Raw genomic sequence first — 56,039 nt, 5'->3', positions numbered from 1 at the left:
CGACGGAGGAGTCGAATTTCTTGCCCTTCTGGCCGTTCTCGTAGAGCCAGCCGGTATAGTGCATGACGCAGGTCTGGCCGGTCTTCGGCGAGGCGCCGGTGCCGACCTTGCTGTCGATGATCTGGAGGCCTGAAGCTGTGGTCATGGGCTTTCCTGCAGTTTGGGCCGTTGCCGTCCCGCTGACAACGGACGTGGAGACTGCCGCCGCAAGGCCGGCGAATGCAGTCTTGATGATCGTGCGTCGGGAAGATCGCATCTTGCACCTCTCGTGAAGGACGGCCGTCTCTAGCCCAGTGCGGGTCGAATCCCTAGCCATTTTTCAGTGACCGGCCGTGCCGACGTCGCGGTCCAGCGCAAAATCGCCGAGCAATGGCGACGACGCGCTCGCGATGAGATCACCGATCAGTTGCGCCGCCAGATACGAGTAGGTGATGCCGGTGACGGGCTTCCGTCGGGCAGGACTAGCACCCCCCGCGACAACACCTTGTTTCCGCCGGCCCCTGATCGGCCGCGACAATCAGTAGCCGAGCGCGCAGCCGTCCTTGCGCGGATCGGAGCCGCCGGTCAGCGTCCCCTTGTCCCAATCGATCCAGATGCCCTGCCCGCCGCCGAGCGGCGCGACCACGCTGGTGGTCTTGTGACCGATCTTCTTCAGGCCTTCGACGATCTCCGCCGGCACAGAGTCCTCGAGCTGGTAGACGCCTTCGTAGTGCAGGCCGCGCGGCATATCGATGGCTTCCTGGATGTCGCAGCCATAGTCGAGCATGTTGGTCAGCACACGGGTCTGGCCGACCGGCTGGTACTGCCCGCCCATCACGCCGTACGGCATCAGCGCGCGGCCGTTCCTGGTGACCAGCGCCGGGATGATGGTGTGCAGCGGACGCTTGCCCGGTGCGATGCAATTCGGATGTCCGGGCTGGACGCGGAAGCCGCCGGCGCGGTTCTGCAGCAGGACGCCGGTCTTGTTGGAGACGATCGCCGAGCCGAACGAATGCGCGATCGAATTGATGAACGAGCAGACGTTGCGATCCTTGTCGACCACCGTGATGTAGACCGTCGACGGATTCATCGGCGGCGCGACGTTCGGCAGTTCGAGCAGCCGGTCCATCCGGATGTTCTTGATGTGCTCTTCGGCGAATTCCCTGGCGAGGATGCCGGCAACGTCGACATGCACGTGCTGGGGATCGCCGATATGCTGCTCGCGCATCATGTAGGCGATGCGTGCCGCCTCGGCCTCGAGATGGAAGCGCTCGATGCTGAGCGGCTTGAACTTGGTCAGGTCGAAGCGCGACAGGATGTTGAGCATGACCAGCATGGTGATGCCGGGGCCGTTCGGCGGGCACTGCCAGACGTCGTAGCCCTTGTACATCGTGCCGATCGGCGAGGTCGCCTCGGTCGAGTGCGCGGCGAAGTCCTCGAGCGTGTGCAGGCCGCCGATGCCGCGCAGCGTGTCGACCATGTCGGCGGCGATCTCGCCGCTATAGAAGGCGTCGCGGCCCTTTTGCGCGATCGCGCGCAGCGTCTTGCCGAGCTCGGGCTGGCGGATCACGTCGCCGGCAACCGCGGGCCTGCCGTGCGGCAACAGATAGCGCTCGGTGTTGGTGCCGTTCTTCAGCTTCTCGAAGCCGTTCTTCCAGTCGAAGGCGATGCGCGGCGCGACCACGTAGCCCTCTTCGGCGGCCTTGATCGCGGGCTGCAGCAGCCGGTCGAAGCCGAACTTGCCGTGGTCCTTCAGGATCACGTCCCAGGCATCGACCGCGCCGGGAATGCTGACCGCATGTGCCGAGGTCAGCGGCACCGAATGGATCTTGCGCTCGAGATACCAGTCGGCGGTCGCCGCCATCGGCGCCCGGCCGCTGCCGTTATAGGCGGTGATCTTGCCTTCCCCCCTCGGCTGGATCAGCGCGAAGCAGTCGCCGCCGATGCCGGTCGATTGCGGCTCGATGACGCCGAGCAGCGCGCAGGCTGCAACCGCCGCGTCGGCGGCCGTGCCGCCCTCGCGCATCACCTCGATGGCCGCGAGCGCCGCTTCCGGATGCGACGTCGCCACCATCGCGTTCTGGGCGTGGACCGTGGAACGGCCGGCGAAATGGAAATTCCTCATAACGGAGTGCTCGCTTGATCGTGATGGTCTGATGCGGCTGCGGCGGATGATGCCAAGGGAGTACAAAGTACATGGCACACTCATCCCCGGCTGAGCAATGCCTGGCATGCCAGGGGAATTATCCCGACAATGCATGGCTTTGCGGGTTTCGCCGGCCTGGCCGGCCTGATAAACCCCGGCGATGCCCTTCAAGGTCGCCGCCTTCTACCAGTTCGCCGCGCTGCCGGACTTCCGCGCGCTGCGCGAGCCGCTGCGCGCGTTCTGCGCCGCGCTCGATCTCAAGGGCAGCGTGCTGCTCGCCCATGAGGGCATCAACGGCACCATTGCCGGCACCGACCAAGGCATCGATGACTTCGTTGCGGAGCTCAGGCACGGAGCGCTGTTCGGCGGCCGCCTCGACAATCTCGAGCTGAAGTTCTCCGAAGCGGCGCAGATGCCATTCCAGCGGCTCAAGGTGCGGCTGAAAAAGGAGATCGTCACGCTCGGCGACACCACGGTCGATCCGACGCGGCAGGTCGGCACCTATGTCGATGCCGCCGACTGGAACGAGCTGATCGCCGCGCCTGACATCATGGTGCTCGATACCCGCAACGCGTTCGAGGTCGCGATGGGCACGTTCGAAGGCGCGGTGGATCCCAGGATCGCGAGCTTTGGACAATTCAAGGAATTTGCGGCGCGGCACCTCGATCCGGCCAAGCACCGCAGGATTGCGATGTTCTGCACCGGCGGCATCCGCTGCGAGAAGGCCAGCGCCTATCTGCTCGCGCAAGGTTTTGCCGAGGTCTATCACCTCAAGGGCGGCATTCTGAAATATCTCGAGGAAACCCCGCAGCTGGACAGCCGCTGGCGCGGCGACTGTTTTGTGTTCGACGAGCGTGTCGCGCTCGGCCACGGCCTGCGCGAGCGTGCGGGTGCGCGTTCGAGCGACGCGGAGCGCGAGAGTACCCCCTGCGAGGCTGCCGTCCATGAATGACACGGCCAAGCTGAGCGAGCGGATCGATGCGCTGGAGGTTCGCCTGACCTATCAGGACGAGGCCATCGAGACGCTGAACCAGACCATCACGGCACAATGGAAGCAGATCGACGCGCTGACGCGCCAGATCGCCGAGTTGCGCGACCGGCTTCAGGAGGCCGAACGCCAGGCGCCCGGCCCCGCCAACGAACGCCCACCGCACTATTGATCGGTGCCGCCGGACCGCGGCAGCACCAGCTACATGTTGCTCACCTGACGCATCGGCTTCGCGCCGCTGAAGAACAGGCTGGACAACCGCTGCACCATCGCCGTGGCGCGGCTGCCTTCGAGACCAGGGCGAACGCACAGCAGGCGCTTCTGCAACGGAAGCTCCGGAAGATAATAGTCCTTCGCCGAGATCAGCGAGGACGGGATCATCCGCTCGGGGCACGCCGTCAGGCCGTACCCGGCCCGGGCGGCTTCCAGTCGCAGCTGGTGGTTCGGGCTCCTGAACACGATCTTGTACGTGATGTTGTGCTTGGTGAGCGTCCGGATCATCCAGTCGTCACCAGGCCAGGCCAGGATCGGGATCGGGGCGCCCGGCCGCAGCACAAAATCGCGCGATCGCACCCACACCGACCGCTCCTCGGCTTCGGCGGCGATCGTCACCTCGTCTTCGTTCTCCTGCGAAGGGTTGCTGTAGACGAACGCGATGTCGATGTAGCCGTCGATCACCCCCCTGATGACGGCCGGTGACATGTCGGCGTGCAGCAGAACGTCGGCGAGTGCATCGGAGGGATGCAGCTTCAGGAATTCCTCCGCGAGCATCGTGCTGATTCCCAGCCGCAACGGCTGGGGTCCTTCATGATTGCCGCCGAGCCGAAGCAGTTGATCGTTGGCTTCGAGGATGCGCCTCGCCTGCTGCACGGCGACCTTGCCGAGCTCGGTGGTCGTGGTGCCGTTTGCGGTTCTGACGAAGAGTGCGCCACCAATCAGGCTTTGCAGGCGCTTGACCTGCGAACTGATCGCCGGCTGGCTGAGGCCGAGACGCTCCCCGGCTTTCGACAGGCTGCCTGTCTCCGCGATCGCAACGACGGTACGAACGATTTCAGTAGGAATATTCAAATGCTGACGCGGTCTATGCATCGCGAGCCCTCCAGTCTCAGCACGGGACGCAATTCCAATCTCCACAGTATGCCATTAGGCTATACTAACATTTGGTTGCACTTTCGTTTAGCCACAATTACCCGCCAAGGCACTGATATTGCAGGTCATATGTATTGTTACGTGCATTGCTCCGCATATCACGGTATCCAACAACTACATCTCCACACGCTGCAGCACCTCAACCGCACCACACCCCGGGTTTTTGCGGGTATCGCATCAAATATTCTGATCGCCCCATAATGCTTCACTGACCCGATAAGTCTGAATTGCGGCCGCTGATTCGTGAAAGCGTTTTCATAGTTTTCCTTAATCAAAGCCTCGCAACGTGACGTCGTCGTTGGAGTTTCGAGGTGTGTTGCAATGACCAGTTTTTTTCGCTGCCGAAGCGGTGCGTCCGCCGTCGAATTCGCGCTGATGCTGCCGCTGTTTCTTGCCTTCATTTTCGGCATCATCGTCTTCGGCTCGTATCTCGCCATGGTGCATGGCGTTCAGCAACTCGCCGCCGAAGCGGCGCGGTCATCCATCGCGGGAATGACCGACACCGAACGCAACAGCCTCGCGACGAGCTATGTCACCGCCAACGCGTCGACCTATCCATTGCTCGTTCCCGGCAATCTCACGGTCAATGCCGCGCCGTCTCCATCGAATGCCAACGTCTACGTCGTGACGGTCAACTACAACGCGGCCGGCAACTTCATCTACAAGCTGCCCTTCGTCCCCGCCCCGGCGAGCACCATCGTCCGCTCCGCGGCGATTCAGTACGGGGGATTCTAGGATGAGAGGCGTCCTCATGCTGATGCGGCGCTTCGGCGCCGACGAACGAGGAAACTTCGCGATGATCAGCGCCGGCCTGATGACGCTCCTGATCGGGTGCGCCGGGCTCGCCATCGATCTCGGCACGATCTTCGCCGACCGGCGCAAGACGCAGAGCACCGCCGATCTCGCCGCGATCGTCGCCGCCGCCAACCTGAACAATCCGGTCAACGCCGCCACCGCGACGGTTACGCAGAACAAGTACCCGGCCAGTGCGCTGGTCAAGGTCGAGACAGGAACCTACACCGCAAACAGCGCCATCGCGCCGCAGGCCCGTTTCGTGACCCCGGCGGTCGGCACTCCCAACGCCGCGCGGGTCACGCTGAACACCCAGACCCCGCTCTACTTCGCGCGCTACCTGACCGGCGCGAGCAGTTTCACCATCAAGACGACCGCCACCGCGACATCGACCGAAATGGCCTCGTTCGCGATCGGGTCGAGGCTGCTCTCGGTCAACGGCGGCGCGCTCAATGCGCTGCTCGGCTCGATGCTCGGCACCACGCTGTCGCTCTCGGTGATGGACTACAACGCGCTGATCAGCGCCAAGATCGACGCCCTGGACTTCCTGTCGGCACTGGCGACCCGGGTCAACCTGACCGGCGTCACCTATAGCGACCTGCTGAGCAGCAACATCAAGGTCGGCGACATCGTCGCGTCGGCGCTGACCACCCAGCAGATCACCAACGGCGCCAACGCGGCGACCACCGCGCTGTCGACGATCTCCCAGGCCGTCACCGGCTCCACCACCAAGATTTCGCCGGGCACGCTGGTCGACCTCGGTCCCTTCGCCAATCTCACGGTGGGGCAGAAACCCAAGGTCGGCGCCAGCGTTTCGGTGTTCGACCTGATTTCCACGGTGGCCCAGATCGCCAACGGCAACCATCAGATCGCGACCTCGATCAATCTCGGCCTGCCCGGCATCGCCAACGTCTCCGTGATCGCAACGATCGGCGAGCGACCGGTCGGCTCGAGCTGGATCGCGATCGGCACCCAGGGTGTGAGCGTCCACACCGCGCAGACCAGGATCCTGGCGACGATCAATGTGCTCGGCTCCGGCACCGTGTCTGCGATCAATCTCCCGGTCTATGTCGAGGTCGCCTCGGGTACCGCGACACTCAACGCGGTGTCCTGCGGCCACCCCAACATCAACACCTCGCAGGTCACGATCGGCGTGACGCCTGGGATCGTGGATGCATGGATCGGCAACGTCACGATCGCCGACATGACCAACTTCACGACCAAGCCCAATCCGCCGCCGGCGACACTGGTCAACCTTGGTCTCGCCACCGTCACCGGCCTCGCCCATGCCGGCATGGGCAACACCACGCCGACCAATGTCAATTTCAGCTACAGCGACATCCAGGCGGGCACCAAGAAGACGGTGACGACGACCAACTTCCTTTCATCGCTGACAGGAAGTCTGCTCGGCGACCTCTCGCTGACCATCAATCTCGGCCCGCTCGGGCTGCCGATCCCGGGATTGGGGGCGCTCGTCATGAGCATCCTGAACGGCGTGACGAGTTCAGTCGATCAGGTGCTGGCGTCGCTGCTCGCGACGCTCGGCATCGGGCTCGGCCAGGTCGACGTTTGGGTGCTGGGCATCCGCTGCGATGGCGCCGTGCTGGTGAACTAGAGCATGATCCGGAAGAGTACGAAGCGGTTTTCCCTCGCGACAAACGCAAAGCGTTTGCGCGGAGATCATGCTCGAACAAGAAGCGAAAGCGCGACCATCGCGCTTGAGGGGACCGATCGCGACGGGCATCACATCGGGGGTAGGAGACTGCCGTGAGCACAACGATAAGATACAAGACCGACAGCCAACGAACGATCCTGCTGAAGCGCGGGACGATCTTCTTCCGCAACAGCAGTGTCGGATGTCTTGTGCTCAACCTCTCGACCGGCGGCGCGGGGCTCGCCGTGGAAAGCGACGTCGCAATCCCGCTCGCGTTCGACCTCGAGATCGAGAGCGAACCGATCCGGCGGCACTGCATTGTGGCCTGGCGCCTGGAGCGCCGGCTCGGCGTGACCTTCGAATCTGACCGGATGCAGCGCCCCGCAAGCGGCCCCGTCTAGACTGTCCCGGCGATCACGGTATGCGGACGGGCCCGGTGCTCCGGGCCATCGCTCCGCGGCGAATAGTTCGCCGCATGTGGAACTCTCTTGGCATCGTGGTTAGCAGGCGCTGGCATACACCAGCTAATTGTCCCGATTGCCGTCGTGCTTTGAGGGCGCGGGCTGCGTGGCGCTGACCGGATCGGAGGCCGGGAAGGTATCCTCGAGCCCCTCCTTCAGCCGGGTGCGGGCCTTGCGGTCGGCAGCCTGCGCCTCGTGCGGCTTCTCGGCATGCTTGTCGTGCGGGGCAGGATCGAATTTGTCGGCCATGTCGTCCCTCCATTCGGGGGACAACGCGGCCGCGCAAAGGGGGGTTCCAGAACCGCCTTGGCCCACTGCGCTGCAGCGTGTATCAGGGGCGCAAATTTGACCGTGATCAGGAACTATCCGCGTGCCCCAGGATCCCACCAAGAAGCCGCTCATCGACGTGCTATCGGGCCACCGCCAGGCCGTGCCGCCGCTCTGGATGATGCGGCAGGCCGGCCGCTATCTGCCGGAATATCGCGAGCTGCGCGCCAAGGCCGGCGGCTTCCTCGATCTCTGCTTCACGCCCGAATTCGCCGCCGAGGTCACGCTGCAGCCGATCCGCCGGTTCAACTTCGACGCCGCGATCATCTTCTCCGACATCCTGGTAATCCCCTACGCGCTCGGCCGCTCGGTGCGCTTCGAGGCCGGCGAAGGACCGCGGCTCGATCCGCTGGCAACGCCCGGCGAAATCGCGACGTTGGCAACCGATGCCAACTTCGACACGCTCGAGCCGGTTTTTGAAGCACTGCGCCGCGTCCGTCGCGAACTCGCCCCCGAGATCGCACTGATCGGCTTCTGCGGCGCACCGTGGACGGTTGCGACCTACATGGTGGCCGGACAGGGCACGCCGGACCAGGCACCCGCGCGGATGCTTGCCTACCGCCATCCGGATGCGTTCGCCAAGATCATCGACGTGCTGGTCGAGAACTCGATCCACTATCTCGTCGGCCAGTTGAAGGCCGGTGCCGACTGCCTGCAGATCTTCGACACTTGGGCCGGCGTGCTGCCGCCGCGCGAGTTCGCCCGCTGGGCGATCGAGCCGACCCGGCGCATCGTGGCCGGGGTGCGCAAGCAGGTCCCCGATGCCAGGATCATCGGCTTCCCGCGCGGCGCGGCAGGCATGCTGCCGGCCTATATCGAGCAAACCGGCGTCGATGCGGTCTCGATCGATTGGGCCACCGAGCCGTCGATGATCCGCGAGCGCGTGCAAAGCCGCGTCGCGGTGCAGGGCAATCTCGATCCGCTGGCCCTGATCGCCGGCGGCGCCGCGCTCGACCGCGCGGTGGACGATGTGCTGGAGAACTTCGGCAAGGGGCGGATGATCTTCAATCTCGGGCACGGCATCCTCCCCGAGACGCCGATCGCCCATGTCGAGCAGATGGTCGCACGGGTGCGCGCGTATAAGGGCTGACGTCCAGTCGCCCACTCTATCACCGTCACCCCCGCGCAAAGGCTTCGCCTTTGTCGCTGGAGGAGCGCGCTCTTGCGCGCGTCTCGAAGGGTCGACGGCCCGGAGCTTTCCGAGCCGTCAGACCGGGGCCGTGCATCCTTCGAGACGCGCTACGCGCTCCTCAGGATGACGGATGGCGTCCTACCTCGCATCCTCCAGGATCATGTCCGACGCTTTCTCCGCGATCATGATCGTCGGCGCATTGGTGTTGCCCGACATCAGGTCCGGCATGACGGACGCATCGACCACGCGCAGACCTTCGATGCCGCGCACCTTGAGCCGCTGGTCGACCACCGCGAGCGGATCGTTGCCCATCCGGCAGGTCGAGGTCGGATGATAGACCGTGCTTCCGGTGCGCCGGCAGAAATCGAGCAGGTCGTCGTCGCTGACCACCTTGGCGCCGGGATCGACCTCGCCCACTGAATAGGATTTCAGCGCCGGTGCCGCCAGGATCTTGCGCAGGATACGGATGCCGTCGATGAAGGCGCGGCGATCGGTCTCGGTCGCCAGATAGTTGATGCGGATTTCCGGCGGCACGCCCGGGTCCGCGCTCCTGATCTTCAGCGAACCGCGGCTCTCCGGACGCAGCTGGCAGACCGAGGCCGTGAAGCCCGAGAACGGATGCAGCTGCTCGCCCATCTTGTCGGTCGAGAACGGCAGGAAGTGGATCTGGATGTCGGGCGAGGCAAGCCGCGGGCTGGTCTTGAAGAACGCGCCGGAGGTGCCGGCGGCGATCGTCAGCGGCCCCTTGCGCAGCGCGGCGTAGCGGAGGCCCGCCATGACGCGGCGCACGGGATGATTGATGACGTCGTTCAGCGTGACGGTCTGCGTGCAGCGCGTGACGATGCGGACCTGCATGTGGTCCTGCAGGTCGTTGCCGACGCCGGGCGCATCGAGCACGATGTCGATGCCGTGCTGCTTCAACAGATCGGCAGGGCCGACGCCGGAGAGCTGCAACAATTGCGGCGAGTTGTACGCACCGCTCGATACCAGCACCTCCCTGCGCGCCTTGGCCTTGCGCAATTGCCCGTTCTGCTTGTAGGCGACGCCGCTCGCGCGCTTGCCGTCGAACAGGATGCGCTGCGCCAGCGCCGAGGTCTCGACATGAAGATTGCCGCGCGTCAGCGCCGGCCGCAGATAGGACCGCGCCGTCGAGGCGCGCCGGCCGCGCCGCGTCGTGGTCTGGAAGAAGCCCGCGCCCTCCTGGGTCGCGCCGTTGAAATCCGGATTGGTCGGAATCCCGACCTCGGCTGCGGCATGCACGAAGGCCTCCGACAGCGGATCATGATGCCGCCAATCCGACACCGGGAGCGGGCCTCCTGCGCCGTGATATTTGTCGCCGCCGCGCTGCTGATCCTCCGCCTTCCTGAAATAGGGCAGGACGTCGTCATAGCCCCAGCCGGCATTGCCGCGCTGGCGCCAGCGGTCATAGTCCTCGTGCTGGCCGCGCACATAGAGCAGGCCGTTGATCGAGCTGGAGCCGCCGAGCACCTTGCCGCGCGGCTGGAACACCTGCCGCCCGTTGAGGCCGGGCTCCGGCTCGGTCTGGTACATCCAGTTGACGGATTTTTCCTTGAACAGCTTGCCGTAGCCGAGCGGGACATGGATCCAGATGTTGCTGTCCTTCGGTCCGGCCTCGAGCAGCAGCACCGAGCGCTTGCCGTCGGCGCTCAGGCGGTTGGCGAGCACGCAACCGGCCGAGCCGGCGCCGACGATGACGTAATCATACTCCGCCGCATCGTTATTGTTGTTCACTGGTTTCCCCCGGAATTTCTTTCTTCCGGTGGTACAGACAAAGCGGCGGCTTGAAAAGACTAGCGCCCTGCGCTGAGGTTCTGGAGCAGTTGCCCGACAAGCATACTGAGCTCGCCGGCATTGCGCGCGGCGCCGAAGACGTAGCGGTCCGGCCGCACGATGACCGCCGCGGAGTCATGCTGCCGCATCCAGTCCGCGAACAAACTGTCGCGTTCGATCACGGTCAGGATACCGCCTCGATCGGCGCTTTCGCCTGATGTGGCGATGACGACGCGCTCGCCCGACAGACGCCGCCAGGCGGCAGCGGACGCATCCGACAGCCACACCATCGGCTCCGCCGCCGTCGTCACGATCGCGAATTCCAGCTGCAGCAGATCGTCGAGCCGGCACGTCCGCCCATCCGGCGCGCGCACATGCGGCTGCACGAACAGCCGCCCGGCAAGCGCGGCATCGCGCGCGATCAGGCCGGAGACGAGATCGGGGATGAATTTCTGCCTGATGGTTTCGGCCTTGCCGGCCTTCAGGTCGGCGCGCAGCCGCATGTCGCGTTCGACGGCGGCCACCGGATCGAGCTCGCCGATGATCTTGCCGAACTCCTTAGCGCTGGCTACGACGGCGCGGACATGCGGCTTGCGCTCGATCTCGTAACTGTCGAGCAGCGCATTGCCGGCGTCGCCACGAAGAACCAGCCGCAACTTCCAGGCCAGGTTCACCGCATCGCGGATACCGGCGCACAGCCCTTGCCCGAGGAACGGCGGCGTCTGGTGCACGGCATCGCCCATCAGCAGCACGCGGCGGTCGCGCCAGCGCCGGCCGAGCAGCGCGTGAAAGCGATAGACCGCCGAGCGCCAGATCGTGAGGTCGGAGATATCGGTGAAACCCTTGAGCAGCTTCACGACGTTGTCGGGCGCGCCGGCCGCCTCGGGGTCCTCGCCGGGCAGCAACTTGATCTCCCAGCGCCGCAAATTGCGCGGGCCCGGCACGAAGGTGCCGGGACGCGACGGCCAGCAATACTGAAAGCTCCTGGCCGGCCGCCTGGCGGGATCGCTGGTCAGCGTGTCCACCACCATCCACCATTCATCGAAGGCGAGGTCGTCGAGGCCGATGCCGAGCTGCTTGCGGACGAAGCTGTTGGCGCCGTCGCAGCCGACCAGATAGCGCGCGCGGATCAGGAACTCCTCGCCGGACTCGCGGCGCGCCGTCAGCATCACCGCGCCATCGTCCTGCTGCAGCGCCACGCCCGTGGCCGCAAGGAAAATGTCGGCATGCGGATAGTCGGCGAGCTTGTCGCGCAGCGCCTGCTCGACGTCCGGCTGCACGAAGGTCACGTTCGGAATCCAGCCGAGCGGGAACGGCGGCGGCATCGGGTCGAAGATCTTGATGATCTCGCCGTCGACGCCGAGATAGTGCGAGCCGTTATGCGGGGCGATCGCCTGCTCCATGAAATCGCCGAGCCCGATCGCCTGCAGCACGCGCAGCGCCTCGTGGTCGAGCGTGATCGCGCGCGGCTTGTCGTAGATGTCGGCAACGCGCTCGACGATGGCGACCCTCAAGCCGGATTTCGCGAACAGGTTGGCGAAGATGGCACCGACCGGCCCGAGGCCGACGATGGCCACGTCATGGATGGGATTATCGGCTGACAATGACATGCTACTTCGCGAGGTAGCTCTCGAGCGTCAGCGGCTTCGGCTTCACCTCGGGTTCGCGGATCGCGACACCTTCGAACGGCGTCGCCTCCTCGAACCAGGCCTGCCGCGCCGGCAACCCCCACGGGAACGAGATCGTGTGGTCGGACGGATCCCAGCCGACCGGCTCGTTCTCGATGTCCATGATCTGATAGTGGGTGTTGAACAGCTCGACGCGATGCCCGTCGGGATCGCGCATGTAGACATACATCGCGTGTCCCGGCCCATGACGCCCGGGGCCGCGTTCAACCGCCGCGCCATAGCCGAGCTCGCCGGCGACATCGCAGGCGTTGAGCAGATGATGAACTTCGGGCGCGAGAAATGCGAAATGATGCAGCCGCGGTCCGGCGCCGTTGAAGAACACGATGTCGTGCGGATTGCCCTTGCGCTGCAGGAACACGCCGCGCAGGTCGAAGGTATCAGCGGGCGCGATGTATTCGCTGAGCCGGAAGCCTGCCGCGGTGTAGAACTCGCACGCCTTGCGCAGCTCCGGCGTCAGCACCTGGTAGTGATCGAGCCGCAGCGCCGAGCCGCCGGCATGGCGGGTGAATTTGGTGATCATGCGCGACTCGACCGGCATGGTCGCGCAGAACTCCAGCGGCGTGCCGGCCGGATCGGTCGCATGCAGGGTGCGGCTCTGATGCGGCACTTCGGCCCAGGCGGCCCGGCATCCCTGCGCTTCGAAGAAGGCCTGGAGCCGGTCGAGGTCACCGTCCTGAAAGACCCGCAGGCCGAGCCGCGCGCAGGCGGCGCTCTCGCCTTTGCGCAACACAAGGCTGTGATGACAGGCCTCCTCGACGCCGCGGAAATAGAGTGCGCCGCCCTCCTCCGCGGTCAGGATCAGCCCGATCACCTTTTCGTAGAACTGCCGGCTCGCCACGAGATCACGAACGGTCAGGACGACATGGCTGGCTCGCGTGATACGGAACCCGGGATCGTGGTTCGTGATCGGGAGGCTCATGCGCACCTTCTGGTTTTTGCCGTTCGCGGGAACCCGACTCATTGCGAAAAACCCGCGGGGGATCAAGCAGCGCGGCGCGCGGCAAGCTTTGCCGATCCGTGACCTCGCGTCACGCATTTGTATCGATTTGTTAGCAATGCCTGCCGGTGGAACCGAAGGAGCGGCCCGCCGCGGCACGGTCCGTTCCAATAGTTCATAGTTTGTCAAAGGTTTGCAGAGAATTCTTCGCCACGGCGCCATGGCCAAACCGGGCAGGCAACGTAGTGATGCGTACCCATCTGAGATCATATTTCGCGACCCTGTTCGCCGGCGACCTCGCGGCCTTCGGTGCACCGCCGACGGATGAAGCGCTTGCCGGCCACATCCGCGCCGAACAGGTCTCGCTGGTGCTCGGCTATTCCTTCGGCATCATGCTGGCCAACGCCTGCAACGCGCTGGTGCTCGCGATTGCGCTGTGGCAATCGCCTGACTGGGCCTTTGCGCTGGTGTGGGCGGTCGCGGTGGGCAGCGCGGCGCTGTTCTTCGGCCTGCAGGCGCGGGCATCGCGCCGCATCGCCAAGCCGCAATTCGTGTCGCGCCGAACCATGTACCGGCTGGTGCGCAATGCGCTGGCGCTCGGGACGACCTGGGGCGTCGTCCCCGTCGCCTTCTTCGCGAACGCATCGAGCGGCGCCCAGCTCGTCATCACCTGCCTGTGCGCCGGAATGCTGGCCGGCGGCGCCTTCGCGTTCTCCACCATCCCGATCGCCGCGATTGCGTTCACCGCGCCGATCTTCGTCGGCACCGCGATCTGCCTCGGCCGGGACGGCGATTTCGTCTACCTCCTGATGGCCGTGCTGGTGCTGGTCTACGGTTCGGTGCTGCTGCGCGGCGTGTTCGTCAACGCGTTCGAGTTCAGGCGCCGGATCATCGCCCAGCACGAGGCCGAACGGACGGTGAGGCAGGATCCGCTGACGCATCTGCCGAACCGCGTCGCCTTCAATGAAGCGCTCAACGGCGCACTGAACCGGCTGGCGCGGTCGGGCGAAGAATTCGCGGTGCTGCTGCTCGATCTCGATCGCTTCAAGGAGGTCAACGACAGGTTCGGCCATCCGGCGGGCGACGAGTTCCTGGTGCAGGTCGCGGCCCGGCTGCAGCGCTGCACGCGCGCGGCCGAACATGTCGCACGGATCGGCGGCGACGAATTCGCCCTGATCATGTCGAATCTGGCAAGGCCCGAGGATGCGCTGGCGATCGCCGAACGGTTCGTCGCGGCCTTTGCCGAGCCGTTCCCGATCGACGGGCTGGAGGTCAACCGCACGGTCAGCATCGGCATCGTGCTGGCGCCCCGAGACGGCAGCACGTCCCACGACCTGCTCAAGCACGTCGACATCGCGCTTTACCGGGCGAAGAAATCCGCGCCCGGTACCATCTGCTTCTTCGAGGCCAGCGACGACCGGTCGGCGCGCGACCGCCGCGCCTTGCAGCGGGATCTCGAGCACGCGATCGAGGCGGACGAGCTGTTTCTCGTCTACCAACCGTTCCTCGACATCCGCAAAGGCCGCGTCACCGGCTTCGAGGCCCTGCTGCGCTGGCAGCATCCGACGCGCGGCCTGATCCCGCCGACCGTCTTCATCCCGATCGCCGAGGAAAGCGGGCTGATCCACCAGCTCGGCGAGTGGGTGATCCGTCGCGCCTGCACGATGCTGTCGCGCTGGCCGGACGACATCCGGATCGCGGTCAATTTCTCCGCGGTCCAGTTCCAGAACGTCTGCATCCTGCAGACGATCGTCGACGCGCTGGCCGAGGCCAACGTCGCGCCGAACCGGCTCGAGATCGAGATCACCGAGTCGATGCTGATCTCGAAATACGGATCGGCGCCCGCGATCCTGCACGCGCTGCTCGAGCTCGGCCTGACGGTCGCGCTCGACGATTTCGGCACCGGCTTCTCGTCGCTGACCTATCTGCGTAAGCTGCCGTTCAGCCGCATCAAGATCGATCAATCCTTCATCCGGGACATGCTGACCCAGCCGGATTGCGCCGCGATCGTCAAATCGGTGATCGGCCTCGCGCAGGAGCTGCGGATCGGCGTCGTGGCCGAAGGCGTCGAGACCGCGGATCAGCTCGAATATCTGCGCCAGACCAGTTGCGACGAGGTCCAAGGCTATCTGATCGGGCGGCCGATGTCAGCCAGCGAGATTTCCGCACTGCTCGATCACAACCCACAGCACTCGGTGCATGCGGCGTAGCGCCGGCTCGGCTCGTCAGGGCGTGTCCGACCGATGCAGGGTGTCGACCGTGATGGTGCCGCGGGCGCGCGACACGCAGGCGCAGATCTTGCGGCTCTCCCGCTTCTGATGGTCACTGAAGAAGACGTCGCGATGGTCGATCTCGCCGTCGACATCGACCACGTCGAGCGCGCAGACCCCGCATTCACCGCGCCGGCAGTCGCTCATCACCTCATGACCGGCTTCGTTGAGCACGTCCAGCATCGACCGGTCGCGCGGGATGACGAACTCGGTCCCCAGCTCAGTCCCCTCGCCCCTGAGCCGCACGCGGAACGGCTCGGTCGGCAGCAGCCCGCTCGATCCAAAGGTCTCGTAGCGCAAGTCGGAGAGCGGGCGGCCGGATTCCTCCCAGGCGCGCCGCGCCGCGTCCAGCATCCGCATCGGGCCGCAGAACAGTGTCATCGTGTCCTGCGGCAGCGCCGAAAAGACGCGCTCGAGGTCGAGCCGCCTGCCTTCGTCGCCGGCGTGGACGGTGAGGCGGTCGCCGAGCGCACGCTCAAGCGGTTCAAGATAGACCGCATCGCCGCGCGTGCGCACGGCATAGTGCAGCGTCACGCCGGCGTCGCGGCGGGCGAGCGCCTGTGCCGCACCGACGATCGGCGTAATGCCGATGCCGCCCGCGATCAGGCAGAACTGCCGCCGCGTCCAGTCGAGCTGCACCAGCGAGGTCGGCAGCGTGACGGTGAGCCGCACGCCCGGCGCGAGCGACCACATGTAGCGCGAGCCGCCGCGGGAATCCGCTGCGCGCCGAACTGCGATCCGGTAGCCCTGCGGATCGACTTCGCCGACCAGCGAATAGGAGCGGGTCTGCGGCTGGCCTTCGATGGTGACACCGACATCGATATGGCTGCCGACCGGATAGGGCGCACCCGTAAAGTTATCCGGCCGCAGCAGGAATTCACGGATGCCGGGCGTGAGGTCGCGCACGGCGAGCAGCGTGGCGGATGTCCAGGTCTCGATGAATCGCATGGCGTTCTCCGCTCAGCCGGCTGCCGAATTGATCAGCGCCAGCGCCGGCAGCAGATCGAGATGGCTGCGGTTGCGTAACGCCAGCCGCAGATTGCGTGCCGCAAGCCTTGCATGCTCGCGCATGATCGCCTCGGCGCGCGCGCCCTCGCGGTTCTCGATGGCGTCGACCACAATGCGATGGTGATCTTGCGCGATCAGCAGGATCTGACGCGCCTCGGGCAACGCCGATTGCGCCATCACGAAGCCGCTCGGCGAGGCGAATGGCAGCGCCGAGGCGCGGTCGATCTGCCGGATCAGCGGCGGGCTGCGCGACAGCTCGGTGAGCAGCGCGTGGAAGCGCGCATTGAGCGCGACATAGGACGAAAAGGCTTCGACCGAAATCGGATCCTGCCGCACCAGGCCGTCGATCTCGTTGAGGCATTCCTTCAGCGGCTCGAGATCGCGCGACGAGACGCCGCGCTCGGCGGCGAAGCGCGCGGCCAGTCCCTCCAGCGTGCCGCGCAGCTCGATCGAATCGAGAATGTCGCGCTCGGAAAATGCCTTGACCATGAAGCCGCCGGAAGGGATCGCCTCCAGCAGGCCTTCCTCCTCCAGCCGGACCAGCGCCATCCGCACCGGCGTGCGCGACACCCCGGTGAACTCGACCGCCTGCAGCTCCGAGATCCGCTCGCCGGGCCGCAGGCCGCCGGAGAGAACGAGGTCGCGCAGCGCAAGCTGCGCCCGCACGGTCTGCGACACTGAACGATCGGTCTCGCGTTCCGCCATGGGCTCGCCCCTCGTCTACTCGGCAGCCTGCAGCTGCTCCGGCGGATTTTCCTTCGCCACCATGCGGTCGATGACGCGCCGTGCCCACATTGCGCCGGCGTCGATGTTGAGATTGTAGAACACCCGGTCCGGATTCTCGTCCATCGCCCGCTGCTGCGCTTCCAGGATGATCTCATCCTCATGGAAGATGCCGGCGACGCCGTCGCGGATTTCGCTAGTCAGCCGCTGCTCGGTAATGCGGTGATTGCGGACGAACGCCCAGAAGTAATGGCAGGTCTTCTCGGTCTCGGGCGTGATCGTGTTCAGCACATAGCCGTTGACGCCCTGCGAACGATCGCCCTCCGGCGCGCCCGAACCGGCCGGCGCGACGCCGACGTCGATGTTGACGGTGCACGGCGCTTCGAAGCGGATGATCTGCCAGCGATCGACCGGGCCCGGCTTCTGCAGCTGCTTGGCCCAGAACGGCGGCGCCTCGATGCCCTTCATCCAGCGCGTTACGGTGACCGTCTTCTCGCCATGGGTGACGTCGAACGGCGCCTCGGCGACCGCATCATTGCCGATGCTCGAGCCGTGCACGAAGGTCTCGTGCGTCAGGTCCATCAGATTGTCGACGACGAGGCGATAGTCGCAATTGACGTGAATGGTCTTGCCGTCGCCGGCCCAGGCCGGATCGTGGTTCCAGTGCATGTCTGGCACCAGCGCCGGGTCGGCAAGCGCGGGATCCCCCATCCAGAGCCAGATGAAGCGGTGGCGCTCGACGACGGGATAGGCGCGGACGCAGGCCGACGGATTGATCGTCTCCTGCGAGGGCATGAAGGTGCAGCGGCCCTGCGCATTGTATTTCAAGCCGTGATAGCCGCAGACCACGGCATCGCCATCGAGCCGGCCCTTGGAGAGCGGCACGAGGCGGTGCCAGCAGGCATCCTCCAGCGCCACCATCTCGCCGTCGCCCTTCCGGTACATCACGACATGCTTTCCGCAGATCGTCCGCGGCAACAGCGCGTGCTTGATCTCGGCATCCCAGCCGGCCGCGTACCATGCGTTCATTGGAAAGGGTTTTGGCACTGGTCCGCCTCTCAGCGTTTATGAATACGCTATGTATACATCGTAAAGTCGGAGGCCAAGCGGTCTTAGGAAGACAACTATAACACTCAACTCCTTGGCTCACAGAACGACATGGCTACGATCCGACTTTCCAGGGAGAGCTGGCGACAACGTGGTGCAATTTTCCGAGACGATGGAAGAAGCAACCAGGCCGCACTGGAGGCGGTCACCGGATCGAAGGTTGGACTCTGCAAGAGCCTGCGCAATTTGCCGGAGGCGCCGGCGCGCGGCCTACGAGTTCGACGCCGCGCGGGTCGAGGCCGACTGAACATCCTTGATGTTGATGACGACGGCGATGCGCTTGATCGTGCCGCTGCGGTAGGCCTGCAGGAACTTGTCGTAGTGCTTGACCGAGATGCAGCCGTTGGAGTCGCCATTCGGTCCGAGCATGTAGCTGTGGACCAAGAGGCCAACGCGCCCGAACGTGTCGCTGCCATCGACCGGGGTCATGCGCAGCGCGGGCACGCCGTGGAACAGCTTCTCGCGCGGCTTCATCTCATAGATGCCGGGCGGCGTCGCGCCGGCGTTGCGGGCATTCACATGCGCCGGGTCGTCGAGCAGATTGCCGAGGCCTGAATGCGCCTCGAACTTGGTGCCGTCGGGCATGTACACGATGCGGCCGGTGATGTCGTAGACCGCCGTGGTGCTGTCATAGCCGAGCTTGCCGAGATCGGGGCTCGGACCGGACAACAATCCGTCATTCGGATCGAGCGAGGCCAGCTGCATCTTGCCCGGCATCATGTCGGCAATCTTCTGCAGGAACGTCCGGTTGTCGCCCTGCTGCACCGGCGCCTGTGGCGGTGGCGGCTGATCGTTACGCGCAAGCAGATTGGCCTCGGCCGGCCGCGACCGCGGCATCGGCACGGTGGACGTCGTCGCTGTGGTCGTGGCGGCGACGGACGCCGTCGCCGACTGGCTGGTCGGCAGTTCGGTCTGCGTGTCGCGCAGCTGGCCGGACAGCGCGTCCTCGATCTGGCCGAACTCGGAATTGAAATCGCCGCGGCTCGAACGGAACCCGCGGCGCAGTGGATAATAGAGTGAGGCCGAATTGATCGTGGAGCGAGAGCCGAAGCGATCGTCGAAGTTCAGCGAGGCGGTGGTGTTGGCGAGCGCCGGACCGTGAAGCCATGCGGTGGGGTCGATGCCGACCATCCAGGCGGCAAGGCCAGACGACAGGGCAAGCGCGCTCACGGCAAACGCCGTGCTGCCCACCAGAGACATGCCGCGGCTCGACTTGCGCCGGGCAGGTTTCGTCGTTCGTTGACCCATCAATCCCCAAGTTCGGTGCTCTGGGGCCTGTTACCCGGCCCACCGGGATTCACCGATCACTCATCATATCAGGGAATTAGAGTAAGGCATAATCGAGACAAAGCGCACAACGAGAGGTTTTTTAAACGTTTTTCGGATGGAAAGTGCCAGAGAATCAGCCTTGGGCGGGCTGAATTGACCGAAAATGTCCCGATTCGGGACGATTTCGGCGGCTCAGGCGATCTTTTCTTCCCAGAGAGTGAGCACCGGGACCGGCTTCCCGATGGCGTAACCCTGGGCGTAATCGACCCCGATCTGGCGCAGCTCGTCCAGGATCGCGAGGTTCTCGACAAATTCCGCGACCACCTGCTTCTGCATGATCTTCGCGGTCTTGGTGATCATCTCGACCATCGCCCGATCGACCTTGCTGTTCAGGATCTCCTTCACGAACGAACCGTCGATCTTGATGATGTCGACCGGCAGGTGCTTCAGATAGGCGATCGAGGACATGCCGGTGCCGAAATCGTCGAGCGAGAAGCTGCAGCCGACCTCGCGCAGCCGCGCGATGAACTTCTGCGCCTCGTCGAGGTTCGAGATTGCGCTGGTTTCGGTGATCTCGAAACACACCGATGCCGGCGAAACGTCAAGCTGCGCGAACAGCCCGGCGACGAAGTCGACGAAGTCGCTGTCGCCGATGGTGGCGCCGGACAGGTTGATGGCGTAGCTCGCAATCTTGCGCGGCTGGTGCTTGCGCTCGGCGATGATCTCGAAGGCGCGGCGAACCACCCAGCGGTCGATCAGCGGCATCAGCCCGTAGCGTTCGGCGGCGGGCAGGAAACTGCCGGGCGGCACCAGCGCGCCGCTCTCGTCGCGCAGGCGCAGCAAGAGCTCGCGCCGGTCGTTGCCCTTCAGCACGCCGTTCACCGGGCGGATCTCCTGCTCGTAGAGGCAGAAGCGCCCCTCATCCAGTCCCTTGCGAATGCGATTGACCCAGCTCATCTCGGCAACGCGCACGGCCATGCCGGTGTCGGACGGGCGGTGCTCCTGGACGCGATTGCGTCCCTTGTCCTTGGCAAGGAAACAGGCAACGTCGGCAAGCCGCAACGCGTCCTGCACGCCGGCGCTGTCGGCCAGCCCGACCAGGCCGATGCTCGCGCTGATCCGGAAGCTCGATCCCTCATAAATGAAGTTCGACTGCTCGATCACCGCCCTGACCCGCTCCGCAACGTCGGCAGCGACGTCGTGCGTCGCGGAGCCGTCGTCACGCAGGAGAATGCCGAACTCGTCGCCGCCAAGACGCGCGACGAGGCCGCTGCTGCCGACTTCGGTCGCCAGCAGCCTCGCCACCTGCTTCAGCAACCGGTCGCCCGCCATGTGGCCGCAGGTGTCGTTGACGATCTTGAACTGATCAAGATCGATCAGCATCAGGTCGGCGCCGACGGCCGGCGAGCCCGACATCGCTTTGTGCAGTTCGAACTCGAACTGCCGGCGGTTGGCAAGGCCGGTGAGCGCGTCATGCGAGGCAGCCCGCGCCAATTCCTCGACCAGCCGCCGCTCGGCGGTCATGTCGTGAATGATCATGACGCGGCCGGCCGGTTCTCCGGCATACACGATCGGGGTCTCGACCACCGAGACCGGCACGCTGGAATGGTCCGGCCGCACCAGGAGCTGCGGCCGGCTTTCGTCGTCGGCGTCGAACGATCCGCGCACCGGCTGTTCGGCAATGTTGAACAGCGACGACAGCGGCCGTCCCGTCACCTCCTGCCCTGCCGCGATGAGCCGCTGCGCGGCGGCGTTCATGTAGTCGACCCGATCGTCCTGCGTCGTCACGATGACGGCATCGCCGATCGACGCCAGCGTGAGCTGGGCGCGCTCCTTCTCGACCGCGAGCGCGGTCTCGGCAAGCCAGCGCCGCCACAGCATCCGCCGCGTATGGACCAGCACGATGCCGGCAAGGCAGGCCGCGATCACGAGGTTGACCAGCAGCAGCAGCGCGGAGACCTGACGCGACGCCTTGCCCAGATGATCGGAGAAATCGACGGCGAGCGTGCTCAGCGCCGCATCAACCGTACCGATCCGTTCGGCCCAATGCCTGATGGTCGCAGCCGACGGATCGTGCAGCGCGACGTCGCTCGCCGCCTCGTTCCGGATTTCAATCAGCTGATCGAGCAGCGCATCCGAATTGCGCCATGCCGTCACCGCGCCGGCCACGTGGTGCATCGTGCGGAAATATTTGAACAGCCAGATCAGGCCGCCGATGTCGTCATCATGATTACCTGCCCTGGCGAAGCCGGCCCTCGCCACGGCGTCATTGTCGCCCGGCGCTTCCAGCGCGCGCCGCGCCGTGCGATCGGCCAGCGGCACCGCGATCGCGGCATCGAACTTCTGCAGATAAAGCGGCGCACCGGTGCTGACATAGGTCTGCAGGTAGTGGATGGCGTCCTTCTGCCCCTTCGACCACATGCTTTCGCCGGCCACATAGGCCCTGACCGCGGACATCACCTGCAGGCTGCCCGCCGACAGGCCGCCCAGCAGCAACACGATGGCCAGCAGCGGTCCCACCACCCGCCACAACGACCAGCTTCGAAACGAAAAGAACATGCCCAATGCGCCCCGACCCTGAAATTTATCGGGTAGCCTAGGAATGGTGACTTAACCTCACGTTGCAAAACGCGATGAGTTTGAAACGACTTGGCTGCAGCACAATTGCGTCAAACTTTACGCAACAGCCGCGACGCTCAGGGACGCAGTGTCGGCGACGTGTTCGGCGTCGGCGCCTGCTCCATCTCCGCCTCTTCGGGCAGCTTGTCGGCGTGGACGGCGAGCGGCGTGCCGATCCAGAGCGGATCGTCGTGGTGGTCGCGGCGCGGATTGGTGGTGTTGGGATGGACCAGGATGCTCAGGCTGCCGTGGTTCAGCATCAGCCACGGCACCAGGGTCGGGAACAACTCGGCCGCAAACGCCACCTGATACATCGCCTGATCGTGCGGGCCGACCTTGACGTCGTGCCAGCGTCCGAGCGTGACCAGAAAGCGCTCGCCGATCCAGTTGCGCAGCCGCTCCGCCTCGTCCCGGCTGGCCGCGGGGTCGTAATAGACATGGGCGTGGTAGCTCGCGATCTCGCCGATCATCCGTGGCGCGTCCGTCATCTCACCTCTCCCTCCGCGGCCGGTCACTTGCGCCGCAGCACACTGAACTGGAACGATTGCGTCGCGCCCCAGGGCGTGACGTGCCGGTGCGCCTCATGCGCGATCAACTCGAATGCCGGACCAATGGTCCTGCTGAGCGTCGCGGGATCATAGCGCTGCACCGGCAGGCCGCTGCACTTCTCCGGGCCATCCAGCGCGAAGGTGCCGATCACGGCGTGCCCGCCTGCTTTGACGCCGCGATGCAGCCGGTCGAGATAAGCTGCGCGGTCTGGTTCCTCGACCAGGAAGTGAAACGCCGCGCGATCGTGCCAGATGTCGAAGGTCTGCTGCGGCTGCCAGACCGTTGCGTCACCTACGATCCAGTGCACCGCGTCACCTGCTGCGCCGATCCGCTCCCGCGCGTTCGCCAGTGCCGCTTCAGAGAGATCGAGCAAGGTCACATCATGAAAGCCGCTCGCCAGCAGCGCATCGACAAGTCGCGAAGCTCCGCTGCCGACGTCGACGATCGAGGCGTCGCGGCCGGGCGCAACCGATTCGATCAGGTGCAGCGATGGCTGCGGATCGGCCTGCGACCAGCTCACCTGCTGCTCTCCCTTGGTCAGATAGGCAGTCTGCCAATGCGATTGCCGATCAGAAGCGGTCATGGCGATAAGTCCCGAAAACGGCAACAACCTGCGTTGCGCCATTAACCATCAGCTAGGCGCGGCGGTCTCTCGCGTCAACCGGCAGCGGCGGGCACGCACGGCGGCGTAGCAGCAAATGCCGCATTTGCTTCGCCGCATTTTCCAACTAACCTGATAGCCGGGTTGAGATCAGGGCGTCCGGGGATGGCCAATTTCGGCTGGACACGCGGCAACAAGCCTGCACAAGCGGAGGACGCCGCCAGCGACTTGCGCGGCCTTACCGATCCATTGGCGTTTGTCGCCGCGCTCGACAAGGTGGTCCCGCGCTATCTCGATCTCGCCGACAATGGCGTGCTGGTCTATCCGGCCTGCAAGCGCAAGTCCGGCGATCTGCTCGGCGACATCGGTGCGATCTGGGAGCACACGCGGCTCGAAGCGATGCGCTATGTCCCGATGGTGCCGCGGCAGGACATCTCGCTGCTGGTCGATCCGGCCCGCCAGGCGGAGATGATCGATGCTTTCCTGCGCCAGCGCGCGCACGACAAGACCGTCGTCGATTTCACCGGCACCGCGATCGAAGACTACGGGATTGCGATCTACGCTGGCCTGAACTGGCTGAACCATTGCGGCGCGCTCGTGGGCGCCGATCCGCAAAAATTTTCCGGCACGTTGCGGAGCTTCCGCAGGGTCATGGTGGTCGCCCAACAGTGGTGGGCGATCGACGGCGCGGCCGAGCGTTGCCGGCAACTGCTGGAAGCGCGCGAACGGCCACCGCTGGTGTTCTTCCTGATGTGGGCCGAATGCACCAATTTGGCGCGGGAGATCGCGATCGCGGCGGCCAGTCCAAATGCAACCGAGCGCACTATCTCGCGGATGCGCGCGGCCGAAGACCCGGAACAGCTGACCTAGGGAGCCGGCGGATCCCGGCCGTCAGGCGACAGGGTCCCCGTCGGCCGACGCTTGCTGCAATTCCTTGGATTTGCGCGAGATCAGGCGGGCCAGCTCGCTCTGCTTGTAGGTCTCGACGAACTTGATGGCGAAGCCGTTCGGCAGATGCCGGACCACCCGCCCGACGCAGGCGCCGATCGCAAGCGGCATGCCGACCGGCGGCTGCGCCTCGGAGGAAACCGCCGCGCCGGACAGCGACATGTCGATGATGAAGCAGCTCTGCATGGTGCCGTCCGCCAGCGTCAACATGGCATGCGGCGCGACGGGAACGAAACGCGGGTTGTTGCGCGCCTCGCGGATGCTCGGATCCTTTTGCTTCTTCTCGATCCAGGTCAGCTTGTCGGCGAACTTCTCACGCATGGCATGCGTCATCTCGAGCTCGAGCAGGAAGCTGCCGCTCATCGTGTCGGTGATGCAGCCCTCGAATTTGCCGAACTCCTCGAAATACGAAGTCAGCCGGTCGCCGACCCTGCCGACGACGGGCACGTCCACGATCATCCGGAACGGCGAGACGCGCGTCGTGCGGCAGGCGAAGGTGCGCAATTTGCCCTGGGCATCGTACCAGTTCGGCAACGTGTAGCTGCCATTGACGGTGATCTTGACCGCGCGTTGCTTGAGAAACTTTTCGACGGACACGACTGAACCTCGCCCGAGGCGATGTGAGTGCACGGAGGTCGGGATTGACCGGCTTCACTGCCGGTCCGGTGGTGGGGAAGTCCGCTACCGACGCGATGGTAGCGGGCAGCTGCGGCACGCATCCCAGCGCGTAGCGGAATGGTCCTGGCGCGCAGGTGCGTACAGCCATACCGTCGAAAAACTAGGAAAAAGTTAAACCGGGACGGAGCGTCGGCGGCGCACTCCATGGCGCAACCGTTTCGCGGCGGTTTATTTTGCGAACCGTACAACTGCCGGGAGAGTTGCCGCCCGGCAATGCAATCGCGCCGTGCTCCAAACCGCCTGCCCCGGCTGTCGGCCGGGTGCTAGCCTTCGCTCGATCGGTCCGGACCCTCATAGGCTCAACATGTCAAACAAATCGCTTGCCGACGGCAAGATCCTGCTGGACGTCGTCGACGGTGTCGGCGTCATCACCTTCAACAATCCCGACAAGCGCAATGCGATGTCGCTGGAGATGTGGGAGGGGCTCGGCGAGGCGCTGACGGCGTTGCGCGACGATCCGGCTGTCCGCGTCGTGATCCTGGTCGGTGCCGGCGACAAGGCCTTCGTGTCGGGCGCCGATATCAGCCAGTTCGAGAAGACCAGGCACAACGCCGAGGCCTCCGAGGAATATTCACGGCGCAGCGCCGCCCAGCGCGCCCTGCTCGCCGACTATCCGAAGCCGACTATCGCCTGCATCCGCGGCTTCTGCCTCGGCGGCGGCATGCAGGTCGCAATGCTGACCGATATCCGCATCTCCGGCGCCAGCGGCCAGTTCGGCATTCCCGCCGCCAAGCTCGGCATCGCCTATGGCTATGACGGGCTGCGCCATCTGGTGTCGCTGGTCGGCCCGTCCTGGGCGCGGCTGATCATGTATACGGGCATGCGGATCGATTCCGCCGAGGCGCAGCGGATCGGCCTCGTCGATCGCGTGCTGCCGGACGCCGAGCTCTGGGACGCGACCATGGAGATCGCGCGCACCATTTCGGGCAACGCGCCGCTGGCGATCAAAGCCGCCAAGATCACCATCGCGCAGGTGCTGAAGGATCCAGCCGACCGCGACATGGCGGCGATCAAGCAGGTCGGCATCGAATGCATGGACAGTGCGGACTTCCGCGAAGGCCGCAATGCTTTCATGGAGAAGCGGAAGCCGCAGTTCAAGGGCCGGTAGCGGCGTCCTCATCCTCACCGGTCATCGCCCGGTTCAACCGGGCGAACCAGTACGCCGCGGCCCATCGGCTCAAGCACGACCGCCTCTGGAATACTGAATCACCCGCATGCGCATGCGCGGGTGATGACGCCGGATGACGATCGCACGATTTCTGAATAATGGAACAATAGCCCCGATTTGCCCGACGCGTCAAGTCGCCTGGTCGAAGGCCGGCCGCCGGCCGGCTCCTTTGCATGGGGTTGTTTTCGATATTTTGGCAGTGTGCTCGCGATTGAACCTGCCCGCTACTTCTTCTCGCTGACCGGGACCGTGTAGTTCAGGATCAACCGCCCGCCGTCGGGATAGATGGTCTGGCCGGTGATGTAGGAGGCATCGTCGCTGGCAAGGAATGCCACGACGGAGGCGACCTCGCTCGGCTCGCCGCAGCGGCCGGCCGGCGTCCGCGACAGCACGCTGCGCCGCGCATCCTCCGACGAGAAGATCGCCGTCGCCACCATCTCGGTCAGGATCGTGCCGGGTCCGACCGCCACGACGCGAATGCCGTGCGGCGCCAGCGCCACGGCGGCGACCGAGGTGAGCTGCTTCATCGCGCCCTTGGACATCGCATAGGTCGCGAGCGAGGGGATCGCGAGCAGCGCGTTGACCGAAGACATGTTGACGACGACGCCGCCACCGCCCTGCGCGATCATCTGGCGCGCCGCGGCCTGAACGCCGAAGAACGCGCCCTTGAGGTTGATGCCCATCACGTCGTCGAATTCGGCCTCGCTGATGTCGAGGAAGTCGCGGTTGCGCGCGACGCCGGCATTGTTGACCATGACGTCGAGCCGGCCGAACTCCTTCACCGCGGTCGCGACAATGCGATCGACATCGGCGCGCTTGCTGACGTCGGCCTCGACCGCCCGCAACTGATCGATATGTCCGAGTTCCTGGGCGGTGTGGACCAGCCCTGCAGCGTCGACATCCGAGATGACGACCCTGGCGCCGTCGGACAGGAAGCGCGCCGCGCAGGCCTTGCCGATGCCGCGTGCCGCCCCCGTGATGGCGACGACCTTGCCGGAATTCTTCATGGGAGTGCCTCCAGAACAAACTGTTCATGGAGCAATAGCGCATTGCGCGTCGGCAGGGAACGCGGCGGATTCTCCGGGCGAGACCTTACGACTTGATGCGCGCGAGAATCCGGTCGGCCTCGGTACGCCAGTCGGCGCTGCGGGCAAAGTCCGGCGTTCCCCTGGGTCCGAACACGCCCTCATCGGCAAGGTCGGCGATCCAGCCCTGCCGCTCGGCGGTGCCGGAGGCAGACCACGGCGTCAGCCCGGCCTCGCGCACGGTCTCCGCCACCTCGCGCACCTCCTCGGCACGCCGCCGGCCGTGCTCGATCACCCGCTGAAAGAAATAGGCGCCCTGCTTCTCCCAGTCGATCGACGGAAAAGTCTCCTTGAGCGAGGCGAGCACCGCATCCTCGACGCCATAGGCGCGCGCGGTGGTGAAGCTCTCGATCACCATGGCCTCCAGTCCCTTGATCATGATGCTGCGGCACATCTTGACCGCCGAGGAGACGCCAAGCTCGTCGCTTGCGACCTTCGCCGCGAAACCGAGCGCGACCAGCAGTGGCGCCAGCTCCCGCGCGCCTTGGCCGCCGAGCAGCAGCGGCACCTTGATCCGGTACGGCGGCAGCGAGGTCATCACCGCGCCCTCGACATAGCGGCCACCGGCGCTGTCGATGTGCGCCGCCGCGCGCTGCTTGGCGCCGGGCGAGGCCGAGTTGAAATCGAGAAACCAGACCCCGCTCCGGATTGCAGGTGCGCAGGCCGCGGCCACCGGCACCGCCTGGCTCGCCGTCACCGCCGAGATGATGAAATCGGCCCGCGCCGCAAGAACGGCATGGGATTGCGCGAGCTCGACGCCGATCTCCGCCGCGTGTGCGCGCAGCGCCGCGCCCTGCCCGCGGTCGAGCTTGATGTCGTAGGCCGAAACCCTCACGCCCTGCTGGCGCAGATCCTCGGCAAGGATGCGACCGACCTCGCCATAGCCGAGCATGCCGACCTGCCATTGCCGCGGATCGCCGGAGATTGTCATCAGTTCAGGTCCCGTGGTGTGTCGTCGAACAGCTCGTCGACCGTGACGCGCCGGCGGATCAACGCCTGCTGCACGCAATAGTCGATCATCAATTCGAGCGGCTTGCGGTTCGCCGCAACGCCGAACGGCAGCAGGTCCGGCATGCTGGGCGGGCCGGCCGCTGCCTTGCCGCGCTTGAGCAGCTCGTACAGGCTCCGCACCACGTCCGGCCGCGACGCCGCAAGCCGCGATGTCACCACCACCAGATGATTGACCGGCACCACGCCGTGCCGCTGATACCACAGGGACGCCTCTCGGGCTGGATCGGCGAACAGCGGCTTGAGCTCCGGATCGCTGGAGGTCTCGCCCAGCACGGCGTCGAGCTCGCCGTCCCTCAGCATCTGGACGATTGTCTTGCCCTTCGGCGCACGCTCGGTGCTGTCGACATATTCCGCGACATGCGGATCCTCGAACGTGACCCAGTTGATCCTGTCGAGGTTCACGCCATGGTCATTGGCAAGGATGCCGCGCATCCATGCCCCGGTCGTGGTCGTGAACGAGCGGATGCCGACCCGCTTGCTTTCGAGATCGGCCGGCTCAAGCGTACCGAGGTCGGCGCGATAGAGCGCATGGCCGTGCTGGAAGCGGCCGACCATCGCCGCCGGCAGCAGCACCAGCGGCTTGCCGTGCGCCCTTGCCATCAGATAGGTCACGATCGCCATCTCGCAGACGTCGAAGGCCTGCTCGCGCACCATCGGCTTGAACGCGGCGTTGGTCGGCGTGAATTCTTTGAAGTCGAGATCGAACAGCTCGGAGCGAAGCTCACCGTTCTTCACCGCCCGGATGTGCGGATGATTGCCGAGCACGGCGCGCAGCCGAAGTTTCTCCATCGCGACAAGCTCCGGACGTTCAGGTCACCACTCGCCCCGGATTTGAGCCCGGGATCTTGCGGGGCGCCCCTTCGTCGAGCGGCGCGGCCTGCAACGCGGCAACGGTGGCGCGCACCAGTTCCTCGATGGCGTGGCCGGCATCGGAGCCGTCGGCGCTGCCGCGCGACAGGCGCGAGACGCGCTCCGGCGTCACCAGCGTGTAGTAGAGCGCGCCGAGCAGGAAGTGGCTGCGCCAGACCAGATCGGTACGCGGAATATGCGGCAGGCTTTCATGAATCGCGTCGATGAAGGCATGACTGGTGTCGTCGAAGGTCTGCGCGATGATCTTGCGCACGACCTCATTGCCCTCGGCCGACATGATCGCGCGCAATCGTGTGAACCGCGTTCCGCCGCCGGCAAGATCGCTGCCGGACGTAAAGGCCGGCAACACATAGGCGCGCACGATCGCCTCCAAGCGGTCCTGCAGATCGCGCACCCGACGCGCCGCCGCCAACAGCTCGGAACGCCTGCGGTTCATCGGGCCGCAATGACGCCGATAGATTTCCAGCAGCAGGCCGTCCTTGGTCCTGAAATGATAGGTCACGCTGCCCGGATTGGCGCCGGCGGCGTGCGCGATGTCGCGTACCGAGACGGCGTTGAAGCCGTAGGTCGAGAACAATTCCTCGGCCACGGCGAGGATCGCCTCGCGCGTGTTCGGCTTGCGGGCGCTGGCCGCCTTCACGTCAGACCTGGCAGGTTTGCGGACCATATTTGTACTATCGTCCAAATAATCCGGTCGCGTCAACAACGCCGCGCGGCACCCCTCCGTCAGGATAGTTTGACGTCAGGCTCGGCCCGACCGCGCGCGGCGGCCTCGAGCAGGAACGTCCTGCCATGCTCGGGATCGGCCGCACGCTGCGCCTCATCCATGTCCTGCCAGGCCGAGGTGACCAGCACGCGCGAGAAGTCGCGGCCGACGAATGCCGGGCAGCTCGATTGCCTCGCCGGTACGCGCAGCGAACGCAGATGCCGGCCGGCGGGATCGTAAACGTCGACGGAGCCGCCGCCCCAGCGCGCGTTCCAGATCAGGCCGTCGGCATCGACGATCGCGCCGTCGAGGCCGCCGCTGCCTTGATGCCTGATCAATTCGATGGGTTCACCGGTCGGCAGTCCTGTTGATGGATCGAGCGGCACGCGATGCAGCACGTTGGTTGCGGTATCGGCGAAATAGCCGATGTCGCCCGCGGGCGAAAAGCAGATCGCATTCGGGATGGTGATCCCGCGATAGAGTCGCACGATGCGGCCCCGATGGAGCGCATAGATCGCGCCGGCATCCTGCTCGGCATGGCGCCCCATGGTGCCGAGCCAGAACGTGCCCGACGGATGCACACGCGCGTCGTTGGAGCGCGTCAGCGGATTGTCTGCCTCCAGCGCAGCGAACAGCTCCAGGCGGCCGTCTGCAACGTGCCGTATATAAAGTCCATCTTCGGCAAGGATCAGCTGCCGGTCGCCGTCGATCCGCGCCAATGCACTCGCCATTTTCGGCAATTCGTGGATGACGGTGCGGCCACCTGCAAATCGATGCTCGAACAGGCGGCGCTCGCGGATATCGAACCACCAGGCGGTGTCGGTCGCCGCATCATAGGTCGGGCCTTCGCCGAGATGGCAACGCTCCGCCGACAGCACCGATGTCGGCACCTCTTCCATCAGCGGCTCGGCGGCACGGTCGGTCATGGCGTCACTCACGCGGTTGAGAAGCGGTAGACGATGCTGCGCCGATAGAGCTGTCCTGGATCGAGCCGCGCCGACGGGAAGTCGGGCCGGTTCGGCGTATCCGGCCAGGCATGCGGCTCGAGACAGAGCGCGTCGGATTGCCGGTACAGACGATCGCCCTTGCCGGCGGTCGAGCCGTCGAGGAAATTGCCGGAATAGAACTGCAGTCCCGGCTGATCGGTGAACAGCTCCATCACGCGGCCGCTGTGCGGCGCCTCGAGGCGCGCAGCAAGGCAAAGGCCCGCCCCCTTGGCCAGACAGAAATTGTGGTCATAGCCGCGCCCGAGCCGCAGCTGCTCGTCATTCATCCTGATCCGCGCGCCGATGGCTGTAGACTTGCGGAAGTCGAACGGCGTGCCGTCGACCGGCCGCGGCGGTTCGTGGAGCGGGATCGCCGTGGCATCCACCGCGAGGAAATGGTCGGAGACGATCGTCAGCCGGTGATCGAGGATCTGCATGCCCGAGCGCGCGCCCTCGAGATTGAAGAAACTATGATTGGTGAGATTGAGGCAGGTCGGCCGGTCCGTCGTCGCCTCGTAGGTGACCGAGAGCTCCATCGGACTGCGCACGCGATAGGTCACGCGCGCCGCGAGATTGCCCGGATAGCCCTCCTCGCCATGCGGGCTCTCGCGCTCCAGCACCAGTGTCGGTCCCGGATCATCCGATAGTTCGACGATCCGCCACAGCTTGCGATCAAAGCCCTGCAGGCCGCCGTGCAGCGCGTTGGGACCGTTGTTGGCGTCGAGCTGCACGGTCTCGCCATCGAGCACGAAACGCGCGCCGGCGATCCGGTTGGCATAGCGCCCGATCGTCGCGCCGAAGAATTTGCGCTGTGCGAGATAGCCGTCGAGTTCGTCGTGGCCAAGCACGATGTCGTCGCAATGCCCGTCACGATCCGGCGCAAGCAGCGCCTGCAGCGTGGCGCCGAACGGAAGGATGGCGGCCTCAAAACCATGTTCGCCGCGCAAGATCACGCGCTCGACCACGGTGCCGTCGTGCAATTTGCCGAAGGGAGCGCGACCAATGCTGGCTGATGTCATTGTCAGTCCTCGCACGCCTCGACGAGGCGCCGTCGCCCGAGCATGAAGCTATCGGCGACAAGCCGCAAGGGCGCGAGGTCGACATCGGATTTTCCTTCCGAGGTCAGCGCGACGAAGCGGCGGTACAGCGCGGGATATTCCTCATCCGGCGCATCGACCACCAGCCTGCCGCCATCGCGCAGTTGCCTTCCACCTTTCGACAGCGTCACGGGCCCGGCCTCGGTTTCGCACAGGATGTCCCAGCTCGGCGATCCGGTCTGGCGGAAATCGAATTCGGCGTGAATTGGCAAGCCGCCCGCGTCGGAGAGTTCGATCTCTGCCGCAATCGGCGCCTCCCGATTGGACGGAAAGTCCAACGCCGCGCTCCTGATAAAGACCGCACGCGGCAGGATCTCGGTCAGGATCGACAGCGCGTTGATGCCGGGATCGAACACGCCGAAGCCACCCGCCTCGAAGATCCAGGCCTGGCCTGGGTGCCAGACGCGCACGTCTTCCTTCCAGATGATGGTCACCTTGTTGATGGTGCGTCTCGCGAGCAATTGCCGCGCAGGGCCGACCGCGGCCGCATAGCGTGAATGCCATGTGGCGAATAATGTCCGACCCGCCTCCTGCGCGGCCGCGATCAGCGGCGTGAGTTCGCTTAACGTCGTGCCCGGCGGCTTCTCCAGCAGCACGTGCTTACCCGACGCGAGCGCGGCGGCGGCCTGCGCGTGGCGCATCTGCGGTGGCGTACACAGCGCGACCGCGTCGATCTCCGGCCCGTCGCGCAACAACTCCTGCAAATCGCGGAAATGCGGCAGACCGGGCGGGGTCTTGACGGGATCAACCACCGCAACGAGAGCCACGCCTGACGTCTTCGCGATCGCAGGCACGTGCTGCCGGCACGCGATCTCGCCAAAGCCGACGATGGCGATGCGAAGCAGGTCACTCATGGCCGTCCTCGCGTTGCGGTCCACCCGGCCGGCTGAAGCCGCCAGGCAGAATCATAAACCAGCGCCGAATACCAACGGCATGATGTGATTTTGGTTGCGGACACGCAAGTCCGCGACGCTCTGGTGCGCGGCTCGCGGCCGGGGCATCGGCTTTGACCAATCAAGGCCGATGCTCCGGATTCCGGCCTTGACGCGCTTTGTTCGCGCGGACCGGTCGCTACCTCGCCAGAAACCGCGCTAGCGCGCGGCCTCAAACCCGCCGAGCACTGCCGTCAGATTGGCGCCGAGGATGTCGGAGAGATAGCCGCCCTCCTGCACCAGCACCGTCGGCAGTCCGAATCGGGCCAGTCCCTCGCCGATACGATGGAAGCCGTCGGTGGTGACGGCGAGACCGGCGAGCGGGTCCTTCTCGGAGGCGTCGAGACCGAGCGCGACCACGAGCGCGGTCGGGGCGAAGGAGCGGATCGCCTTCTCCGCCACCGCGAGCGCCTTCATGTAGTCGTCGTCACCGGTGCCCTTGGCGAGGGGAATGTTGAGATTGGTGCCGAGGCCACCTGCGGCGCCGCGCTCATGCGCATAGCCCCAGACGAAGGGGTAGAAGAACGACGGATCGGCGTGGATCGAGACGGTGAAGACATCCGGCCGCTCGTAGAAGATGCCCTGCGTGCCGTTGCCGTGATGCACGTCGACGTCGAGGATCGCGACGCGCTCATGCTTCTGGCGCAGATGCTCGGCCGCGATCGCGCTGTTGTTGAGGAAGCAGAAGCCGCCGGCGAGGTCGCGATAGGCGTGGTGACCGGGCGGGCGGCAAAGCGCGTAGACGGCGTCCTCGCCGTCGAGCACCATCTGCGCGGCGGTGACCGCCACGTCGCTCGCGGCGCAGGCGCCGGCCCAGGTGCCGGGACCGATCGGGGCTGCGGTGTCCATCGTGTGCCAGCCGAGCTTGCCGACGATATGAGCAGGGTACGTGCCGGCATTGCGCACCGGGTGGATGTTCGCGATCATCTCCGGTCCGGCATTGCCGAGCGCCGACCATTCGTCCCAGGCGTCCGCGAGAAAGCTCAGATATTCCGGACTGTGCACGCGCGCCCGTGGCCCCTGCCCGAACTTGGTCGGCTCGATCAGCGTGTGCTTGCCGGCCTTCAGGCCCGCCAGCAGGCGGTCGGCGCGTTCGGGCTGTTCGGTGGTACGCTGGACCACACCGCGGACAAGGAAGAATTGCGGATCATGGCTGCGGTGCAGATCACTGTAGACGGCCTTCACGGGGACACTCCTGTTGGATCGGCGGCTGAGCTGGACAGAGCGAGGGCAATGTGCCGCACGCAAGCTCTGGCCTGCGCGTTGTACACTATCAGCGACGGCGACGATCTGAAACCGAGCGCGATTTCATGCTATGCCCGCATGCAGCGCAATGATTGAAAGACGCAGGACGCGAAGTCCGGCCATGGCCAGCGGCAAGACGCAGACAGAGGAAGCGGCAACGGGGCGGCGCGGGCGGCCGCGTTCCGCCGCGACCACGGCCGCGATCCTGGAAGGCGCCTATCAACTGATGGCGACGACCGGCCTCGCCGCGACCACCATCGACGCGATCGCCAGGCATTCCAACGTCTCGAAGATGACGATCTACAAATGGTGGCCGTCGCGCGAAGCCTTGCTGATCGATGCCTTCCTCGACCAGGCCTCGCGGGCCGTGCCGCTGCCCGAAACCGGCAGTCCGGTGGCCCGCATCCGCCGCCACGTTGCAACCTATGTCGAGGCGTTGCAGGGCGAGTTCGGCCGCGTGCAGCTTGCCGTGATCTCGGAATGCATCTCGAAGACCAGCACGGCAGAACTGTTCTACGAGCGTTACCTCGGCCTGCGCCGCAGCAAGATGCTGGAGATCATCGCCGCCGGCCAGAAGGACGGCAGCATCGGCGCGCCGGGCGTCCCCGGCGATATCTATGACGCCATCTATGGCAGCCTGTTCTACCGCTACGTCTTCGGCATCAAGCCGCTGACGCCGGCCTACGCCCGCAATCTCGTCAATCTGGTGCTGCGGCCGCGCACGGACGCTTGACTATCAAGCAGAGCGTTGGCGCTGACGGCGGAACCAGACCCAGGTCTCGCGCGTGACGGCCCGGTAACTGCTGCCGCGATACACGATGTGGCCATCGACGATAGCGTTCAGCTTCGGCAGCGCATGGAACGGCACCGTGGGATAGGCGTGGTGCTCGACATGGTAAGGCATGTTCCAGGCGAACCATTTCATGATCCTGCTGGTCATCGTTGTGCGCGTGTTCTCGAACGCGCTCCGCGTCCGCTCGCAGCCGGTGTGCTCGGCATAGAGATAGGGGCGCAGGATGAGCTGACCGGCCAGGAGCGGCACGATCCACACCCACAGCAGGATCGCACTGTGCAGCGCGAACGAGGCCGCGAGCAACAGCAGATAGCCCGCGAGATAGAGCCGCGACTCCAGCACGATCGAGGCGCGCTTGTGCTCCGGAATCCACGGCACGACCACCTTTCCGGTGAGTGCATGCCAAAACATCAGGCGGATGCGAACCAACACCTGCAGCAGTCCCGAATAGGCGATCGCCAGCTGGGTGTCCGACGCGGGCTTGGGGCCGACGATCAGCTCCGGGTCTTTCTCCGGATCCTGCGTGTAGCGATGATGGTCCCAGTGGAACAGGCAGTAATACTGGTAGGGCAGTCCGATCATGAAGGCGGACAGATTGCCTACGACAAGATTGAGCGCTGGACTGCGGAACGCCGTCTTGTGCGCGGTCTCATGCACCACCATGAACAGGAATGCGACGAAGTAGCCCTGCACGGCAATCAGCGGCAGCGCCCATGGCAGACCGTAGCGCGATGAGACCAGGGAGATCAGCGCGCCGACGATGACGATCATCCCGTAATGGCTTGCCGCGCGCACCGCGCCGGCAAGGTTCGACTTGGTCGACAAATCGCGCAAGGTCAGCGGGCTGAGCGGCTTCAGGCGGGGTCCGGCGTCACTGGTCTCTGCGGTGCTCATGGTCGTCTCACCTGTCAGCGTTGCAGCAGCGCCGAGATTTCGGCGTTGATGAAGGCGCGGTCTTCGGCGTTGTTGGCGGGATTGCCGGCCCGGTGCCCGTGGATCGACGGAATCGCATGCAGCGCGGCCGAGCGCGCGTTGACCAGGCGGCCGAGTTCAGCCTCGTTGTCGCGCGGGTCGAAATAGCGATCGGTACGCCCCGGCATCAGCAGGACATGCGCCTTGATCGCGGCCAGCGCCCGGTCGAAGTCGCCGCCGAATTGATCGCAACGGCTGATATCGCCGGTCTGCCAGATCGCGATCTGCGCCATCAGATCATTCGCATCGCGCCGCGCGAAGGCACCGTCCCAGGATCCCGCGAGGTAGTCTTCCAGCGAGTTGAAGCCGGCCGCGCGCCAGACTTCCTCGCGATAGAACTCATGCGACATCGCCCAGCCGGCGTAGACGCGCCCCATCGCACGAAGGCCCGCCGCGGGCTTGCTGACGAAGCGGCCGTCCCGGTAGGCCGGGTCGGCGGTCAGCGCGGCCTTCACACCTTCGAGGAACACATGATTATACGGCGAGCACCGCGCGCTGCCGCAGACCACGGCCGCGCGCTCGACCATGTCGGGATACCGCGCGGCCCAGTGATAGGCCTGCATGCCGCCCATCGACCAGCCATAGACCAGCGCGAGCCTGGTCACGCCGAACCGCTCGACCAGCAGCCGCCGCTGGATCGCGACCGCGTCATGATAGGTGAAGGCAGGAAACGGCGCGCCGCCGAGCACCTCGACCGAATTCGACGGCGAGGAAGACAGGCCATTGCCGAACAGATTCGCGATGACGATGAAGTAGCGCTCGGGATCGAGCGCGCCGCCCGGCTGCACCAGCCATTCGATGTCGGAGTGCTGTGCGGCGAACGACGTCGGATAGAGGATGACGTTGTCCCGCGCCGCATTCAGCGTGCCATAGGTCTTGTAGGCGAGCCTCAGTTGCGGAAACACGGCGCCGCCCTGCAGCGTCACATCGCCTGCCTCGAACACCTCATAGTCGCGCGGCGTGGTCATCAGCATTCGACCTCGAGCAGCCGGGCGCAACGCTGTGCCCTTAATAACTGTACTATTGGTACACTAAATGCGAAAACCTGGCAATAGCGGCGAAGGTGGAATGACACCGGGCCGATCCATTCAAAATCGGTATGGATCAATACCCGTTTCGGCTTGGACCCATTGTCGTCATCTCTCTAGGACAGACCCCGAGGAAAATTTCGAGGAGGCGCTAATGAGCGCAATTGTGTCCGCCGCAGACACGCGGCGATCCCGCGTCCGGCTCTTGATCGTGACGATGTTGTTTCTCGTCACCACCGTGAACTATGCCGATCGCGCCACGCTCTCGATCGCCGGCCCCGCCCTTTCCAAGGAACTGCATCTCGATCCCGTCGCGATGGGCTACGTGTTCTCGGCGTTCGGCTGGTCCTATGTGGTCGCCCAGGTGCCGTGCGGCTGGCTGCTCGACCGCTTCGGCTCCAAATGGGTCTATGCGCTCAGCATCATCGTCTGGTCGATCTTCACCGCAATGCAGGGCCTGGTCGGATTCCTGTCCGCGGGCGCGGCCGTGGTCCTGCTGTTCGCCCTGCGCTTCCTGGTCGGCATCGCCGAGGCGCCGTCATTCCCGGCCAATGCCCGCATCGTCGCCTCCTGGTTCCCCGGCAATGAACGCGGTACCGCCTCGGCCTTCTTCAATTCGGGGCAGTATTTCGCCACCGTGATCTTCGCGCCGCTGATGGGCTGGATCGCCCATGAGTATGGCTGGCGCCATGTGTTCTACGTGATGGGTGCGCTCGGCATCGTCACGGGCATTGCCTGGATCAAGACCATCTACGAGCCGAAGGAGCACCCCGCGATCAACGAGGCCGAGTTCGACTACATCAAGCAGGGCGGCGCGCTGGTCGACATGGACGCGGCGAAGGCCGGCAAGACCCAGGACAGCGGCCCCAGCTGGGACCACATCCGCCAATTGCTCGCCAACCGCATGATGCTCGGCGTCTATATCGGCCAATACTGCATCAACACCCTGACCTATTTCTTCCTGACCTGGTTCCCGGTCTATCTGGTGAAGGAGCGCGGGCTCTCGATCCTGCAGGCCGGCTTCGTCGCGACCTTGCCGGCGCTGTGCGGCTTCATCGGCGGCGTGCTCGGCGGCGTGATCTCGGACTATATCCTGCGCCGCACCGGCTCGCTGACCATAGCGCGCAAGATCCCGATCGTCGGCGGCATGCTGCTGTCGATGTCGATCATCGCCTGCAACTATGTCGACGGCCAGGCACTGGTGGTCGGCTTCATGGCGCTCGCCTTCTTCGGCAAGGGCGTCGGCGCGCTCGGCTGGGCGGTCGTCTCCGACACCTCGCCGAAGGAAGCCGGCGGCGTCTCCGGCGGCTTGTTCAACACCTTCGGTAACCTGTCCTCGATCACGACGCCGATCGTCATCGGCTACATTCTGGCCGCCACCGGCTCGTTCAACGGCGCGCTGGTGTTCGTCGGTGCCAACGCGCTGGTCGCGGCGATCGCCTATCTGTTCATCGTCGGCGAGATCAAGCGGGTGCAGCTCAAGGCGGCGTGAGCGCGCTTCACCTCTCCCCGCCTTCCGCGGGGAGAGGTCGAAATTCGCACAGCGAATTTCGGGTGAGGGGCGAAGCAACACGTCTCCGCAGAGACAGTCCTTCCGACTCGTTCGGATCGCGCGTGCACATCGAGGCGGCCGTTGCGCAGAGAGAGCCCCTCACCCCAACCTTCTCCCCGTAAGAACGGGGAGAGGGAGCAGAAAACCAAACGGCGGCTTCGGCCGCCGTCTTTGTCTGCTTTTTGTCTTCTTGTTTGTCTTCTTGGCCAGTGGGAGGCATCGATGCTAGAACGTACAAATCCCCGCGCGATCAATTCCGGGCTTGCATCGATGTTCGACCTGAGCCAGCTCCGCTGCTTTGTCACGGTGGCCGAAGAATTGCACTTCGGCCGCGCCGCGGCGCGGCTCAACATGACGCAGCCGCCGCTGAGCCGGCAGATCCAGGTGCTCGAACACATCATCGACGCGCCGCTGTTGGAACGCACCAGCCGCTCGGTGCGGCTGACGCCGGCCGGACGCAGTTTCCTGCCCGAGGCGCGGCGCATCCTCAAGCTCGCGGAATCGGCCTCGCAGGTTGCCCGGCGCATCGCGCTCGGCAAGACCGGCTCGCTCAAGATCGGCTTCACCGCGGCGGCCGCCTACGGCTTCCTGCCCGACCTGATCGCGGCCTGCCGCTCGCGCCTGCCCGAGGTCGATTTTTCGCTGAAGGAGATGGTCTCCGGCGACCAGTTCGAGGCGCTCACCACCGGGCAGATCGACGCCGGCCTGCTGCGCCCGCCGATCGCGCGGCCGGAATTCGCCAGCCGCCGCGTCGTGGCCGAGCCGCTGCTCGCCGCGATCCCGAAGAAGCATCCGCTGGCCGCGGCCGAGACCGTCAGCATCAAGGATTTCGACGACCAGCCCTTCGTGATGTATTCGCCCTATGAGGCGCGCTACTTCCACGATCTCCTGGTGTCGATGTTCACGCGCGCCGACGTGCTGCCGCGCTATGTGCAGCATCTCAGCCAGATCCATTCGATCCTCGCCATGGTGCGCGCCGGGCTCGGCGTCGCGATCGTGCCGGAAGCGGCCGCCAGCCTGAAGATCGCGGACGTCAAGCTGAAGCCGCTGAAGCTGCGATCGCCCGTGCCGGTCGAGCTGTTCATGGTGTGGCGGCGCGATCACGAGAACCAGTTGCTGCCGTCGCTGATTGAGATCGCAACCGAAATCGCGGCGCCGCATCTGCGCGGCGATTGATGCAGAGTTAGCATCGCTCGATACCGCGTTTGGCTTGGACGCGCATCGAACCATTCCCTAGAAATTCCGCCATGGACGCGCGCTGCTCGCGCATCCCTTATCCCAACATCATCAGGAGTGGCGCCATGAGCAAGATGACCCCTCAGGAGATGGCCGCTAGAATCGGTGGCGGCCTCCTGTCCTTTCCCGTGACCCCGTTCAACGCGGACTATTCGTTTGACGAGGCGACCTATCGCGCCAACATGGACTGGCTGTGCGGCTATGACGTCGCCGGCCTGTTCGCCGCCGGCGGCACCGGCGAGTTCTTCTCGCTGACGCCGAGTGAAGTTCCCCACGTCGTGAAGATCGCGGTCGACGAGACCAAGGGCCGCGTTCCCGTGCTGGCCGGCACCGGCTACGGCACCGCGATCGCGCGCGAGATCGCGGTTGGCGCCGAGAAGGCCGGCGCCGACGGCCTGCTGCTGCTGCCGCCCTATCTCACGCATGCCGAGCAGGACGGCCTCGCTGCCCATGTCGAGGCGGTGTGCGCATCGGTTAAGATCGGCGTCATCGTCTACAACCGCGACAATGCGATCCTGCAGCCTGATACGCTGGCGCGCCTCTGCGAGCGCTGCCCGAACCTCGTCGGCTACAAGGACGGCATCGGCGATATCGAGCTGATGACCCGTGTCTACACCCGGCTCGGCGACCGCCTGACTTATATCGGCGGCCTGCCGACCGCGGAGACCTTTGCCCTGCCCTATCTCGACATGGGCGTGACCACCTATTCGTCGGCGGTGTTCAATTTCGTGCCCGAATTCGGCACCGGTTTCTACGCCGCGGTGCGCCGGCGCGATCATCAGACCATCCATGCAGGCCTGAAGGATTTCATCCTGCCGCTGATCGCGATACGCAACCGCAGGAAGGGTTATGCGGTGTCGATTATCAAGGCCGGCATGAAGGTGATCGGCCGCTACTCCGGCCCGGTGCGGCCGCCGCTGACCGATCTTAACGAGCAGGAGATCGGCGAGCTCGCGGCGCTGGTCGCCAAGCTGCCGCAGGCCGCCGCGCAGCAGGCGGCAGAATAAGCCGAACAGCCAGGAAAACTGCAAAGGACGAAGGGAGGGGCAGATGATCCAGGACACGATCCGCACCGGCTTTGCCGGCGCACCTGTTGTCACGGCGATGGAGGTGATCCCGGTCGCCGGCCGCGACGGCATGCTCCTCAATCTGAGCGGCGCGCATGCGCCGTTCTTCACCCGCAACCTCGTTATCCTCACCGACAACTCCGGCCACACCGGCGTCGGCGAGGTGCCGGGCGGCGAGAAGATCAAGAAGACGCTCGAGGACGCAAGCGACCTCGTCGTCGGCCAGACCATCGGCGCCTGCAACAACATCCTAGCCTCGATGCGCCAGGCCTTCGCCGATCGCGACGCCGGCGGCCGTGGCAAGCAGACCTTCGACCTCCGCGTCACCATCCATGCGGTCACCGCAGTGGAATCCGCGCTGCTCGACCTGCTCGGCCAGCATCTCAATCTCCCGGTCGCGGCGCTGCTTGGCGAAGGCCAGCAGCGCGCCAGCGTCGAGACGCTCGGCTATCTCTTCTTCGTCGGCGACCGCAGGAAGACCAACCTGCCTTACGTCAAGGGCGAGACCGGCAAGCCCGACTGGTTCGATCTGCGCCATCAGGTTGCAATGACGCCGGATGCCATCGTGCGCCTCGCCGAAGCGACGCAGGCGCATTACGGCTTTGCCGATTTCAAGCTCAAGGGTGGCGTGCTCAGGGGCGAAGAGGAGATCGAGGCCGTCACCGCAATTGCAAAACGCTTCCCGAAGGCGCGCGTCACGCTCGACCCGAACGGCGCCTGGTCGCTCGACGAGGCGATCCGGCTGTGCAGCAACATGCATGGCGTGCTCGCCTATGCCGAGGATCCCTGCGGCGCCGAGGCCGGCTTCTCCGGTCGTGAGATCATGGCCGAGTTCCGCCGCGCCACCGGGCTGCCGACCGCGACCAACATGATCGCGACCGACTGGCGCCAGCTCTCGCACGCATTGCGGCTTGGCGCAGTCGACATTCCGCTCGCCGATCCGCATTTCTGGACCATGCAGGGCTCGGTGCGGGTGGCGCAGACCTGCCGCGACAACGGCCTGACCTGGGGCTCGCACTCCAACAACCATTTCGATATTTCGCTGGCGATGTTCACCCATGTCGGAGCCGCCGCGCCCGGCAAGGTGACCGCGATCGACACCCACTGGATCTGGCAGGACGGCCAGGCGTTGACGCGCCAGCCGCTGCAGATCAAGGGCGGCAAGATCGCTATCCCGGATCGGCCGGGCCTCGGCATCGAGCTCGATCGCGGTGCCATCGAGGCCGCGAACGCGCTATACAAGCAGCATGGTCTCGGCGCCCGCGACGACGCGCTGGCCATGCAGTTCCTGATCCAGGGGTGGACCTTCGACGACAAGCGTCCCTGCCTCGTGCGCTAACAAGAAAGGTTGGAAACATGACCGCTCACCAGAAGAACTTCATCGCCGGCGAATGGGTCGACGGAACAGGCATCACGCGGGACATCAACCCCTCCAACACGACCGATGTCGTCGGCGAATACGCCAAGGCCGACAAGGCGCAGACCGAAAATGCGATCGCCGCCGCGAAGGCCGCATTCCCGACCTGGGCGCGCTCGACGCCGCAGGAGCGCTTCGATGCGCTGACCAGGATCTCGGTCGAAATCCTCGCCCGCAAGGAAGAGCTCGGCCGCCTGCTCGCCCGCGAGGAGGGCAAGACGCTGCCGGAAGGCATCGGCGAGGTGGCGCGCGCCGGGCAGATCTTTGCGTTCTTTGCCGGCGAAGCGCTGCGGCTAATGGGCGAGAAGGGCGCATCGGTGCGCCCCGGCCTCGACGTCGAGACCACCCGCGAGCCGGTCGGCGTTGTCGGCATGATCGCGCCGTGGAATTTCCCGATCGCGATCCCGGCGTGGAAGATCGCGCCGGCGCTGTGTTACGGCAACGCCGTGGTGTTCAAGCCGGCCGAGCTGGTGCCGGGCTCCGCCCATGCGCTGTCCGAGATCATTGCGCGTTCCGGCATTCCGGCGGGGGTCTTCAATCTCGTGGTCGGCTCGGGCTCGGTGGTCGGCCAGACTCTGCTCGATCATCCCGATGTCGCCGCGATCTCCTTCACCGGCTCGGTGCAGACCGGCCGCAAGATCGCGCAGGCCTGCGTGCTCTCCAACCCCATGAAGAAGTTCCAGCTCGAGATGGGCGGCAAGAACCCGCTGGTCGTGCTCGACGACGCCGACGTGAAGGTCGCGGTCGAGGTCGCGGTCAACGGGGCCTATTTCTCGACCGGCCAGCGCTGCACCGCATCCTCGCGCCTGATCGTCACCGCGGGGATTCACGACCGCTTCGTCGCCGCGATGACCGAGCGCATGAAGGGACTTTCGGTGGACGACGCGCTGAAGAGCGGCGTACATGTCGGCCCGGTCGTCGACCAGAGCCAGCTCGACCAGGATCTGCGCTACATCAAGATCGGTCAGGACGAAGGCGCCCGCCTGCACTGGGGCGGCGAATTGTTGAACCGCGAGACGCCCGGCTTCTATCTGCAGCCGGCGCTGTTCACCGAGGCGAACAACCAGATGCGGATCGCCCGCGAGGAGATCTTCGGCCCGGTCGCCTGCGTGATCCGCGCCAAGGATTATGAAGAGGCGCTGGCGATCTCCAACGACACCGAATTCGGCCTTGCCTCGGGCATCTGCACGTCAAGCCTGAAATACGCCTCGCACTACAAGCGCAACAGCGAGGCCGGCATGGTGATGGTCAACCTGCCGACCGCCGGCGTCGACTATCACGTCCCGTTCGGCGGCCGCAAAGGCTCGAGCTACGGCGCACGCGAACAGGGTGCCTATGCCCGCGAGTTCTACACCACGGTGAAGACGGCTTACACGTTCCCGGGCTGAAGCAGTTGAAACAGAGTGCAGCCGCGTAAGACGCTGCACCCCCTCTCCCGCTTGCGGGGGAGAATTGGGGTGGGGGCTCTCCCCGCGAGTCATGCTGTGGAGAGACCCCCACCCGGATCGCATCATTCGATGCGATCCGACCTCCCCCGCAAGCGGGAGAGGTGAAGTGAAGCCAGGAGGAATACGGCATGGACCAGTCGATCGGCGCCCAGGAGCAGCCCCGCTACATCAAGCTCAACGAGCGCGACAATGTCGCGATCGTCGTGAATGATTTCGGCCTGCCGGCCGGCTCCCGCTTCGCCTCGGGCCTGACGCTGCGCGCTTTCGTGCCGCAAGGCCACAAGACCGCGCTGGAAGACATCGCCGAGGGCGCCCCGATCATCCGCTATGGCGAAGTGATCGGCACGGCGCTGTCGCCGATCCTGGCCGGTGAGTGGGTCGACGAGGCCCGTATCCGCATGCCCGAGGCGCCACCGCTCGATCAGCTCGAGATCGCGACCGCGGTGCCGCCCGCGCTGCCGCCGCTCGAAGGCTTCACCTTCGAGGGCTATCGCAATCCCGACGGCTCGGTCGGCACCAAGAACATCCTCGGCATCTCCTCCTCCGTGCAATGCGTCAAGGGCACGATGGAATATGCCGTGAAGCGCATCCGCGCCGAGCTCTTGCCGAAATATCCCAATGTCGACGACGTCGTGCCGTTGACGCACGCCTATGGCTGCGGCGTCGCGATCACCGCACCCGACGCCGTGGTGCCGATCCGCACCCTGCAGAATCTCGCGCTCAATCCGAACTTCGGCGGCGAGATCCTCGTCGTCGGCCTCGGCTGCGAGAAGCTCGCGCCGGAACGGCTGGTGCCGGAGGGCGTCGGCGATGCCATCGTGCGGATGCAGGACGAAGCGTTTGACGGCTTCGGCGCCATCGTCGACGCCATCATGACCCAGGCCGAGGCCCGGCTGAAGGTGCTCAACGCCCGCAAGCGCGAGATCTGCCCGGCCGCCGATCTTGTGATCGGCCTGCAATGCGGCGGCAGCGACGCGTTCTCCGGCGTGACCGCGAACCCCGCGGTGGGCTTTGCCGCCGATCTTTTGGTTCGCGCCGGCGCGACTGTGATGTTCTCGGAAGTCACCGAGGTGCGCGACGCGATCCAGCTGCTGACTCGCCGTGCCGTCAACGAGGATGTCGGCCGCGCGCTGATCCGCGAGATGGAATGGTATGACGCCTATCTGGCCCGCGGCGGCGCCGACCGCAGCGCCAACACCACGCCGGGCAACAAGAAGGGCGGCCTTGCCAACATCGTCGAAAAGTCGCTCGGCTCGATCGTCAAGTCGGGCTCCGGCCCGATCGCGGGCGTACTGTCGCCGGGCGAGAAGGCGCGGCAGAAGGGCATGCTGTTTGCGGCGACGCCGGCGAGCGACTTCGTCTGCGGCACGCTGCAGCTCGCCTCCGGCATGACCTTGCAGGTGTTCACCACCGGCCGCGGCACGCCGTATGGCCTGGCCGCCGCGCCGGTCATCAAGGTCGCCACCCGCAGCGAGCTGGCACGGCGCTGGAAGGACCTGATCGATTTCGACGCCGGCTGCATCGCCACCGGCGAGAAGACCATCGAGGAAACCGGCTGGGACCTGTTCCGCCTGATCCTCGACGTCGCCAGCGGGCGCACCAAGCCGTGGTCGGACCGCTGGGGCATCCACAACGATCTGACGCTGTTCAACCCGGCGCCGGTGACCTGAGCATCCATGGCTCCTTAACCACCCGTTAGCCACGTCCCGATCGGCCGGGGAACGTCGCAATTCGATTCAAATTGTCTGGGCGTGGAGGCACACATGACCCGGGCAACCGATGATCTCAAAGATCAGGCCGACCGCGCCGAGCGGCTGGCACGCACTGGCATCGACTCGTTGACCGTCGAGCGCCTGCGTGCCTACGCGGAGGAATGTCGCAACCAGATCGCTGCGGCCGAGCGGGAGAGACAATCGGCGGCACCGCCAGCGACATAGACGTCCGGTCGTCAAAACGTTTTTAGTCCTCGCACTTCCCTGGCGGCGACCTTGATCAGCGGCTTGACCGCCTGTTCCTCTCGGCCAAGCACAACGCCCGAGGCGAAGGCGCTGGCGCGCTCCTTCCGATGCGGGGACTTCAGCGTCGCATCGACCGCCAGCTTGCGGTGCGCGACAAAATCGTTGAGCGAGCCAAGCGCATCCTGGACCCGCTTCAGGTGCCTGGACAGCCGCGCGAGTTGCTTGCGCTCACCCTTGCGCGGAAACAGGCTTTCGAAGAAGTCGATCGCGTATCTGAGCTTCTTGGCCCTGATGCGCAGCTTGTGCCGCTCCTGCGCCGACAGCCCGTCGAGACGCCGGCCATCCTCGCGCAGCTTCCTGATGCGGCGATGCAGCAGCGCGGCGGCGAATTCCTCGATCGGACCGCCTTCGTCCTCCGCGGCAACGGTCTGCTTTGCCTCGATCCATTGCAACGTATCGATCAGCATGGACCGATAGCGCTGCGAATTGACCGCGTGCCTCGCGCCGGCAAATGCGCGATCACGGCGGCCGGAAAATTCCTGCCGGATCGCTTTGCCGCCGCGCCGCAGCAGCGCGTCATGCGACGCTGGCTCGATATCTTCCTTGACGAACACGTCAAGCTCGCGCGCCGGCGCGAGCGCGTTGGTGAGCCACTTCAGCTGCGTCTTGATCTCTTCCGTCGGACCCACGGTCAGGACCTTCGAGAACAGCGAGATCGCGGCGCGCAGCCGCCGCAACCCGACCCGCATTTGGTGAATGCCTTCCGCCTCGCCCTCGCGGACGGCCTCGGCATTCGACGAGAGGTGACGAAGCGCGGCGCGCGCGATCCCCCGGAACGCCGCGCCGGCGGTAAGTCCGGCGTCGAGCACGATGCTCCCGGCGGAGACGACGACATGCTCCTCGCCATCGGCAAGTTCATAGCCGTGTTCGGCTTTCGAGCGCAGATCGAGCTCCGCTGCCGCCTTCCGCTCCAGCGCCCTTGCGACCCGGAACAGGTCGAGCGGGCGGCCGCTCTTGAGTTCGAGTTCGACCTCGTCGATTCGGCGCGAACGGTGCCCGGCCGTGGTGTAGCCGCGATCGATCGCGAGTTCGATCTCGCTGCGTTTGGTCCGCAGCGGCACGGTGATACGCCGCACCGACGTCTCGAATACCGGTTTCAGCTTGCGACGCAGCCTGCCAGACGCGAGGTCTTCGAGCGGCGTACCCTCGGCCTTGTCGAGGTCGAAGTGTCCGTCCGCAAGGTCGGTCTCCCATTCGCCCCGTTCAAACTGCGGACCCGCTCCCGACTTGATAGTCTGAACATAGTTGCCGCCATCCCGCCGCACGCGCAACGTCAGTCCGTGCCGCTTGAGCTTGTGCTTCGCGGTGTCGAAATAGGTCGAGACGAGATCGCTCTCGGATGGTGCACCGCTCTTGCTGCCGGCGACCAGCGGTTTCTTCAGTCCCTTGAGCTTGCGCGCGGGAACGTGGAATTTGAGCTCCGTCTCGGCCGCCATCGTCGCTCCATGCCTGGGGCACCAAGCAAACGTCCGCCGTGACGAGGTCAGCGACGGACGTTCATGCTCACACAAGATCGCCTGAGTTGGCGTCAATCGTCGTCGTTATGGATGACGGTCTTGCTGCGATTGCCGAATTCGTCCCGCTTCTTGATGACCGTGGTCCGGTCATGGCGCGGCTCAGGCTCCCTGATCACCGTGGTGCGATCACGATCGCGATCGCGATATTCGGGTGCCCGACCAACCGTTACGCCTGCGCCGACGGGACCTGCGCGGACACCGATATCATCGGCGAACACAGGCGATGCGATCGCGGTCACCATGGCCGCGGTTAGCAGATACGTCCTCATGCCGTCTCTCCTCCTCCAGTTGCGACGTGAAGGAGGAACGTCGAGTGCGACGCACCGTTCCTGTATCGACCGTGCTGCAATTGCTCACGCTCAGTTGCGAAATATCGCACCGGGAACTCGCTGAACAGGCATTCATCTGTGTGGCGAAATACCCATGTTCCACGCGTTGAATAGCCTGAATTGATGTCCCACGTCCTTAACTAATAGGAGGACGTTCCATGAAACAGTCACAGCACTTCCGCGACAATGCGGAGAACTGCGCGCAACTTGCCGAGCGTGCCGACGACGGGCCGACCTACAATCGCTTCAAGCGAATGGAAGCGGCTTGGCGCGCGCTGGCAAAGGAACAGGACTGGCTCGACGGCGAGACCTCGCCATCGGAAAATGCAGCCTAGATCCGGGCCAGCCGTGGCGGCAAATGCGACGTCGCCACGGCCCCGCGGCCTATTCGGCGCTGCGTTGCCGCTGCCAGCGCAACAGATAGGCCTGCAGCCGCCAGATGATCGCCGACAGCACCACACCGACCAGCATCAGCACCACGACAGCAACCATCATGCCCGAGGCCTCGCCGCGCGCCTCCGATTCGATGATGAGGCGACCGATGCCGCGCTCGGCGCCGATGAACTCGCCGACGATCACGCCGATCAGCGCGAAGGAGATCGCAGGCGTCAGCGAAGCGAACACCCAGGCCATGGTCGAGGGGATCACCACCGTCCGGGTGATCTGCCATTCGCTGGCGCCGAGCAGCCGCGCGGCGTTGGTGAAGCCTTCGTCGATCGAGCGCGCGCCCTCGAAAGTGTTGAAGAACACCAGGAACACGACGACGATCCACGACGTCACGATCTTCGACATGTCGCCGATCCCGAATGCCAGCACGATGATCGGCGCCAGCGCGATCCGCGGGATCGAATTCACCGCGGTGATGAAGGGCTGAAAGATCGCGCTCAGCCGATCGGATCGTCCCAGGATCAGTCCGGCGACGAAGCCGCTGACCACGCCGGTGACAAAGCCGAAGAAGGTATTCTTCAGGGTGATGGCGGTCGCGGCCCAGAGGTTGTTCTCGTTGCGCGCCAGGCACTTTCCGAAGTCGCCGTTGAACCAGCTGTTGAAGGCGCCGAGCTTCGAGGTCAGGCAGCTCTGGATCAGGAAGTTGTCGAAGATCATCGACGGCTTCGAGATGAAGTAGGGATCGAGCAGGTCGGGCACCAGCCAGGGCAGTTTGGTGCGGAGGTCGTAGCCCCATTGCCAGACCGACAGCACGACTGCGCAGATCAGGACCTGCCAGCCGACCGTACCGAGCGTGCCGTACCTCTTCATGCGCTGCGGCCCCTGACGAATTCCTCGCCCAGCGAATGCCAGATATGCTGGAACAGCTCGGCGTAATGCGGGGTTTCGCGCACCTTCACCGCATCGCGCGGGCGGTCGAAATCGACCTCGAACCTGTCCTTGATCCGGCCCGGCCGCGCCGAGAACAGGATGATGCGGTCGGCCAATGTCAACGCCTCGCCGAGATCGTGGGTCACGAACAGCACGGTCTGCTGCTCGCGCTCCCAGATCCGGAGCAGCACCTCGTGCATGTCGATCTTGGTGTGGGTGTCGAGCGCGCCGAACGGCTCGTCCATCAGGAGTATCTGCGGCTCGACGATCAGCGTCCGCATCAGCGCCGCGCGCTGCCGCATGCCGCCCGACAGCGCCGACGGATAGGCGTTCTCGAATCCCTTCAGGCCGGCTTGCGCGACGCATTCGGCGATGCGCTCCTTCCGTTCGTGAGCCGGCACGCCTGATAGCTCCAGCCCGTAGCCGATATTGTCGCCGACGGTCCGCCACGGAAACAGCGTGTCGCGCTGGAAGACGTAGCCGACGTTGGGCGTCGCCTTGCCGGCGACGACGCGCTTGCCGTCGATCAGGATCTCGCCGGCGGTCGGGCGGATCAGCGAGGCGATCATGTTGAGCACGGTGCTCTTGCCGGAGCCCGACGGCCCGAGCAGCGCGACAAACTCGCCGCGGCGGACGTCGAAGGTCACGTCGCGCACGGCCTCGATCGTGGTTTTGGCGAGCTGGAACGACTTGCTCAGACCCTTGACCTCGACGCGCCGATCGGCCGAGGCGCGTGGCGATACGGTTGCGCTTGTCTCGAGCGCGCTCAACCCGGATAGGCCTTTCGCGCCGCTTCGATCAGGTTGGAATTGACCACGTCGGCGATCTTGAGCGGCTTGATGCCGGTCATCTCGCGGAACCAGACCTTCTCGCCGCGCGCGAAGCTCGCGGCATCGATCGTGCCCTCATAGTCCGCAACCTTCTGGATCGCCGTGATCTCGAGCAGATTGGCGTCGCGCGAGGTGCTGCCGACGTAGGGCTCGATGGCGTCATAGACCTCGGTCGGCTTGTGGGTCTTGATCCACTGCGAGGCCCGCCACAGCGCGGTGACGTAGGCCTGCATCTTGGCCGGGTCCTTGTCGATGGTGGCTTGCAGCGTGAAATGCGCCGTGGCCGGCACCTTGCCGCCGATATGCTTGTTCCAGATCGCCTCGTCGGTGCCATCGAACAGCAATTCGCCCCAGCCCTGCTGCTGTGCCTCGTTCAACAGCGACAGCGAGCTGACGAGGATATCGACCTGCTTCGACTTCAGCGATCCCAGCATGGTGTCGACATTGCCGGTGCCGATCCAGGTCACCTTGTCGTCAAGCCCCATGGTTTCCATATAGTAGGACGACCAGACATGGTTGGTGCCGCCGAGCGAGGAGACCGAGACGATCGGCTTGCGGCCATCGGGCCGCTTCCATTGCGTGAACGCCTCCAGCGAGTTGATGCCCTGGTCCTTCAGGTCCTTGCGGATAATGAACATCACCGAGTTCGATCGCGTGTCGACCGGCAACAGCACGCGCGCGGCGCGGCCGTGATTGGTCAGCTGCATCGGATGGGTGACGTCGCCGATGCCGATATCGCCCTGCGACGAGGCTATGATCTCGCGGGTCTTCACGCCGCTGCCGCCCTGCACCAGCTTGCAGTCGAGCCCGGCCTCCTTGAAGTAGCCTATACGGTCGGCGACGAACTGCGTCTGATAGACTGGCACCGCGACCGGATAGATCGCGCGGCCCGCGGCCGCCTGCGCCCACGCACGCCCGGTCGCCAGCGCGGCGCCGCCGGCGGCGATGACCGTCAGCGCCGATCGCCTTGAAATGTGGGGCATGGTGAGGCGCGCCATCACGCGTGCTCCTTGGCCGAGATCCTGTCGAGTGCGCCGAGCACCGCATCGCCCATCTGGACAGTCGACAGCTTTTTCGCCCCGGCCTCGGCGATATCGGCCGTGCGGGCGCCGGAGGCCAGCGCGGCCTGCACCGCCTTCTCGAGCAGGTCGGCGTCCTCCGGCCGGTTCAGCGTCAGGCGCAGCAGCATCGCGACACTCAGGATCGAACCGAGCGGATTGGCGATGCCCTTGCCCGCGATGTCGGGCGCGCTGCCATGCACCGGCTCATAGAGCGCCTTGCGCCGGCCGAAGCGATCGACCGGGCCGAGCGAGGCCGACGGCAGCATGCCGAGCGAGCCCGAAGCCATCGCCGCGCAGTCCGACAGGATGTCGCCGAAGATGTTGCCGGTCACCATCACGTCGAACTGCCGCGGCTCGCGCACGATCTGCATCGCGGCGTTGTCGACATAGAGATGGGTCAGCTCGACATCGGAGAACTCCTCCTTGTGCAGCTTGATCACCTCCTCGCGCCAGACCACACTGGTCTCCAGCACATTGGCCTTGTCGACCGAGCAGACCTTGTTGCGCCGGGTCCGCGCCAGCTCGAAGGCCGAGCGCGCCACGCGGCGGATCTGGTTCGTGGTGTATTGCTCGGTGTTGAAGCCGCGGCGCTGGCCGTCGTGCAGCGTCTCGATGCCGCGCGGCTCGCCGAAATAGATGCCGCTGGTCAATTCGCGGATGATGACGAAATCGACGCCGTCGAGCACCTCGGCCTTGAGTGGCGCGGAGGCCGACAGGGCCGGGCTCGCCACGATCGGCCGCAGATTGGCATAGAGATCGTATTTGCTGCGCAGGCCGAGCAGACTGCCGGCCTTGCGTGCCGCGGCCGGCACTTCGGTGGTCTCCGGCCCGCCGGTCGCACCCCACAGGATCGCATCGGCCTCGTCCATCGCCTCGGCGGTGTCCTCGGGCAGCACCTTGCCGGTCGCCAGATACGGGATCAGGCCGTATTGCGCCTCGCGCAGCGTCATCGGAACGCCGCGCTTCGCCGCGAACCAGTCGAGCACGCGGCGCGACTGCGCGGTGACCTCGGGGCCGATGCCCTCGCCGCCGACGACGGCGACCTTGACCATATTGGATTGCGTGCTCATGCCGGTGTCCTTGAAGCGGGTGTCGTTGTCGAATGAATCCATGGCCGCGCCGCGCGGTCGGAGGCCTGGAAGGCGCGGATCTCGTCGTCGCGCTGCAGCGTCAGCGCCACCTCGTCGAGCCCCTTCAATAGCCCCTCGCGCCGCCGCGGATCGATCTCGAACGAATGCCGCGCGCCCGACGGCGAGACGACGGTCTGGGCCTCGAGGTCGATCGAGACCTTGCCCGCGCCCTGCGTCGCCTCGATGTCGGCGGCAAGCTGATCGACCACCGCCTTGTCGACGATGACGGGCAGGATTCCGTTCTGGAAGCAGTTGGCGAAGAAGATGTCGCCGAAGCCGGAGCCGATGATGGCGCGGATGCCGCGCTCCTGCAGCGACCACACCGCGCCCTCGCGCGAGGAGCCGCAGCCGAAATTCGGCCCGGTCACCAAAATCTCCGCCTCGCGGTACGGCTCGCGGTTCAGGATGAACTCCGGATTCTCCGAGCCGTCGGGCAGATAGCGCAGCGAGCCGAACGCCCATTTACCGAGCGTGCCGCGGATCGAATTGCCCACCAGCCGCTCGATGCGGATGATGACGTCGGTATCGATATTGCCGCGCATGATCGGCGCGGCGGTTGCGGTGAGCTTGTCGAACGGCTTTGGCATGCTCTAGCGTCCCATCATCCTGACATCGGCGATCGCGCCGGCAATCGCGGATGCCGCGGCGCTCGCGGGGCTCGCCAGATGCGTCCGCGCGCGCGGCCCCTGCCGGCCGACGAAATTGCGGTTCGAGGTCGAGACCGAGCGCTGCCCGGGCGCCACCACCTCGCCATTAGCGGCCAGGCACATCGAGCAGCCCGGCTCGCGCCACTCGAAGCCGGCGTCGATAAAGATCTTGTCGAGCCCTTCGGCGACCGCCTCGCGCTTGACGTTCTCGGAACCCGGCACCACCCAAGCGCGGACCCCGGCCGCGACCTTGCGGCCGCGCGCGACCTCGGCCGCGGCGCGCAGATCGCTGAGCCGGCTGTTGGTGCAGGAGCCGATGAACACCCAATCGACCGGCGTGCCCGCGATCGGCGCCCCGCCTTGCAGGCCCATATACTCGAGCGCAGTCTCGATCGCGGCGCGCCGCAAGGGATCGTCGACCGCCTTCGGGTCGGGAATCACGCCGTCGACGCCGACGACGTGCTCGGGGCTGATGCCCCAGGTCACCTGCGGGATGATCTTCTCGACATCGATCACGACCTCGCGGTCGAACACCGCGTCGGGATCGCTCGACAGTTCGTGCCACGCTTTCACCGCGAGATCCCACATCTCGCCTTGCGGCGCATAGGGACGGCCGCGCAGGAATTCGAACGTCTTCTCGTCCGGTGCCACCATTCCCATCTTGGCGCCGAGCTCGATCGAGAGGTTGCAGATCGTGAGCCGGCCCTCGATCGGCAGCGCGCGGATCGCACTGCCGGCATATTCGACCGCATAGCCGGTGCCGCCGGCGGCGCCGATATGGCCGATCAGCGCCAGGATCATGTCCTTGGCGGTGACGCCGAGCGGCAGCTTACCCTCGAAGCGCGCGCGCATCGTCTTCGGGCGGCGCTGGATCAGCGCCTGCGTCGCCAGCACATGGGTGAGCTCGCTCGACCCGATGCCGAAGGCGAGCGCCCCCAAGCCGCCATGGGTGCAGGTGTGGCTGTCGCCGCAGACGATGGTCGCGCCCGGCAGGCTCAGGCCGAGCTCCGGACCGATGACGTGGACGATGCCCTGGCCGGGCTGATCGACGTCGAACAGCGTGATGCCGCTCGCCGAGGTCTCGACCCGCAGCGCCGCCAGCAATTCCAGTCCGATCTTGCTAGTTCCGGCGCGGCCCGGCGCCGTCGACAGCGCGTGATCCGGCGTTGCAAAGGTCAGTTCGGGATTGTGGACATTGAGGCCCCGGCTCTTGAGATCGAGCAGGCCCCGCGAGCCGCCGAGATCGTGCAGCAGATGGCGGTCGATATGAAGGAGGTCTGTGTCTTCGCTGAGGCGAGCAATGACATGCTGGTCCCAGATCTTCTCGAGCAAACTTCGGCCGGGCATTCCGCCTTCCCCTGCTCTGTGCGTTTCCATGCGGCTTGATCTTATTGGCGCCAATCTGGGCCAAAGTTGTCGTCAAGTGAAGCAGTTTTGCCCTAACATCACATATGTGATGGAGGTGTGGTACTTGACCCACCGAGGAGCCAGCCATGCCGAATCCGAATAAGACGGCCATCGTCAAATCGGCCATGCGGACGTTTGCAGTTCTGGAGTTCTTTCGGAAAATAAAGCGGGCTGCTTCCGTGACCGAAATATCGTCCGCGTTGGAGATGCCGCAATCGAGCACGTCAGTGTTGCTTCGATGTCTCGTTGAATTGAACTACCTGGAATACGAGCGAAACACCCGGCTCTTCATCCCGAGCTACCGGGTCAATCTGCTGGGTGACTGGATCCGTCGTTCCCCGTTCCGTGATACCAAGCTCACCGATCTGATGGAGGAACTCTGGACCGCGACGGGCGGCGAAACCGTCATGCTCGGACAACAGGCCGGCGCCGCCGGGATGCAATATCTGCACGTTGTCCCCGGCGGCTCTCAGCTTCAGTACACGGCACAAGCCGGTCAAATACGACCGATGGTGCGGACCGCCCTCGGACATGTGCTGCTGAGCCAAATGCCGAACACCAAAATTCGCGGCATTATCCGGCGCAACAATGCCGAGGAGCCGAGTCAGTCGGCGCGCGTTCGCGAATCCGCCTTTCTCGAAGAGGTCGAGCGCATTCGCCGCCGCGGCTTTTCCGAGACAGGCGGCCGCACGACGCCAGGCGCAAACACAATAGGCATGCTCGTTCCCCTGCCAAAGCGACGCGCTCCGCTGGCTATCGGCATCGGCGGCCCCATCGAACGTATCGCGGCAAAGCGCGCGCACATCATTGAAGTCATGCAGAGCCGGCTGACGGAATTGACAGATGAAGCCGGGCCAAAATTCGTTGAGAAATGACCTCTTGGGACGCATAACGCGTCGTGCGGATGACGGAGCCGTAGCCCGGATGAAGCGAAGCATTCGGACTAAATATCTGTCTTCTCCTTCCCCCTGAAAGGGGGAAGGTCGGGATGGGGGTCAGCCGCAGGCGACGCTCTATGTGGAGAGAGTTGATCCCCACCCGCTTTGCTCTGGCGAGCAAAGCGACCTCCCCTTTTGAAGGGGAGGTTGGGACCCGCGCTGCAGTTAGATCTTTCGAATTTCCTACGACGCCAGCGCTTCTTCCGGCATCACGGCCGACAGATGCTGGCTTTCGGCGACGGCGCGGTTGGTGATGCGGCCGCGATGCACGTTGAGGCCGGCGCGCAGATGCGGATCCTCGACCAGCGCACGCAGTCCCTTCGCGGCCAGCGCCAAGCCGAACGGCAGCGTGGCGTGGTTGAGCGCGTGGCTCGAGGTGACCGGCACCGCGCCCGGCATGTTGGCGACGCAATAATGCACGATGTCGTCAACGAGGTAAGTCGGCGCCTGATGCGTGGTCGGCTTCGAGGTCTCGAAGCAGCCGCCCTGGTCGATCGCGACGTCGACCAGCACCGCGCGGCGTTTCATGCCTGCAAGCTGCGCGCGCGACACCAGCTTTGGCGCGCTGGCGCCCGGCACCAGCACCGCGCCGATCACAACATCAGCCGCGAAGACTTCTTGCTCGATCGCTTCCAGCGTGGCGTAACGGGTGCGGACGCGGCCGAGGAAGAGGTCGTCGAGCGCGCGCAGCCGCGGCAACGAGCGGTCGAGAATGGTGACTTCGCTGCCAAGGCCTGCCGCCATCCGCGCCGCATGGGTGCCGACCACGCCGCCGCCGATGATCGCAACCCGCGCCGGCGGAACGCCGGGCACGCCACCGAGCAGCTTGCCCATGCCGTCGGCGGATTTGCGCAGCGCGGCGCCCGCGGCCTCGATCGCGAGCCGCCCGGCGACTTCGCTCATCGGCGCGAGCAGCGGCAGTCCGCCATGTGCGTCGGTCACCGTCTCATAGGCCACCGCCGTGCAGCCGGAGGCGATCAGACCCGCGGTCTGCGGCACATCGGGCGCGAGATGCAGATAGGTGAAGAGGATCTGTCCCTCGCGCAGCCTGATCCATTCGGACGGCTGCGGCTCCTTCACTTTCACGATCATCTCGGCGACGGAAAACACCTCTTCGGCGGTATCGGCGATCCGCGCGCCGGCCTGCGTGTAGACGTCGTCGCCGGCACCGATGCCGTCACCGGCGCCGCGCTGGACCACGACCTCGTGGCCGTGCGCCACATATTCCCGCACCGAGGCAGGCGTCAGCCCGACCCGATATTCCTCGACCTTGATTTCCTTGGGCACGCCGATGCGCATGGTCCGCTCCTTGAAGGATTCGTTTCCGCCGTCGTCAAGGCTATGCCCCGTCACATGGCGTTTCTCAGCGATTTCCGGCTTGCTCACAGCAAAATACGCCCATATCCTTCGCATTCA

At 65.4% G+C, this 56,039-nt stretch carries 53 protein-coding genes (1 of these 53 running past the window's edge); 19 read left to right on the top strand and 34 right to left on the bottom strand.

Annotated features, from left to right (window positions below; all coding sequences use genetic code 11):
* Positions 1–256, bottom strand: partial view of an FKBP-type peptidyl-prolyl cis-trans isomerase gene (locus Q2M23_RS02665; RefSeq protein WP_143270760.1) — the 5' portion only. 203 nt of this gene lie to the left of the window's left edge; 256 of the gene's 459 nt are visible here — the first part of the coding sequence; it begins with the start codon at positions 254–256; its stop codon lies off the left edge, out of view.
* A gap of 261 nt (positions 257–517) precedes the next feature.
* Positions 518–2,104, bottom strand: a complete 1,587-nt coding sequence (ggt, locus tag Q2M23_RS02660) for a gamma-glutamyltransferase (protein WP_316394078.1) — start codon at positions 2,102–2,104, stop codon at positions 518–520.
* A gap of 181 nt (positions 2,105–2,285) precedes the next feature.
* Here ggt and Q2M23_RS02655 point away from each other — a divergent pair, with 181 nt between their 5' ends.
* Both Q2M23_RS02655 and Q2M23_RS02650 read left to right on the top strand, forming a co-directional pair.
* The gene (locus Q2M23_RS02655; RefSeq protein WP_316394077.1) at positions 2,286–3,077 is read left to right on the top strand and encodes a rhodanese-related sulfurtransferase; all 792 of its coding nucleotides are present in this window, start codon (positions 2,286–2,288) and stop codon (positions 3,075–3,077) included.
* Positions 3,070–3,285 carry a SlyX family protein gene (locus Q2M23_RS02650; protein WP_028333247.1) on the top strand — a complete coding sequence of 72 codons (216 nt, stop codon included), beginning with the start codon at positions 3,070–3,072 and terminating at the stop codon, positions 3,283–3,285. The genes Q2M23_RS02655 and Q2M23_RS02650 overlap by 8 nt, the downstream gene beginning before the upstream one ends.
* Before the next feature lie 29 nt (positions 3,286–3,314).
* Here Q2M23_RS02650 and Q2M23_RS02645 read toward each other — a convergent pair whose 3' ends face one another.
* On the bottom strand, positions 3,315–4,202 hold the full coding sequence (locus Q2M23_RS02645) for a LysR family transcriptional regulator (RefSeq protein WP_229189553.1): 888 nt from the start codon (positions 4,200–4,202) through the stop codon (positions 3,315–3,317).
* 381 nt (positions 4,203–4,583) lie between these two features.
* On the opposite strand from Q2M23_RS02645, the gene Q2M23_RS02640 reads away from it, so the two are divergent.
* The 3 genes from Q2M23_RS02640 (at position 4,584) to Q2M23_RS02630 (ending at position 7,109) form a co-directional block, all read left to right on the top strand.
* Entirely contained in the window at positions 4,584–4,997 is a 414-nt protein-coding gene (locus Q2M23_RS02640; RefSeq protein ID WP_057016934.1) for a TadE/TadG family type IV pilus assembly protein, read from the top strand.
* 1 nt (position 4,998) lies between these two features.
* Positions 4,999–6,669 (top strand): pilus assembly protein TadG-related protein, encoded by a 1,671-nt coding sequence (locus Q2M23_RS02635; protein WP_316394076.1) that lies wholly within the window; start codon positions 4,999–5,001, stop codon positions 6,667–6,669.
* A gap of 152 nt (positions 6,670–6,821) precedes the next feature.
* Positions 6,822–7,109 (top strand): PilZ domain-containing protein, encoded by a 288-nt coding sequence (locus Q2M23_RS02630; protein ID WP_229189556.1) that lies wholly within the window; start codon positions 6,822–6,824, stop codon positions 7,107–7,109.
* 123 nt (positions 7,110–7,232) lie between these two features.
* On the opposite strand, the gene Q2M23_RS02625 is transcribed toward Q2M23_RS02630, so the two are convergent.
* Entirely contained in the window at positions 7,233–7,418 is a 186-nt protein-coding gene (locus tag Q2M23_RS02625; RefSeq protein ID WP_028333252.1) for a hypothetical protein, read from the bottom strand.
* A gap of 121 nt (positions 7,419–7,539) precedes the next feature.
* Here Q2M23_RS02625 and hemE point away from each other — a divergent pair, with 121 nt between their 5' ends.
* On the top strand, positions 7,540–8,586 hold the full coding sequence (gene hemE / locus Q2M23_RS02620; protein WP_057016932.1) for a uroporphyrinogen decarboxylase: 1,047 nt from the start codon (positions 7,540–7,542) through the stop codon (positions 8,584–8,586).
* Positions 8,587–8,766: 180 nt separating this feature from the next.
* Here hemE and Q2M23_RS02615 read toward each other — a convergent pair whose 3' ends face one another.
* The 3 genes from Q2M23_RS02615 to Q2M23_RS02605 are packed head-to-tail and all read right to left on the bottom strand — an operon-like array spanning position 8,767 to position 13,026.
* Positions 8,767–10,380, bottom strand: coding sequence for a choline dehydrogenase (locus Q2M23_RS02615; RefSeq protein WP_316394073.1), 1,614 nt, complete (start codon positions 10,378–10,380; stop codon positions 8,767–8,769).
* 59 nt (positions 10,381–10,439) lie between these two features.
* Positions 10,440–12,029, bottom strand: coding sequence for a bifunctional 3-(3-hydroxy-phenyl)propionate/3-hydroxycinnamic acid hydroxylase (locus Q2M23_RS02610; RefSeq protein WP_316394072.1), 1,590 nt, complete (start codon positions 12,027–12,029; stop codon positions 10,440–10,442).
* A 1-nt stretch (position 12,030) separates the two neighbouring features.
* The gene (locus tag Q2M23_RS02605) at positions 12,031–13,026 is read right to left on the bottom strand and encodes a VOC family protein (RefSeq protein WP_316394070.1); all 996 of its coding nucleotides are present in this window, start codon (positions 13,024–13,026) and stop codon (positions 12,031–12,033) included.
* A gap of 266 nt (positions 13,027–13,292) precedes the next feature.
* Here Q2M23_RS02605 and Q2M23_RS02600 point away from each other — a divergent pair, with 266 nt between their 5' ends.
* Positions 13,293–15,254 (top strand): putative bifunctional diguanylate cyclase/phosphodiesterase, encoded by a 1,962-nt coding sequence (locus Q2M23_RS02600; protein ID WP_316394068.1) that lies wholly within the window; start codon positions 13,293–13,295, stop codon positions 15,252–15,254.
* A 15-nt stretch (positions 15,255–15,269) separates the two neighbouring features.
* Here the strand turns inward: Q2M23_RS02600 and Q2M23_RS02595 are convergent, their stop codons facing one another.
* From Q2M23_RS02595 to Q2M23_RS02565, 7 genes are all read right to left on the bottom strand, one after another.
* Positions 15,270–16,262 (bottom strand): PDR/VanB family oxidoreductase, encoded by a 993-nt coding sequence (locus tag Q2M23_RS02595; RefSeq protein ID WP_253589269.1) that lies wholly within the window; start codon positions 16,260–16,262, stop codon positions 15,270–15,272.
* Positions 16,263–16,274: 12 nt separating this feature from the next.
* On the bottom strand, positions 16,275–17,027 hold the full coding sequence (locus Q2M23_RS02590) for a GntR family transcriptional regulator (protein ID WP_038382468.1): 753 nt from the start codon (positions 17,025–17,027) through the stop codon (positions 16,275–16,277).
* A 15-nt stretch (positions 17,028–17,042) separates the two neighbouring features.
* Entirely contained in the window at positions 17,043–18,092 is a 1,050-nt protein-coding gene (locus Q2M23_RS02585) for an aromatic ring-hydroxylating dioxygenase subunit alpha (RefSeq protein WP_316394065.1), read from the bottom strand.
* Between the two features lie 270 nt (positions 18,093–18,362).
* Positions 18,363–19,352, bottom strand: coding sequence for a DUF2778 domain-containing protein (locus Q2M23_RS02580; protein ID WP_057016925.1), 990 nt, complete (start codon positions 19,350–19,352; stop codon positions 18,363–18,365).
* A gap of 261 nt (positions 19,353–19,613) precedes the next feature.
* On the bottom strand, positions 19,614–21,980 hold the full coding sequence (locus tag Q2M23_RS02575; protein ID WP_316394064.1) for an EAL domain-containing protein: 2,367 nt from the start codon (positions 21,978–21,980) through the stop codon (positions 19,614–19,616).
* A gap of 137 nt (positions 21,981–22,117) precedes the next feature.
* Positions 22,118–22,528 (bottom strand): DOPA 4,5-dioxygenase family protein, encoded by a 411-nt coding sequence (locus Q2M23_RS02570; RefSeq protein ID WP_057016923.1) that lies wholly within the window; start codon positions 22,526–22,528, stop codon positions 22,118–22,120.
* A 23-nt stretch (positions 22,529–22,551) separates the two neighbouring features.
* On the bottom strand, positions 22,552–23,172 hold the full coding sequence (locus tag Q2M23_RS02565; protein WP_316394063.1) for a class I SAM-dependent methyltransferase: 621 nt from the start codon (positions 23,170–23,172) through the stop codon (positions 22,552–22,554).
* A gap of 183 nt (positions 23,173–23,355) precedes the next feature.
* Between Q2M23_RS02565 and Q2M23_RS02560 the strand changes: the two genes are divergently transcribed.
* The gene (locus tag Q2M23_RS02560; RefSeq protein ID WP_316394062.1) at positions 23,356–24,060 is read left to right on the top strand and encodes a hypothetical protein; all 705 of its coding nucleotides are present in this window, start codon (positions 23,356–23,358) and stop codon (positions 24,058–24,060) included.
* A 21-nt stretch (positions 24,061–24,081) separates the two neighbouring features.
* On the opposite strand, the gene Q2M23_RS02555 is transcribed toward Q2M23_RS02560, so the two are convergent.
* A complete protein-coding gene (locus tag Q2M23_RS02555) occupies positions 24,082–24,735 on the bottom strand; it encodes a PilZ domain-containing protein (RefSeq protein WP_316394060.1) in 654 nt (217 codons plus the stop codon).
* A 385-nt stretch (positions 24,736–25,120) separates the two neighbouring features.
* Here Q2M23_RS02555 and Q2M23_RS02550 point away from each other — a divergent pair, with 385 nt between their 5' ends.
* The gene (locus Q2M23_RS02550) at positions 25,121–25,924 is read left to right on the top strand and encodes an enoyl-CoA hydratase (RefSeq protein WP_316394059.1); all 804 of its coding nucleotides are present in this window, start codon (positions 25,121–25,123) and stop codon (positions 25,922–25,924) included.
* Positions 25,925–26,208: 284 nt separating this feature from the next.
* Here the strand turns inward: Q2M23_RS02550 and Q2M23_RS02545 are convergent, their stop codons facing one another.
* The 8 genes from Q2M23_RS02545 to Q2M23_RS02510 form a co-directional block, all read right to left on the bottom strand.
* Positions 26,209–26,991: an SDR family NAD(P)-dependent oxidoreductase gene (locus Q2M23_RS02545; protein ID WP_028333266.1), complete on the bottom strand. Its 783-nt coding sequence runs from the start codon at positions 26,989–26,991 to the stop codon at positions 26,209–26,211.
* 85 nt (positions 26,992–27,076) lie between these two features.
* Complete coding sequence (locus tag Q2M23_RS02540; RefSeq protein WP_316394130.1) at positions 27,077–27,994, bottom strand: DUF1932 domain-containing protein; 918 nt, start codon at positions 27,992–27,994, stop codon at positions 27,077–27,079.
* A gap of 5 nt (positions 27,995–27,999) precedes the next feature.
* Entirely contained in the window at positions 28,000–28,869 is an 870-nt protein-coding gene (locus Q2M23_RS02535; RefSeq protein WP_316394056.1) for a hypothetical protein, read from the bottom strand.
* A gap of 19 nt (positions 28,870–28,888) precedes the next feature.
* A complete protein-coding gene (locus Q2M23_RS02530) occupies positions 28,889–29,617 on the bottom strand; it encodes a TetR/AcrR family transcriptional regulator (RefSeq protein ID WP_316394055.1) in 729 nt (242 codons plus the stop codon).
* Positions 29,618–29,676: 59 nt separating this feature from the next.
* Positions 29,677–30,555: an SMP-30/gluconolactonase/LRE family protein gene (locus Q2M23_RS02525; RefSeq protein ID WP_316394128.1), complete on the bottom strand. Its 879-nt coding sequence runs from the start codon at positions 30,553–30,555 to the stop codon at positions 29,677–29,679.
* Between the two features lie 35 nt (positions 30,556–30,590).
* Positions 30,591–31,661, bottom strand: coding sequence for an aldose epimerase family protein (locus tag Q2M23_RS02520; RefSeq protein WP_316394054.1), 1,071 nt, complete (start codon positions 31,659–31,661; stop codon positions 30,591–30,593).
* A 2-nt stretch (positions 31,662–31,663) separates the two neighbouring features.
* Complete coding sequence (locus Q2M23_RS02515) at positions 31,664–32,593, bottom strand: Gfo/Idh/MocA family oxidoreductase (RefSeq protein ID WP_316394053.1); 930 nt, start codon at positions 32,591–32,593, stop codon at positions 31,664–31,666.
* A gap of 237 nt (positions 32,594–32,830) precedes the next feature.
* Positions 32,831–33,856 carry a histone deacetylase family protein gene (locus tag Q2M23_RS02510; protein ID WP_316394052.1) on the bottom strand — a complete coding sequence of 342 codons (1,026 nt, stop codon included), beginning with the start codon at positions 33,854–33,856 and terminating at the stop codon, positions 32,831–32,833.
* Positions 33,857–34,037: 181 nt separating this feature from the next.
* Between Q2M23_RS02510 and Q2M23_RS02505 the strand changes: the two genes are divergently transcribed.
* The gene (locus Q2M23_RS02505; RefSeq protein WP_057016914.1) at positions 34,038–34,649 is read left to right on the top strand and encodes a TetR/AcrR family transcriptional regulator; all 612 of its coding nucleotides are present in this window, start codon (positions 34,038–34,040) and stop codon (positions 34,647–34,649) included.
* Between the two features lie 3 nt (positions 34,650–34,652).
* On the opposite strand, the gene Q2M23_RS02500 is transcribed toward Q2M23_RS02505, so the two are convergent.
* Positions 34,653–35,603 carry a fatty acid desaturase gene (locus Q2M23_RS02500; RefSeq protein ID WP_168857274.1) on the bottom strand — a complete coding sequence of 317 codons (951 nt, stop codon included), beginning with the start codon at positions 35,601–35,603 and terminating at the stop codon, positions 34,653–34,655.
* Between the two features lie 14 nt (positions 35,604–35,617).
* Positions 35,618–36,649: an alpha/beta fold hydrolase gene (locus Q2M23_RS02495; protein WP_316394127.1), complete on the bottom strand. Its 1,032-nt coding sequence runs from the start codon at positions 36,647–36,649 to the stop codon at positions 35,618–35,620.
* Positions 36,650–36,863: 214 nt separating this feature from the next.
* Here Q2M23_RS02495 and Q2M23_RS02490 point away from each other — a divergent pair, with 214 nt between their 5' ends.
* The 7 genes from Q2M23_RS02490 to Q2M23_RS02460 all read left to right on the top strand — a co-directional run bounded on the left by Q2M23_RS02490 (position 36,864) and on the right by Q2M23_RS02460 (position 45,366).
* Complete coding sequence (locus Q2M23_RS02490) at positions 36,864–38,201, top strand: MFS transporter (RefSeq protein WP_316394050.1); 1,338 nt, start codon at positions 36,864–36,866, stop codon at positions 38,199–38,201.
* A 330-nt stretch (positions 38,202–38,531) separates the two neighbouring features.
* Positions 38,532–39,437: a LysR substrate-binding domain-containing protein gene (locus Q2M23_RS02485; RefSeq protein ID WP_076826064.1), complete on the top strand. Its 906-nt coding sequence runs from the start codon at positions 38,532–38,534 to the stop codon at positions 39,435–39,437.
* Between the two features lie 125 nt (positions 39,438–39,562).
* Complete coding sequence (gene kdgD / locus Q2M23_RS02480; protein WP_076826062.1) at positions 39,563–40,504, top strand: 5-dehydro-4-deoxyglucarate dehydratase; 942 nt, start codon at positions 39,563–39,565, stop codon at positions 40,502–40,504.
* Positions 40,505–40,547: 43 nt separating this feature from the next.
* Complete coding sequence (gudD, locus tag Q2M23_RS02475) at positions 40,548–41,903, top strand: glucarate dehydratase (RefSeq protein ID WP_316394048.1); 1,356 nt, start codon at positions 40,548–40,550, stop codon at positions 41,901–41,903.
* 17 nt (positions 41,904–41,920) lie between these two features.
* Positions 41,921–43,369, top strand: a complete 1,449-nt coding sequence (locus Q2M23_RS02470) for an aldehyde dehydrogenase family protein (RefSeq protein WP_316394047.1) — start codon at positions 41,921–41,923, stop codon at positions 43,367–43,369.
* A gap of 188 nt (positions 43,370–43,557) precedes the next feature.
* Positions 43,558–45,099 (top strand): galactarate dehydratase, encoded by a 1,542-nt coding sequence (garD, locus tag Q2M23_RS02465; RefSeq protein WP_316394046.1) that lies wholly within the window; start codon positions 43,558–43,560, stop codon positions 45,097–45,099.
* A gap of 93 nt (positions 45,100–45,192) precedes the next feature.
* Positions 45,193–45,366 carry a hypothetical protein gene (locus Q2M23_RS02460; RefSeq protein WP_316394045.1) on the top strand — a complete coding sequence of 58 codons (174 nt, stop codon included), beginning with the start codon at positions 45,193–45,195 and terminating at the stop codon, positions 45,364–45,366.
* A gap of 11 nt (positions 45,367–45,377) precedes the next feature.
* Here Q2M23_RS02460 and Q2M23_RS02455 read toward each other — a convergent pair whose 3' ends face one another.
* Both Q2M23_RS02455 and Q2M23_RS02450 read right to left on the bottom strand, forming a co-directional pair.
* Positions 45,378–46,883 carry a CHAD domain-containing protein gene (locus Q2M23_RS02455; RefSeq protein WP_316394044.1) on the bottom strand — a complete coding sequence of 502 codons (1,506 nt, stop codon included), beginning with the start codon at positions 46,881–46,883 and terminating at the stop codon, positions 45,378–45,380.
* 92 nt (positions 46,884–46,975) lie between these two features.
* On the bottom strand, positions 46,976–47,233 hold the full coding sequence (locus Q2M23_RS02450; RefSeq protein WP_316394043.1) for a hypothetical protein: 258 nt from the start codon (positions 47,231–47,233) through the stop codon (positions 46,976–46,978).
* Between the two features lie 218 nt (positions 47,234–47,451).
* On the opposite strand from Q2M23_RS02450, the gene Q2M23_RS02445 reads away from it, so the two are divergent.
* Positions 47,452–47,628, top strand: a complete 177-nt coding sequence (locus Q2M23_RS02445) for a hypothetical protein (protein ID WP_168857282.1) — start codon at positions 47,452–47,454, stop codon at positions 47,626–47,628.
* A 49-nt stretch (positions 47,629–47,677) separates the two neighbouring features.
* Here the strand turns inward: Q2M23_RS02445 and Q2M23_RS02440 are convergent, their stop codons facing one another.
* Genes Q2M23_RS02440 through leuC form a run of 6 tightly spaced genes read right to left on the bottom strand, consistent with a single transcriptional unit; the run spans position 47,678 to position 53,625 of the window.
* Positions 47,678–48,550 (bottom strand): ABC transporter permease, encoded by an 873-nt coding sequence (locus tag Q2M23_RS02440; protein WP_028333286.1) that lies wholly within the window; start codon positions 48,548–48,550, stop codon positions 47,678–47,680.
* Positions 48,547–49,380, bottom strand: coding sequence for an ABC transporter ATP-binding protein (locus Q2M23_RS02435; RefSeq protein ID WP_316394042.1), 834 nt, complete (start codon positions 49,378–49,380; stop codon positions 48,547–48,549). The genes Q2M23_RS02440 and Q2M23_RS02435 overlap by 4 nt, the downstream gene beginning before the upstream one ends.
* The gene (locus Q2M23_RS02430; RefSeq protein ID WP_316394041.1) at positions 49,377–50,438 is read right to left on the bottom strand and encodes an ABC transporter substrate-binding protein; all 1,062 of its coding nucleotides are present in this window, start codon (positions 50,436–50,438) and stop codon (positions 49,377–49,379) included. The genes Q2M23_RS02435 and Q2M23_RS02430 overlap by 4 nt, the downstream gene beginning before the upstream one ends.
* On the bottom strand, positions 50,438–51,571 hold the full coding sequence (gene leuB / locus Q2M23_RS02425; protein ID WP_141340766.1) for a 3-isopropylmalate dehydrogenase: 1,134 nt from the start codon (positions 51,569–51,571) through the stop codon (positions 50,438–50,440). The genes Q2M23_RS02430 and leuB overlap by 1 nt, the downstream gene beginning before the upstream one ends.
* Positions 51,568–52,218, bottom strand: coding sequence for a 3-isopropylmalate dehydratase small subunit (leuD, locus tag Q2M23_RS02420; RefSeq protein WP_141340738.1), 651 nt, complete (start codon positions 52,216–52,218; stop codon positions 51,568–51,570). The genes leuB and leuD overlap by 4 nt, the downstream gene beginning before the upstream one ends.
* A gap of 3 nt (positions 52,219–52,221) precedes the next feature.
* On the bottom strand, positions 52,222–53,625 hold the full coding sequence (leuC, locus tag Q2M23_RS02415) for a 3-isopropylmalate dehydratase large subunit (protein ID WP_316394039.1): 1,404 nt from the start codon (positions 53,623–53,625) through the stop codon (positions 52,222–52,224).
* Positions 53,626–53,771: 146 nt separating this feature from the next.
* On the opposite strand from leuC, the gene Q2M23_RS02410 reads away from it, so the two are divergent.
* On the top strand, positions 53,772–54,560 hold the full coding sequence (locus Q2M23_RS02410) for an IclR family transcriptional regulator (protein ID WP_316394038.1): 789 nt from the start codon (positions 53,772–53,774) through the stop codon (positions 54,558–54,560).
* A gap of 246 nt (positions 54,561–54,806) precedes the next feature.
* Here Q2M23_RS02410 and ald read toward each other — a convergent pair whose 3' ends face one another.
* Positions 54,807–55,922, bottom strand: coding sequence for an alanine dehydrogenase (gene ald / locus Q2M23_RS02405; RefSeq protein WP_316394036.1), 1,116 nt, complete (start codon positions 55,920–55,922; stop codon positions 54,807–54,809).
* Between the last annotated feature and the right edge of the window lie 117 nt (positions 55,923–56,039).

It is taken from the genome of Bradyrhizobium sp. 33ap4 (genome assembly GCF_032654765.1).
Taxonomy (GTDB): Bacteria; Pseudomonadota; Alphaproteobacteria; order Rhizobiales; family Xanthobacteraceae; genus Bradyrhizobium; species Bradyrhizobium australafricanum.
Note: the sequence above shows the minus strand (reverse complement) of the source record. Positions and strands in the feature narration are given on the sequence as shown.

Excerpts from the sequence above, each read along its gene's own strand:
- ggt (WP_316394078.1), bottom strand. The coding sequence starts at position 2,104 with ATGAGGAATTTCCATTTCGCCGGCCGTTCCACGGTCCACGCCCAGAAC.
- Q2M23_RS02655 (WP_316394077.1), top strand. The coding sequence starts at position 2,286 with ATGCCCTTCAAGGTCGCCGCCTTCTACCAGTTCGCCGCGCTGCCGGAC.
- Q2M23_RS02650 (WP_028333247.1), top strand. The coding sequence starts at position 3,070 with ATGAATGACACGGCCAAGCTGAGCGAGCGGATCGATGCGCTGGAGGTT.
- Q2M23_RS02645 (WP_229189553.1), bottom strand. The coding sequence starts at position 4,202 with ATGCATAGACCGCGTCAGCATTTGAATATTCCTACTGAAATCGTTCGT.
- Q2M23_RS02640 (WP_057016934.1), top strand. The coding sequence starts at position 4,584 with ATGACCAGTTTTTTTCGCTGCCGAAGCGGTGCGTCCGCCGTCGAATTC.
- Q2M23_RS02635 (WP_316394076.1), top strand. The coding sequence starts at position 4,999 with ATGAGAGGCGTCCTCATGCTGATGCGGCGCTTCGGCGCCGACGAACGA.
- Q2M23_RS02625 (WP_028333252.1), bottom strand. The coding sequence starts at position 7,418 with ATGGCCGACAAATTCGATCCTGCCCCGCACGACAAGCATGCCGAGAAG.
- Q2M23_RS02610 (WP_316394072.1), bottom strand. The coding sequence starts at position 12,029 with ATGTCATTGTCAGCCGATAATCCCATCCATGACGTGGCCATCGTCGGC.
- Q2M23_RS02605 (WP_316394070.1), bottom strand. The coding sequence starts at position 13,026 with ATGAGCCTCCCGATCACGAACCACGATCCCGGGTTCCGTATCACGCGA.
- Q2M23_RS02600 (WP_316394068.1), top strand. The coding sequence starts at position 13,293 with ATGCGTACCCATCTGAGATCATATTTCGCGACCCTGTTCGCCGGCGAC.
- Q2M23_RS02595 (WP_253589269.1), bottom strand. The coding sequence starts at position 16,262 with ATGCGATTCATCGAGACCTGGACATCCGCCACGCTGCTCGCCGTGCGC.
- Q2M23_RS02590 (WP_038382468.1), bottom strand. The coding sequence starts at position 17,027 with ATGGCGGAACGCGAGACCGATCGTTCAGTGTCGCAGACCGTGCGGGCG.
- Q2M23_RS02580 (WP_057016925.1), bottom strand. The coding sequence starts at position 19,352 with ATGTCTCTGGTGGGCAGCACGGCGTTTGCCGTGAGCGCGCTTGCCCTG.
- Q2M23_RS02575 (WP_316394064.1), bottom strand. The coding sequence starts at position 21,980 with ATGTTCTTTTCGTTTCGAAGCTGGTCGTTGTGGCGGGTGGTGGGACCG.
- Q2M23_RS02570 (WP_057016923.1), bottom strand. The coding sequence starts at position 22,528 with ATGACGGACGCGCCACGGATGATCGGCGAGATCGCGAGCTACCACGCC.
- Q2M23_RS02565 (WP_316394063.1), bottom strand. The coding sequence starts at position 23,172 with ATGACCGCTTCTGATCGGCAATCGCATTGGCAGACTGCCTATCTGACC.
- Q2M23_RS02560 (WP_316394062.1), top strand. The coding sequence starts at position 23,356 with ATGGCCAATTTCGGCTGGACACGCGGCAACAAGCCTGCACAAGCGGAG.
- Q2M23_RS02550 (WP_316394059.1), top strand. The coding sequence starts at position 25,121 with ATGTCAAACAAATCGCTTGCCGACGGCAAGATCCTGCTGGACGTCGTC.
- Q2M23_RS02545 (WP_028333266.1), bottom strand. The coding sequence starts at position 26,991 with ATGAAGAATTCCGGCAAGGTCGTCGCCATCACGGGGGCGGCACGCGGC.
- Q2M23_RS02535 (WP_316394056.1), bottom strand. The coding sequence starts at position 28,869 with ATGGAGAAACTTCGGCTGCGCGCCGTGCTCGGCAATCATCCGCACATC.
- Q2M23_RS02530 (WP_316394055.1), bottom strand. The coding sequence starts at position 29,617 with ATGGTCCGCAAACCTGCCAGGTCTGACGTGAAGGCGGCCAGCGCCCGC.
- Q2M23_RS02525 (WP_316394128.1), bottom strand. The coding sequence starts at position 30,555 with ATGGAAGAGGTGCCGACATCGGTGCTGTCGGCGGAGCGTTGCCATCTC.
- Q2M23_RS02520 (WP_316394054.1), bottom strand. The coding sequence starts at position 31,661 with ATGACATCAGCCAGCATTGGTCGCGCTCCCTTCGGCAAATTGCACGAC.
- Q2M23_RS02515 (WP_316394053.1), bottom strand. The coding sequence starts at position 32,593 with ATGAGTGACCTGCTTCGCATCGCCATCGTCGGCTTTGGCGAGATCGCG.
- Q2M23_RS02505 (WP_057016914.1), top strand. The coding sequence starts at position 34,038 with ATGGCCAGCGGCAAGACGCAGACAGAGGAAGCGGCAACGGGGCGGCGC.
- Q2M23_RS02500 (WP_168857274.1), bottom strand. The coding sequence starts at position 35,603 with ATGAGCACCGCAGAGACCAGTGACGCCGGACCCCGCCTGAAGCCGCTC.
- Q2M23_RS02495 (WP_316394127.1), bottom strand. The coding sequence starts at position 36,649 with ATGACCACGCCGCGCGACTATGAGGTGTTCGAGGCAGGCGATGTGACG.
- Q2M23_RS02490 (WP_316394050.1), top strand. The coding sequence starts at position 36,864 with ATGAGCGCAATTGTGTCCGCCGCAGACACGCGGCGATCCCGCGTCCGG.
- Q2M23_RS02485 (WP_076826064.1), top strand. The coding sequence starts at position 38,532 with ATGTTCGACCTGAGCCAGCTCCGCTGCTTTGTCACGGTGGCCGAAGAA.
- kdgD (WP_076826062.1), top strand. The coding sequence starts at position 39,563 with ATGAGCAAGATGACCCCTCAGGAGATGGCCGCTAGAATCGGTGGCGGC.
- gudD (WP_316394048.1), top strand. The coding sequence starts at position 40,548 with ATGATCCAGGACACGATCCGCACCGGCTTTGCCGGCGCACCTGTTGTC.
- Q2M23_RS02470 (WP_316394047.1), top strand. The coding sequence starts at position 41,921 with ATGACCGCTCACCAGAAGAACTTCATCGCCGGCGAATGGGTCGACGGA.
- garD (WP_316394046.1), top strand. The coding sequence starts at position 43,558 with ATGGACCAGTCGATCGGCGCCCAGGAGCAGCCCCGCTACATCAAGCTC.
- Q2M23_RS02460 (WP_316394045.1), top strand. The coding sequence starts at position 45,193 with ATGACCCGGGCAACCGATGATCTCAAAGATCAGGCCGACCGCGCCGAG.
- Q2M23_RS02455 (WP_316394044.1), bottom strand. The coding sequence starts at position 46,883 with ATGGCGGCCGAGACGGAGCTCAAATTCCACGTTCCCGCGCGCAAGCTC.
- Q2M23_RS02450 (WP_316394043.1), bottom strand. The coding sequence starts at position 47,233 with ATGAGGACGTATCTGCTAACCGCGGCCATGGTGACCGCGATCGCATCG.
- Q2M23_RS02445 (WP_168857282.1), top strand. The coding sequence starts at position 47,452 with ATGAAACAGTCACAGCACTTCCGCGACAATGCGGAGAACTGCGCGCAA.
- Q2M23_RS02440 (WP_028333286.1), bottom strand. The coding sequence starts at position 48,550 with ATGAAGAGGTACGGCACGCTCGGTACGGTCGGCTGGCAGGTCCTGATC.
- Q2M23_RS02430 (WP_316394041.1), bottom strand. The coding sequence starts at position 50,438 with ATGGCGCGCCTCACCATGCCCCACATTTCAAGGCGATCGGCGCTGACG.
- leuB (WP_141340766.1), bottom strand. The coding sequence starts at position 51,571 with ATGAGCACGCAATCCAATATGGTCAAGGTCGCCGTCGTCGGCGGCGAG.
- leuD (WP_141340738.1), bottom strand. The coding sequence starts at position 52,218 with ATGCCAAAGCCGTTCGACAAGCTCACCGCAACCGCCGCGCCGATCATG.
- leuC (WP_316394039.1), bottom strand. The coding sequence starts at position 53,625 with ATGCCCGGCCGAAGTTTGCTCGAGAAGATCTGGGACCAGCATGTCATT.
- Q2M23_RS02410 (WP_316394038.1), top strand. The coding sequence starts at position 53,772 with ATGCCGAATCCGAATAAGACGGCCATCGTCAAATCGGCCATGCGGACG.
- ald (WP_316394036.1), bottom strand. The coding sequence starts at position 55,922 with ATGCGCATCGGCGTGCCCAAGGAAATCAAGGTCGAGGAATATCGGGTC.